Raw genomic sequence first — 56,825 nt, forward strand, 5'->3', positions numbered from 1 at the left:
GTCGTGAGTGGTAATGAGGGTTAGAACCCTCATTACCACTCACGACGGGGTCAGCGGGTTCCGTCGGTGCGTCGGGGCAGCTGCCAGGGGTTGGCCTCCTGCAGGGGTTCGGGCAGTAGCGCGTCCGGGAAGCCCTGCCACGCGATCGGGCGCAGGAAGCGCTCGATCGCGGCGGTGCCGACGGACGTCGTGGTCGGGGCGGTTGTGGCCGGGTACGGGCCGCCGTGCTGCTGGGCCCAGCTCACCGTGACGCCGGTGGGCCAGTCGTTCCACAGCAGCCGCCCGGCGATGCGGGCCAAGGCCGGCAGCACCGGCCGGATCCAGTCCGCGTCGGACTCCTCGCCGTGGATCGTGGCGGTGAGCCCCGGTTCGATGACGTCGAGCAGGCGCAGCAGCTCGGCCTGGTCGGCGTAGGTGACGATCAGCGACGCCGGCCCGAAGCACTCCTGGTGCACGGCCTCGCCACCCTCGAGGAACTGCTTGCCGGTGGTGGCGAGCAGCGTCGGGGTGAACGCGGGCGCCTCGGACGGCGACGCCGAGACGACGTCGACCCCCGGGACCTCGCGAAGCTTCGCGAGCGTCGAGGCGTAACCGCCGGCGATGCGGTCGTTGAGCATCGGCTGGGGCGCGGCGCCTTCCAACGCCGAGCGCAGCGTCTCGGTCAGGCCGTGCTCCTCCGGCAGGAACAGCAGGCCCGGCTTGGTGCAGAACTGGCCGGCGCCGAGGGTGAACGACCCGGCGTAGCCCTTCGCGACGGCCTCACCGCGGGCGGCGATCGCACCCTCGGTGACGACGACCGGGTTCACGCTGCCCAGCTCGCCGTAGAACGGGATCGGCCGCGGCCGCGCGTTGGCGATGTCGAACAGCGCGCGCCCGCCCGGGATCGAGCCGGTGAACGACGCCGCCGCGATCCGCGGGTCCTTCAGCGCGGTGACGCCCTCATCCTGGCCGAAGATGACGTTGAACAGGCCTGCCGGGGCGCCCGCCTCGAGCAGCGCCTCGCGCACGATCAGGCCGGTCCGCGCGGACAGCTCCGGGTGGCCCGGGTGCGCCTTGAGGATCACCGGGCAGCCCGCGGCCAGCGCGGACGCGGTGTCGCCGCCGGCGACGCTGAACGCGAACGGGAAGTTGCTGGCCGCGAACACCAGCACCGGGCCGATCGCGGTCTTGACGCGCCGGATGTCCGGGCGCGGGCCCATCGGCCAGTCGGAGTCGGCGTGGTCGACGGTGGCGCCGAGGTACGCGCCGTCGGTGAGGGACTCGGCGAACAGCCGCAGCTGGAACGTCGTGCGCTTCAGCTCGCCGGCCAGCCGCGGGGTGGCGGGCAGGTGCGTCTCGGTGTGGGCCAGCGGGACCAGTTCGCCGGCCGCGGCGTCGAGGGCGTCGGCGGCCGCGGTCAGCCAGCGGCCGCGCTCGGCCGGGGTGGCCTCGGCGGCCGGACGGGCGGCTTCGGCGGCGGCCGCCAGGATCTTCTCGAGCGTGGCGGCGTCGGTGGCCTGGCTCATTTCGGGTGCAGCTCCTCAGTTCTCGTGGGCGGCGGCGGTGGCGGTGTCCAGGTCGCGCCAGCGGCCCGGACCGGCCAGGCCGAGGTGGTACAGGTGCAGCTCGGCCGCGCCCGCCTTGGCGAGCTCGCCGACGTAGGCGGCGATGTCGGGCACGGGGGCGGCCGCCACGGCGGTGATGTAGCTGCCGATCGCCACCCGCTCCGGCAGGGCCTCCCTGGCCGCGGCGACGGCGTCGGCCCCCGTCGCGGGCGCCCAGCCGAAGAGTACGACGGAATCGGCGTCGTCGATCGCGCCCGGCGTGAGGCCGGGCAGCGCGCCGGTGACCCAGGGGTCGAGCGCGCCGTGCAGCACGATCCGCGTGCCCGCCGGGAGCGTGGCCAGCACGGCGGCCCGCAGCGCGTCGGTGGCCGCCTGCCGGGTCCGCAGCAGCGCCTGGGTCAGCGACGGCGGCAGCGCGTCGGCCACAGCGCCGAGGTCCCCGGTGGCGACGAGCCGCCGCACCTCCTCGACGAGCTGGGCCCGGACGACGTCCGCATCGATGTCCCACGAAGAAGCGCACGCGTCGCAGCAGCAGATCGACAGCAGCCGGGCCACCGCGGGCGCCCAGACACCGTCGGTCTTCTCGTGCTGGTGCTGGTGCACCGCGCCGAGCGGGCCGCACGCCTCGAGGACCACCGACGACAGCTCGAGCCCGGCAACGGCTTCCGCGGTCATCGCCGCGGCGTACTCCCGCACCGCGGGCTGCGACGGGCACAGCGCCCACGGGTAGACCTCGCCGAAGCAGTTGCGCACGGCGACGTCCGGGTGCTCGTACCCGAGCTGCGAGTTGTGCGTCAGCACGATCCACGCCGCGGCCGGGATCCCGGCCTCGTTGAGCAGCCGGACGGCGTCGCCGCCGGAGTCCGGGGTCGTGATCCAGTCCGGAGTGGACGGACGCAGCGAACCCCACGCGTCCGGGCGCACGGGCCGGTGGAACGCCGCGTGCCGCGCCACGACGGCCGTGCGCGACGCCGACCAGGGCGTCGCCGCGCGGGTGCTGTGGTACGACAGCGCCACGGCCACCTCGTCGACGCCGAGGCCGCGCGCACGGTCGACGAACCCGTCCTCCAGGACGTCCCACGGGTAGGCGTATCCGGTCACCTTCACCGGGTCACCACCTCGCCGTGTTCGGCTCGAAACCCTCGACGTACTTGCGCATGTAGGTCACATCGTCCCGTTTGGTCTGTCCACATCGGACGTAGTTCTCGTGCAGCTTCGCCAGCGCGTCCTCGTCGAGCGTGACGCCCAGCCCCGGTGTCGTCGGCACCGGGACGGCGCCCTCGCGGAACTCCAGCACGCCCGGCTCGATGACGTCCTCGACCTTCCACGGCCAGTGCGTGTCGCAGGCGTAGGTCAGGTGCGGGGTCGCCGCGGCGACGTGCACCATCGCGGCCAGGCTGATCCCGAGGTGGCTGTTGGAGTGCATCGACAGGCCGACACCGAAGCTCTCGCAGGTCACCGACAACGACTGGGTGGCGCGCAGGCCGCCCCAGAAGTGGTGGTCCGACAGCAGGACGCCGATGGCGCGCGCCCGGAAGCCGGGCTCGACGTCGCCGAAGTTCACGACGCACATGTTGGTGGCCAGCGGCATCGACGCCTGCTCGGCGACGCGGGCCATGCCCTCGATGCCCGGCGTCGGGTCTTCGAGGTACTCCAGGACGCCGTCCAGCTCGGCGGCGACGCGGATGCCGGTCTCCGGCGTCCACGCGGCGTTCGGGTCGATCCGCAGCGGGTGCCCGGGGAACGCCTCGGCCAGCGCGCGGATCCCGTCGACCTCCTGGGCCGGCTCGTAGACGCCGCCCTTGAGCTTGATCGAGCGGAAGCCGTACTCGTCGATCATCCGCTTCGCCGAGCCGACCAGGGTTTCCGGCGTGGTGATCTCGCCCCAGGTGTCCTCGCGGCCGTCGACGTGCTTGCCGTACTTGTAGAACAGGTACGCGGAGAACTCGACGGCGTCGCGCGCCTTGCCGCCGAGCAGGTCGCTCACCGGGCGGCCGAGCAGTTGCCCCTGCGCGTCCAGGCAGGCGACCTCGAACAGCGAGTACACGCTCGCGACGGTCTTGCGGATGGAGAACCCGCCGATCAGCCCGTGCGCGTCGGTCAGCACGGTGCCCGACAGCGCCTGCGCGACGAGCCGCTGCAGGCCGGGCAGGTCGAAGACGTCGTGGCCGCGCAGCCGCGGCAGCACCTTGCGCACCTCGCCGAGGAACGCTTCGTCCCCATAGGACTCCCCGAGCCCGACGATCCCGTCCTCGCACCTGACCTGGACGATGCCGCGCAGCGCGAACGGCTCGTGCACGCCCATGACGTTGAGCAGCGGCGGGTCGGCGAACGCGACCGGGGTCAGCACCACATCGAGGATCTTCATCAGCTCAGCGCCTTCAACGTCGTGAAGCCGTCCTCCACGACCTTCTGCAACCGGTCGATCTGCTCGGGCGTCGGCTCGACCAGCGGCGGCCGGACCGAGCCGACCTTGTCGCCGCGCAGCCGGGCGGCGGCCTTGACCAGCGACACGGCGAAGCCGGGCGACTCGTCGCGCAGCGCCACCAGCGGCAGGTAGAACCCGGCCAGCAGGGTGTCCATCGTCGCGTGGTCGCCCTCGGCGAGCGCGCGGTGGAAGCGGTGGGCGATCTCCGGGGCGAAGCAGTGCACGGCCGAGGAGTAGCGGGCGACGCCGATCGCGGCGTACGCCTTGGCGGACACCTCCGCGGTCGGCAACCCGTTGAAGAACAGGAAGTCCCGCGCGCGGCCGGTGTCGAGCGAGCGGATCGTGGTGACGATCCGGGTCATCACCTCGACGTCGCCGTAGCCGTCCTTGAGGCCCACGACCGAGGGAATGTCGAGCAGCGACGCCGCGGCCGGCGCGGTGAACACGCCGGTGCCGCGGTGGTAGACGATCACCGGCACGGACGTGTCGCCGACGGCGTAGCGGACGAAGTCGACCAAGCCCGCCTGCGGCCCGGAAACCAGGTACGGCGGGAGCAGCAGGACGCCGTCCGCGCCGCCGGCCTCGGCCGCCGCGACGCCGGCCCGCGCCGCCGCGGCACCACCACCGGCCCCCACCCAGACCGGCACGCGGCCGGCGGCCACCTCACGGGACCTGGCGAGCACCGCGGCGTGCTCGGCGGGCGAGAGCGAGCTGAACTCACCGGTGCCGCACGCGACGAACAGCGCACCGGCGCCGGCCGCGATGTGGCTCTCCACGTTCTCCGCGAGCGCGTCGAGGTTGACCTCGAGGTCCTCGGTGAATGGGGTGAGGGGGAACGCCAGCAGGCCGTCCAGCGCGATCTCGGTCTGTGCCATCAGTTTCTGCTCTCTCGTCCTTTTGTCGGTTTCGGCCGGGTGCTGGCCGGGTCAGGTGGGCACGGTCGTGCCCGGCGCTGCTTTGTGGCACCGCACCGGGTTCCCATGCCTCCGTTGTACTCGAGCGTCTTCGCTGGCACATGAACGAGCAAGTCGGTGGTACGCGCGACGCCCGCGTGCGCGACGAAGCCGGGTGACGGTCGTCAGGGCGGGCATCGCAAGCATGTTCACATCCATGAATGGAGTCTGTTATAGTGACTATGTTCATCCATAAGAACGTTGTTCGGGACGCTAATATGGCCGGAGTCACAAGTCAACGGCCGGACGGAGGCGCGAAAATGCCGCAAAAGGTGGCCAACCCGGCGGCGACCGACGGTGCGCCCGCCGAGTCGTCAGGGGTGAAATCCGCGCGCCGGGCGGTCGATCTGATCGAAACCTTCGCGGCGAACGACGTCTGGCTCTCGCTCTCCGATCTGCACGCGCGCACGGGGTTCCCGCGCTCGTCGCTGCACGGCCTGCTGCGCACGCTCCTGGAAGCCGGCTGGCTGGAGGCGGACGCGAACACCGCCCGCTACCGGCTCGGCGTCCGCGCGCTGATCTGCGGCACGGCCTACCTCGACCGCGACGCCGTCGTCCCGTTCGCCACCGAGGCCCTGGAACGGATCCGGGAGAAGACCGGCTTCACCGCGCACTTCGCGCGCCGCAACGCCACCGAGGTCGTCTACCTGGAGACGCGGGAGTCGCAGCGCTCCACCCACCTCGTCTCACGCGTCGGGCGCACGCTGCCCACGCACGCGACCGCGCTGGGCAAGGCCCTGCTGGCCGAGCTGACGCACGAAGAGATCGAGGCGCTGCTGCCGTCGACCCTGATCCCGCTGACCCCGAACACCATCACCTCGCTCGAAGCGCTGCACGCCGAGTGCGCCGCGACCCGCGAACGCGGGTACGCCGCCGAGATCGAGGAGGGCACGCTGGGCGTCCGGTGCGTCGCCGCGGTGATCCCCTACCGGATCCCGGGCACGGACGCGATCAGCTGCTCGATGCCCATCTCCCAGGTGACCGACGCCGACGCCCAGCGCGTCGGCGAGTTGCTGGCGGAGACCACCGCCGAGCTCGGGCAGCAGCTGCGCCGGGCCGGAATCCGCTGACCGCCGCCCTTACGGAAGGAAGTCCATTGACGGACCAGCGTGTGCTCATCACCGGGTCGGCGGGTGTCGTCGGCACCCTGATGCGCCCCCGCCTGCGGCGCCCCGGCCGGGTGCTGCGCCTGCTCGACGTGGCCCCGCAGACGGCGTCGGACGCCTCCGAGGAGGTCGTGACGGCATCAGTCACCGACGCGGCGGCGATGGCGTCGGCGTGCGAAGGCGTCGACGCGCTGATCCACCTCGGTGGCCACAGCCGCGAGAACTCGTGGGCCGCCACCCTCGACGTCAACATCGACGGCACCCACACGGTGCTGGAGGCCGCTCGCGAAGCCGGGGTCAAGCGGGTGCTCCTGGCGTCGAGCAACCACGCCGTCGGCTTCCGGCGCAACGACGACGACCTGCCCGCGGACTCCTCGCCGCGCCCGGACACCTACTACGGCGTCAGCAAGGCCGTGATCGAGGCGCTCGGCAGCCTGTACCACTCGCGGTTCGGGATGGACGTCATCGTGATCCGCATCGGCTCGTGCTTCGAGACGCCGTTGCCGCTGGGCCCGCGCGGCCTCACGACGTGGCTCTCCCCCGACGACGGCGCGCGGCTGTTCGAGGCCTGCCTCGCCGCGCCGTCGCCGGGCTACCGGCTGATCTGGGGCGTCTCGGACAACACGCGCCGGATCTACTCGCTGGCCGAAGCCGAGGCGCTGGGCTACAAGTCCCTGGACGACGCCGAGGTCTACGCGGAGCAGCTGGCTTCCCGCCCCGCCCCCACGGGCGCGGCGGCCGAGTTCGTCGGCGGCCCCTTCTGCACCGCCCCCCTGGGCGAGTTCAACCCGCTCTGAGCCCCCACCTCCCGCGGTGGTCCGTGAATGGCACATCGAGGGACTCTGAGTCCCTCGATGTGCCATTCACGGCTTTGGCGGCCGGCCGAGCGCAAGCCGCGCTCGGCGCCCGCGACGGCTGACCGGGCGGTGCCGGGCCCGCCCCTGCGCGAGCCCGGCACCACGCCCCATCCGCCCTCAGGCCCCCCGGCCTGCTGAGGACGCGCACGCACTCCCCGCGTGCACCTGGGAAACTTCCGGCCACCGGCGAGCATTACGCCGGGCCGCGTGCCCTCCCCCGCGCGGAGGACGACGAAAGTCTTGGACGCCGTTCAGGAGCTAGCCCCTGAGGTACCGGGTGAGCATGCCGACCAGCTCGTTCTCCAGCCGGCCGGTGTCCACCGGCTCCCGGGACGCGACGAGCTGGTGCACGACCAGCTCCAACGTCGTCACGACCAGCTTCGCGGCCGTCTCGGTGTCGGCGACCCCGACTTCCGGGTGCCGGTCGAACAGGTCCCGGGCGAAGGCGATCCGCGCCTGCTCGTACCGGCCCACCTTCTCCAGCAGCTCCTGCGAACGGGGCGCCTGCTCCAGCAGCAGACGCAGCAGCTGCGGGTCGTCGAGGTGGTGCTCGATCACGAGGTGCACCAGGGCGCGGACGATCTCGTCGAGCGAGCCGGTCAGCTCGTGGCGCTGCTGCCAGCCGGTCGACTCCTCCCCGGAATCCAGGTGCCGGATCAGTAGCTCGGCCAGGATCGCGTCCTTGTTCGGGAAGTACTGGTAGAGCGAGCCGATGGAGATCCGGGCCCGCTCGGCGATGCGGTTGGTGGTGCCCGCGGCGTAGCCGTGCTCGGCGAAAACGTGAGCAGCCGCGGTGAGGATCCGCTCCCGGGTGAGCTCGGCGCGGACCTGGCGGGGCTGTTTACGTGGCTGGATGCGGCGCGGGTCCGACGGCACGGCTCCTCCTGTCGCGCTCCGCAAAAGCGAGTAGCGCCAGATCCGAATGATTGCTCATAATTGTGGCATGACCAGCACAAACACGCTGCGCCGAGTCTCCATGGCCGAGGTGCGGGCGCGGCTTGGCGAACCCGAGGCGATGATCGAGGCCAAGATCCTCGGCCACGTCGACCGGCACGTCCGCCGCTTCATCGCCCACTCCCCCTTCCTCACCCTCGCCACCGCCGACGCCGCGGGCCGCGCCGACTGCTCGCCCCGCGGCGACTACCCCGGCTTCGTGAAGGTCCTCGACGAGCGCACGCTCGCCATGCCCGACCGCGCCGGCAACAAGATCGCCGACTCCTTCCGCAACATCGCCGAGAACGACGGCGTCGGCCTGCTGTTCTTCGTCCCCGGCGTGCGGGAAACCGTGCGGGTCAACGGCCGCGCGTACGTCACCGACGACGCCGACGTGCTCGCCCGGATGCGGACCGAGGCGAAGGAGCCGGACCTGGCGATCGTCGTCGAGGTCGAGCAGGTGTACTTCCACTGCGGCCGCGCGTTGATCCGGTCCCGCCTCTGGGACCCCGCGAGCCAGGCCCTGGCCGGAGAGCTGCCGTCGGCCGGCGAGATCGTGTCCGACCAGCTCGGCGTGGACGTCGACCCGGCGCAGTTCGAGGCCATGCTCGAAGCCGGCTACCGGAAGCTGTACTGACCCATGCAGAAGACCATCCTCGACCGCGTCGAGCGGGTCGCCGACGACGTCGTTTCCCTTGTCCTGCACGGAGACGAAGGACCCCTCGAACCGTGGGAGCCGGGCGCGCACGTCGACCTCGCGCTGCCGAACTGGCTGACCCGGCAGTACTCGCTGTGCGGCGACCCGGGCGATCTCACGAGCTACCGGATCGCGGTCCGCCACGACCCGCTCAGCCGCGGCGGCTCGGAGTACGTCCACCGGTACCTGCGCCCCGGCCGGACGCTCGAAGTCTCGGTGCCGCGCAACCACTTCCCGCTCGCGCCGGCGCCGGAGTACCTGTTCCTGGCCGGCGGGATCGGCATCACGCCGATCGTGCCGATGCTGCGGGCCGCCGTCGCGGCCGGCGCCGCGGCGACGCTGGTCTACGCGGGCCGGTCGCTCGCGACCATGCCCTTCGCTTCGGAACTCCTTGCTGAGTACGGCGACCGCGTGCGGCTGTTCCCCACGGCCGAACGCGGCCGGCCGGACTTCGCGGAACTGGACCCCCACGCGGAGGTCTACTGCTGCGGCCCGGCGTCGATGCTCGCCGCGGCCGAGGCCGTGTTCCCGCGGGTGCACGCCGAACGCTTCCAGCCCACCCGCCGCGTCTTCGGGCCCGACACGGCGTTCGAGGTCGTCTGCACCCGCTCCGGGCAGACGATCCAGGTCCCGCCGGACGAGTCCCTGCTCGACGCGCTGACCCACGCCGGGCGCCCGGTGCCGTCCGGCTGCCGCGAAGGCGTCTGCGGCAGCTGCGAGCTGACGGTCGTCGACGGCGAGCCCGAGCACCGCGACGACATCGGCGCGCCGCCCGGCCGGATGTACGCGTGCGTCTCCCGCGCGCGCTCGCCCCGGCTCGTGCTGGACGTCTGATGATCCCGAAGGTCCGCCGCGCGAAGACGCGGAAGATGATCACCCTCGAAGTCCTGGCGAACACGGCGCCGAGCCCGGCGTTCCGCACCCTCACCCTGGGCGGTCCGGAGCTGGCGGAGTTCGAGCCGGCGGGCGACGACCAGGCCGTCCGGCTGTTCTTCCCGCGCGCCGGGCAGGACCGGCTGCGGATGCCGACCCGGGACCACGAGGGCTGGATGGCGGAGGTGCTGCTGATGCCGAAGAGCCGCCGCCCGTGGGTCCGCAACTACACGATCCGGCGGTCCCGCCCCGGCGAGATCGACATCGAGTTCGCCCTGCACGACGGCGACGCCCCGGCCGCCGAGTGGGCCCGTCGCGCCCGCCCGGGCGACCCGGCCGGGGTCTTCGACCTCGGCGTCAGCTACCTGCCGCCGGCCGGGGTGGCCTGGCAGCTGCTCGCCGGGGACGAGAGCGCGCTGCCCGCGGTCCTGGCGATCCTCGAGGGCGCGCCCGCCGACCCGGTGGCGGAGGTGTTCCTGGAGGTACCCGCGTACTCGGACATCCGGGAGGTCGAGGCCCCGCCCGGGGCCCGGGTGCACTGGCTGCCCCGGCTCCGGCCCGGCCGCCCGGGCACGCTCGCGCTGCAGGCGGTCCGGAACGCCGACCTGCCGGCCGGACGCGCCTACGCCTGGGTCGCCGGGGAAGCCGCGCTCGCCACCGGGGTGCGCCGCCACCTGGTGCGCGACCGCGGCTGGCCGAAGTCCGGCATCGCGTTCCTCGGCTACTGGCGCCACGGCCGCGCCAGCCCCGGCTAACCCAGACGGTCGGCTAGCGTACCCACGGAGTCGGCCCACGTACCCGGACGGTCGGCTCACGTACCTGCAGAGTCGGCTCACGTACCTGGACGGTCGGTTCGTGAGCCGACTGCCTGGGTACGCGAGCCGACTGTCTGGGTACGTGAGCCGACCCTCCGCGCGGGTACGATCGGGGTCGGCCTCGACGTCGAGGAGGCAGGCGTGGGCGAACTCGGGCTGACCGACACCAACGGCATCCTCGCGCTGCCCTGGGTCCGCCCGGAACGCACCAGCGCCGGCCTCGGCTGGGACCGCGTCTACCTCTCCAAGCAGCGGGAACGCCCGTACCGCGCCGCGTTCGGGCCCGCGCGCAGCCACCAGCTGATCCTGCACCTCGGCGGGCCCGTGACGGTCCGGCGCGGCGTCGGGACGCCCCACGAGCAGAGCCGGCGGATGCCCGCCGGCGGGCTGTTCCTGCAGCCGTCGCACGTCGACCTGTCCGTCGAGCTGGGCGGGGAGCTCGACACCGTGCACGTCTACGTCGCCGACGACGCCGTCCAGGAAGCGGCCGGCGGGGACGCCCCCGTGCGGCTCGCCGAGGAGTTCGGCAGCGATCCGCTGCTCGAACAGCTCGTGCTGAGCCTCGACGGCGTCGTCCGCGACTGGGAGCCGAGCGCCCGCACCTACGCCGACCAGCTCGGCGCGCTCGTCGCCGCGCAGCTCGTCCGCCACCACCACGCCGGACGCGTCCAGGTCCTCGAGCCGGCCCGCGGCCTGTCCGACCGGCAGTTCGCGCGGGTGCGCGACCGGATGGCGGACCAGCTGGCCGAGCCGGCGCCGCTGGCCGACCTGGCCGCGCTCGCCGGGCTGAGCGTCAGCCAGTTCTCGCGGCAGTTCAAGGCCCGCACCGGCCTGCCGCCGCACCGGTTCCTGCTGCGGCTGCGCGTCGAGCAGGCCGGGCTGCTGCTGCGCACCGGCACCGAACCGATCGCCGAGATCGCCGTCCGCTGCGGCTTCTCGCACCAGGAGCACCTGACGCGTGTGCTGCGCGCGCAGCTCGGCACCACGCCGGCCGCCCTGCGCCGGGCGGGCTGAGACGCGCGTTTCGTGCCTCGACGCAGCACGAACGTGCAGGACCGGGCCCCGGCCAGGCCGGATACTCCCTCGCATGACCTCGTTCAGCTACGCCGCGAACCCCGTGCGGGTGGTCTTCGGCTCCCTCGACGACGTCGGCGCGGAAGCCGGCCGCCTGGGACTCGGGCGCGTCCTGCTCGTCGCCGGCCCGCGCTACGGCGACCGCGCCGCGGCCGCGCTCGGCCCCCGGCTGGCCGCGCGCTTCGAGGAAGCGGCGATGCACACCCCGGTCGACGTCACCGAGCGCGCGCTGAAGGTCGTCGCCGACCACGGCGTCGACGGCGTCGTGGCGGTCGGCGGCGGCTCGGCCACCGGGCTGGCCAAGGCGATCGCCCTGCGCACCGACCTGCCGCAGCTGATCGTGCCCACGACGTACGCGGGCTCGGAGCTGACGAGCGTCCTCGGCGAGACCACCGACGGCCACAAGATCACGCAGCGGTCCCCGAAGGTGCGCCCCGAGGTCGTGCTCTACGACGTCGGCCTGACGCTCTCGCTGCCGGTGGCCACTTCCGCCGCCAGCGGGATCAACGCGCTCGCCCACGCCGTCGAGGCGCGCTACGCCCCGGACGCCAACCCGATGACGGACCTGCTCGCTGCGGAGGCCATCCGGCTGCTGAAGGACGCCCTGCCGCGGATCGTGGCCGATCCGTCCGATGTGGACGCGCGGACCGCCGCCCTGCGCGGCGCGTGGCTGGCGGGCTCGTGCCTGGACAGCGTTTCGATGGGCCTGCACCACAAGCTGTGCCACCACCTCGGCGGCAAGTTCGGGCTGCCGCACGCCGAAACCCACGCCGTCCTGCTCCCGCACGTCATGGCGCACCTGGGCCTCGACGACGCGAACGACGTCTTCGAGCTGACCGCGTCCCTGCCGATCCCGCACTCGCTGGCCGAGCTTGGGCTCACCGAAGCCGACATCGCCGACGAGCCCGAGGCGGAGCTGCTGCGCCAAGCCTTGAAGGGCACCCCCACGACAGCTCCTCCGGTGCTCGCGGCGCTGACGAAGCAGGTCGTCGAGAGCTTCGCGGGCGCGCCGGACCGCGTCCGCGAGCTGCTCACCGACCTCGTCAAGACGCTGCACGGCTACGCGATCCGCACCGACCTCACGCAGGAGGAGTGGGAATACGCGATCGGGTTCCTGACCCGCACCGGGCAGATCTCGAGCGACACGCGCCAGGAGTTCATCCTGTTGTCGGACACGCTCGGCGTGTCCAGCGTGGTCGACGTCCTGACCAACTCGCGCACGCCGGACACCACGCCGTCGGCCGTGCTGGGCCCGTTCTACGTCGAGGGCCCGCCGGAGACGCCGCAGGGCACCGACCTCGCCGCCGGACTGCCCGGAACTCCACTGTGGACGGACGTCCAGATCACCGACACCCACGGCGCCCCGGTTCCCGAGGCGGTCGTCGACGTCTGGCAGTCCAATGAGGACGGTTTCTATGACGTTCAGCTGCCCGATCTCGACGGACCCGCGCTGCGCGCCCGCTTCCGCACCGACGCCGACGGCCGGCTGCGGTTCTGGACCATCGTGCCAAGCGCGTACCCGATCCCCGCCGACGGGCCGGTCGGGCAGATGCTCGACGTCGTCGGCCGCCACCCGTACCGGGCGCCGCACGTGCACTTCATGATCGCCAAGCCCGGGTTCCGGACGCTGATCACGCAGCTGTTCGTCCGCGGCGGCGAGTACCTCGGCTCCGACACCGTGTTCGGCGTCAAGGACGGCCTGATCGTCGACTTCACCGAGCAGTCCGGGCCCGCCCCGGACGGCCGCGAGCCCGGGCTCTGGCGCCGGCTCGACTTCACTTTCCGCATCCAGCCCGGGAGCACGAGATGAGCTACGACACCGACGTCATCGTGGTCGGCAGCGGCCCCGCCGGCGGCTCGGCGGCGCTGCTGCTCGCCACCTACGGCGTCCCCACGGTGCTCGCCACCAAGTACGGCTGGATGGCCAACACGCCCCGCGCGCACATCACCAACCAGCGGACCATGGAGGTCTTCCGCGACCTCGGCGTCGAGGACAAGGCCCTCGCCGTCGGGACGCCGCCGGACCTGATGGGCGACACCGTGCTCTGCACGTCGCTGACCGGGCCGGAGATCGGCCGGATCGCCAGCTGGGGCACCGGCGCCGGGTCGGCCGCCGAGTACGGCGCCGCGAGCCCGTGCCACATGATCGACCTGCCGCAGACCTACCTCGAGCCGATCCTGGCGAGCGAAGCCGCCGCGCGCGGCGCGAAACTGCGGCTGGACACCGAGTTCCTCGACTTCAGGCAGGACGAAGACGGCGTCACCGTGTGGTTTCTCGACCGCGTGCGGGGCGACGAGTTCACTTTGCGCACCAAGTACCTGATCGGTGCGGACGGCGCGCGCAGCCGCATCGCCGAGCAGGCCGGGCTGCCGATCGCCGGGCAGACCGGCAAGGCGGGCAGCATGAACATCACGTTCACCGCGGACCTCGCGCCGTACGTGGCCCACCGGCCGAGCGTGCTGTACTGGGTGATGCGGCCGGGCGCGCACCTCGGCGGGATCGGGATGGGCCTGGTCCGGATGGTGCGGCCGTGGAACGAGTGGCTGCTGACCTGGGGTTACGACATCGAGCAGGCGCCGCCCGAGGTCGACGTCGAAGAGGCGACGCGGCTGGTGCGCGACCTCGTCGGCGACCCGGACCTCGACGTCGAGATCACTTCGACGTCACTGTGGACGGTCAACCACAACTACGCGACGGAATACCGCAACGGCCGGGTGTTCTGCGCCGGGGACGCCGTGCACCGGCACCCGCCGTCCAACGGGCTCGGGTCGAACACGTCCATCCAGGACGCGTACAACCTGGCGTGGAAGCTCGCGATGGTCGTGCGCGGCGAAGCGGGCGAAGGCCTGCTGGACAGCTACACCGCCGAGCGCGCGCCGGTCGGCAAGCAGATCGTCGACCGGGCGAACCTCAGCCGCGACCAGTTCGGGCCGATCTTCGCCGCGCTCGGCATCGCCGGCGACACCGACTCCGACGGCATCACCGCGGGGCTCGAAACCTGCCTCGCGCCGACGCCCGAGGGCGCGTCGAAACGGCGTGAGCTGGAGAAGGCGATCGAGCTGAAGCACTACGAGTTCAACGCGCACGGCGTCGAGATGGACCAGCGCTACGTCTCCGGCGCGGTGCTGCCCGACGGCGTCGCTCCGGTGGCATCCGAGCGTGATCCCGAGCTGTTCCACCGGCCCAGCACCGAGCCGGGCGCGAAACTGCCGCACGCGTGGCTGGTCGGCCCGCACGGCCGCCGGGTGTCCACTTTGGACGTCGTCGGCGGCGGCCGCTGGACGGTGCTGACCGGCCTGACCGGCACGGCGTGGGGCGACGCCGCGGCCAAGGTGGGCGCCGAGCTGGGCCTCGGCCTGCGGACGGTGCGCGTCGGCGACCCCGAGGTCCGCGACGCCTACGGCGACTGGTCCCGCCTCAGCGGCATCGCCGAGGACGGCTGCCTGCTGGTCCGCCCGGACGGCTACATCGCCTGGCGCAGCCACACGTCGTCCCCCACGTCCGTCCCCACCCTCCTGGCCGCCCTCCGAGACCTGCTGGACCGCCCGTGATCAGAAGGTCAACTCACGTGATTGCCGGGTCAACTCACGTGATTGCCGGGTCGACACGCGCAGCATCCGGCTTCACACGCCGTGTCGACCCTTCAATCACGCGTGTCGGCTGCCCAATCACGCGTGTCGGCTCCTCGATCACGCGTGTCGGCGCTTCCTTCACGGGGTGGTGATGGCGGTGAAGGTGACCGGGGTCTTCGGGGGGCCGCTGCCGTCGCCGATGCCGGGCTTGGACGTGTCGACGCCGGCGGCGGCCACCTTGTCGAGGACCGCCAGGCCGGCGTCGTCGATGCTGCCGAACACCGTGTACTCCGGCGGGATCTGCGTGTCGCCGAAGACCAGGAAGATCTGGGAGCCGCCCGAGTCGGGTTCGGACGTCTTGGCCATCGCGAGGATGCCGCGGCCGTAGGTCAGCTCGGGGAACGTCTCGTCCTTGATCGTGTAGCCCGGGCCGCCGGTGCCGTCGCCGGCCGGGTCGCCGCACTGGAGCATCTGCAGTCCGTCCGTCACCGAGAGCCGGTGGCACGACGTGCCGTCGTAGAACCCCTGCTTCGCCAGGCTCAGGAAGTTCACCACGGTGCACGGCGCCAGCGCGCGGTCGAGCGTCAGCCCGATGTCGCCCGCGCTGGTCGCGAGCCGCACTCCGACGGTGCCCGACGACGGCGCCGGACCGTCCGGCGGCGGCGTGGCCGGCTTCGGCGCGGGCGAGCCGGGCGCGGGGGTGAACGCGCAGGTGATCGGATCGGCGAGCGGCCGCGGCCGTTTCGGCAGCGGAGCACGGCCGCCGGGCAGCGGCGCCGAGGCACTCGGCGAAGCGAGCGTGGCCGGCGGCTGCGACGACGACGGCGACGTCGGGAACCACACGCCGTCGGCGTTGCCCTCCGGCTTCCGCAGGAACCCGGGATACCCCCAGGCCAGGAACGCGAGCACCATCACGACGACCACGACGACCGAGCCGGTGATCAGCACGACGGCCGCCGGCGACGTCTTCTTCGGCGGTAACGGCGGTTGCCACTGCGGATACCCGTAGGGCGGCCCCGGTTCGCTCATCAGCGCTCCCCTCGTCGAAGGCCCATTCTGCCGGGAAGACCACCCGTCCGGGTGAGAACGGCCAAGGGAACTCCCTCGGCCGGAAGCGTTCGACCGCATCGACGGCTAGGGCAGCGGCGGCAACGCCGGGGTGTCGAGCCAGCGCGTGAAGAACGTCCTCAGCGAGCGGCCCGCGTACTCCTCCGCCGTCGCGACGAACGCGGCGGTCGTGACGAGCCCGTGCCGGTGTTCGGTCGTCCACGCCTTCAGCACCGCGAAGAACGCCGGGTCGCCGATCTCCGCCCGCAGCGCGTGCAGCGTCAACGCGCCGCGCTTGTAGACGCGCTCGTCGAACATCCGCGCCACGCCGGGGTCGGCGACCCGGACGTCGGCCGGCTTGGCCTTCATCCGGGTGTGCCACGTGCGGGCCAGCGACTGCGCGGACTCGCCGCCCGACTCCTCCGACCACAACCACTCGGCGTACGTCGCGAAGCCCTCGTTCAGCCAGATGTGGCGCCAATCGGCCACGGTCAGGCTGTTGCCGAACCACTGGTGTGCCAGCTCGTGCACCACGAGCCGCTCGTACGTGCGGCGGCCGTCGACGTGGTTGGCGCCGAAGATCGACATGCCCTGCGCCTCGATCGGGTCGTCGAGGTCGTCGTCGGTCACGACGATCTGGTACTCGCCGAACGGGTACGGGCCGAACAGCCGCTGCAGGACCTCCATCATCCGGCCCTGCCGGCCGAAGTCGTGCTCGAACGGCCGGCGCAGCCGCGGCGGCACGGCGGCGCGCTGCGGCACGGTCTCGTGGACCGCCTCCACCTGCCCGCTCGCGCGTCCGATGTCGACGCTCAGCCGGCGCGCGGCCGCCCCCACGCGCGCGAACCAGCCGCCGCCGCTCAGGTCGACGTCGTCGTAGCGGCCGATCTGCACGCTCATCAGGTAGGTCGCGGTCGGCTCGCGGCGTTCGAAGACCCACTTCGTCGTGCTGGCCGAGGTGTAGCGGTCGACCAGCTCGCCGGTGACCGCGACCAGGTACGGCGACGACGTCGTCACGCTCACCCGGTAGGTCGCCTTGTCGGACGGGTGGTCGTTGCACGGGAACCACGACGGCGCCCCGACAGGTTGGCTCGCCACGAGCGCACCGTCGGTCAGCTCGTCCCAGCCGACGTCACCCCAGCGGCTCCCCACCGGGCGCGGGTTGCCGACGTAGAACACCTCGACGGTGAACTCGCTGCCCGCGGCGATCGCCTTCTGCGGCTTGACGTGCAGCTTCCGCACGCGCTTGAGGTACTTCGCCGGCTTGCCGTCGACCAGCACGCGGGTGATCCGGAACTCGCCGAAGTCGAGGCTGACGCGGGAAAGCGCCTGCGTCGCCTCCGCGGCGATCACCGCCGAGGCCGACAGCCGGTTCGGCGCGACCTTGTAGTCGAGGGTCAGGTCGTAGTGCCGGACCCGGTAACCGCCGTTGCCGTGCGCGGGGAGGTAGGAGTCGCCGGAGGTGTCCGCGCCGGGTGCGGGAGCGGAAGCCTTCGAGATCACCCGTGCCGGACCTTTCCTCGTGCGTACTTCGAACCAGGCTCGCACGGAGGGGTGATTCCGTGCGAGCCGGGTGGTGACTTCGTGACCTACTTGCCCGTCCAGGCGGAGATCGGGTTGCCGAGCCAGCGGGAGTCGGGCGGCACCTCGTCGCCGCGGGTCACCAGGGACCCGGGGCCGACCGTGGTGCGCGGGCCGATGCTCGCGCCCGGCAGCACGATGCCGTGCGGGCCGAGCGTCGCGCCCTCGTCGAGGGTCACCCGCGACATGCTCATGATCCGGTCGTGGAACAGGTGCGTCTGCACGACGCAGCCGCGGTTGATGGTCGCGCCGTCGCCGAGCTCGACGAGGTCGGCCTCGGGCAGCCAGTACGTCTCCAGCCACACGCCGCGGCCGATCTTGACGCCCATCGTGCGCAGCCAGGCCGCCAGCAGCGGGGTGCCGCCGAGAGACCCGATCAGCCACGGCACGGCCAGCGTCTCGACGAAGGTGTCGGCGAGCTCGTTGCGCCAGACGAAGGAGCTCCACAGCGGGTGATCGACTTCGCGGAACTTCCCGACCAGCAGCCACTTCATGACGGTCGCGGTCAGCGCCGCGACGATCCCGGCGGCCAGCAGGGCGGGCCCGGCGAGCAGCACGGCCACACCGAATCCGAAGGTCGTGGCCGCCCACAGCAGGCCGAACGCGACGGTGACGCTCAGCGCGACGCCGCACATGACCGGGATGATCCGGCACAGCTCGACCAGCGCCCGGGCCGCCTTGAGGTGCAGCGCCGGGGTGTAGGTGCGGCTCGTGTCGGCGTCGCCGATCGCGCGGCGCACCGGCAGCGGCGGCATGCCGAGGTACGACGAGCCCTTCTTCGCCCGCAACGGCGTCGAGGACAGCACACCCACGAGTCCGCGCTTCGGCACCGACCGGCCGGGCGCGGTCATCCCCGAGTTGCCGAGGAAGGCCTGCTTGCCGATCCGGGCCGGGGCGACGTGCAGCCAGCCGTGGCCGAGCTCGTAGGTGGCGACCATGGTGTCGTCGGCCAGGAACGCGCCGCTGTCGACCTGGGTCATCTTAGGCAGCGCGAGCACCGTCGACGCCTCGACGTTGCGGCCGACCTTGGCGCCGAGCAGCCGCAGCCACACCGGCGTGAACAGGCTGGCGTACAACGGGAACAGGCCTTCGCGGGCCATGCTCATCAGCCGCTCGGTGGCCCAGACCTGCCACGCGACGCGGCCGTGGACCGGGTGGTAGCCCTCGACCATGCCGATGCTCAGCGCCCGGACGCCGGCGAGCACGAACAGCATGTAGGTCAGGAAGTACGCGGTGGTCGCGACCGGCACGAAGATCAACGCCTGGGTGAACGCGGCCTGCAGCGTCGGCGCGCCGGCGATCGCGTAGCCCAGCACCGCCACACCCGGGAGCGCGGCGAGGCCCGGCAGGAAGCCGAGGAGCACCGAGGTCACGCCGTACACCGCGGCCCAGAAGTGCGACCGCGGCGGGCGGCTCGACGGCCACTTCAGCGCGTCCTTCGCGTCCTTGCCGTCCTTGCCGACGGGGGTAGCGGGCGAGCCGGCCCAGTGCTGGCCGGCCTTCACCGCGCCGCGGACGGTCGACCCGGCCGCGATCTCCGCGCCCTTGCCGATGCGGACGCCGGGGAACAGCGTGCTGCGCGCGCCGATCCGGGCCTCCGCGCCGATGCGGACCTTGCCGATGTGCACGCGATCGCCGTCGACCCAGTGGCCGGACAGGTCGACCTCGGGCTCGACGGCGGCGCCGCGGCCCAGTTTGAGGAACCCGGTGACCGGCGGCGGCGAGTGCAGGTCGACGTCCTTGGCGATGCGCGCGCCGAGAGCCTTGGCGTAGGTCGTCATCCAGGACGCGCCGGCGACGCTGTCCGCGCCGCTGAACTCTGCGAGCTTCTCGGCCGTCCACAGGCGCAGGTGGACGCTGCCGCCACGCGGGTAGGTGCCGGGCCGCACGCCGGAGAGCAGCACGCGCGCGCCGCCCGCGGCGATCGCGATGCGGCCGGCCGGGCTGAACAGCACGGCCCAGGCCAGCACGAGCCACGCCCAGTTCAGCGTCGGCGCCCAGGCGAACCCGAGCAGCGACAGGACGTTCGACAGCGCGGCGGCGAGGGTCGCCCAGCGCAGGCCGGCCAGCCCCATCAGCGGAACCATCAGCAGCGTCTGGATCACCCCGGCGCGGCGCTTGGTCGGCGCGATGTCCCGGCGTTCGGTGGCCTGGCCGCTCAGCGCGTCCAGCATCGCGGCCAGCGCGCCCAGCTTCGGGTAGGAGTAGATGTCGGCGACCGACACCTGCGGGTGCCGGGTGCGGATCCGCGCGACGACCTGGGCGGCGGTCAGGCTGCCACCGCCGTGGGTGAAGAAGTCGGCCTTGGGGTCGTCGACCGACACGCCGAGGATCTCGGCCCAGCCTTCGGCGAGCCACGCCTGCGTCGGGGACAGCCCGGCGGCGTCCACTGTGGACAGCGGCCACGGGAGGGCGTTGCGGTCGACCTTGCCGGAGGTGCGGGTGGGCAGGTCTTCGACGACGGCGAGCAGCGGCACCAGCGCGGCGGGCAGGTGTTCGCGCAGCCGGGTCGCGGCCTCGTCCTGGTTGAAGGACACCCCCGCGGCGGGCACGACGTACCCGACGAGGACCTGGTTGCCCGCCTTGGTGCGGCGGATCGCGGCGGCCGCGCCCTGCACACCCGGCAGGGCCTGCAGCGCGGCGTCGACCTCGCCCAGCTCGATGCGGCGGCCGCCGAGCTTGACCTGCTCGTCGAGCCGGCCGAGGAACAGCAGGCCGTCGGCTTCGGCGCGGACCATGTCACCCGAGCGGTAGGCGCGCTGCCAGCCCAGCGACGGCAGCGCCGCGAACTTCTCGGCGTCCTTCTCGGCGTCGAGGTAGCGGGCCAGGCCGACACCCCCGATGACGAGCTCGCCGGTCTCGCCCATGGCGACCGGCCGGCCGTCCTCGTCGACCACGGCGAGCTGCCAGCCCGACAGCGGCAGGCCGATGCGGACCGGGCCCTCGCCGGTCAGCTGCGCGGCGCAGGCGACGACGGTGGCTTCGGTGGGGCCGTAGGTGTTCCAGACTTCGCGGCCTTCGACGGCGACGCGCTCGGCCAGCTCCGGCGGGCACGCTTCGCCGCCGAAGATGAGCAGGCGGACGTCTTCGAGCGCGTCGGCGGGCCACAGCGCGGCCAGCGTCGGCACGGTGGAGACGACGGTGATGCTCTGCGCGACCAGCCACGGGCCGAGGTCGACGCCGGTGCGGACCAGCGCGCGCGGCGCCGGCACCAGGCAGGCGCCGTGCCGCCAGGCCAGCCACATCTCTTCGCAGGAGGCGTCGAAGGCGACGCTCAGCCCGGCCAGCACGCGGTCGCCCGGGCCGATCGGCTCCTCGGTGAGGAACAGCTCGGCCTCGGCGTCGACGAACGCGGCGGCGGCGGCGTGCGAGACCGCGACGCCCTTGGGCTTGCCGGTGGAGCCGGAGGTGAAGATGATCCAGGCGTCGTCGGCCGGGCCGGGGACACCCTCGCGGCCACCAGGTGTGCTGTGGACGTTGATCTTGCCGTCGGTGGCGACCGCGGCCACCGCGGCTTCTTCGAAGACCAGTTCGGCACGTTCGTCCGGGTCGTCCGCGTCGACCGGCACGTAGGCGGCGCCGACGGACAGGGTCGCGAGGATCGCGACGTACAGCTCGGCGGTGCCGGAGGAGATCCGGACGCCGACGCGGTCCCCGACGCCGACGCCGTACCCGCGCAGGCGGCGGCCGTAGGCGTCGATCTCTTCGAGGAGCCGGCGGTAGGTCAGGGTGGTGGTGCCGTCGTCGATCGCGGCGGCGTTGGGGTGGCGCTCGGCCGTGGCGGCGAGGATGTCGAGCAGCGTGCGCTCGCTCGCGCCGAGCCCGGACCAGAAGAGAGCACGGTCGGCGACCGGGGCGGTCGACGGCGCGTGCGTCACCTCGGCGACGCAGGGCAGCGGCGCGGTGATTTCCGAGGCGGATTCGGCCGGTTCGACTGTGTTCGGTTCAACTGTGACGGTCATCGCCCGGTCACCTGCAGCACAAAACCATGGGCGCGCAAGCCCACCACTCACCTTCCGCAAACCTTCATCGGGCTTGCTCTCCGGAATGAGGCGCCCGCAACGACCTTCCACCATACCCGCAGATCACCGGAAGATATCTCCTGGGTCACGGCGGAGTGTCGGACCTCACGCCCCGGACGAACCAGCGTGATCAGGGCGCCGACACGCGTGATTGAGGGGTCGACACGGCGTTCGGCCGAAGATTCGCCGTGTCGACCCTCCAGTCACGCGTGTCGGCTCCGCAATCACGCGTGCCGGCTGTTCAGCCACACGTGGTCGCCGGAACGGGTCAGGAAATCACCGGGATTTGGCGGGCCTGGCCGCTTTTCCGCCGGCCTTCGGCCGGGCCTTCTTTTCGCGGATGCGCACATTCACCCGGACGGGGCTGCCTTCGAAGCCGAACTGCTCGCGGAACCGCCGCTCGATGAACCGGCGGTAGCCCGCCTCGAGGAAGCCGGTGGTGAACAGCACCAGCGTCGGCGGCCGGATGCCGGCCTGCGTCGCGAACAGCACCTTCGGCTGCTTGCCGGACCGGACCGGCGGCGGGGTGGCCGCGATCAGGTCGGACAGCCACGCGTTGAGCTGGCCGGTCGGCACCCGCTGGTCCCACGACTTCAGCGCGGTCCGCAGCGCCGGCGCGATCTTGCGCACCGACCGCCCGGTCAGCGCCGAGACGTTGACCTTCTCGGCCCACGGGACGCGGACCAGGCCGCGCTCCAGCTCGCGGATCATGGCGTGGCGGCGGTCCTCGTCGACCAGGTCCCACTTGTTGAACACCAGCACGCACGCGCGGCCGGCCTCGACGACCATGGTCAGCACCCGCAGGTCCTGCTCCGAGATCGGCTCGGCCGCGTCCAGCAGCACGACCGCGACCTCGGCCGCGTCGATCGCGGTCTTGGTGCGCAGCGAGGCGTAGTACTCGGCGCCCGCGGCGAAGTTGACGCGCTTGCGCAGGCCCGCGGTGTCGATGAACCGCCAGGTCTCGCCGTCCAGCTCGACCAGCGAGTCGACCGGGTCGACCGTGGTGCCGGCCACCGAGTCGACGACCGAGCGCTCCTCGCCCGAGATCTTGTTCAGCAGGCTCGACTTGCCGACGTTCGGCTTGCCGACCAGCGCGACGCGCCGCGGGCCCGACGTCGCCGCGACGCCTTCGCGCGGCGCCTCGGGCAGCGTCTTGAGGATGGCGTCGAGCAGGTCGCCGGAGCTGCGGCCGTGCAGCGCGCTGACCGGGTGCGGCTCGCCGAGGCCGAGCGACCACAGCGACGCGGTGTCCGCGAGCAGCCGGTCGTCGTCGACCTTGTTCGCCACCAGCAGCACCGGCTTCTTCGAGCGGCGCAGCACCTTGGAGGCGGCTTCGTCGGTGGCCGTGGCCCCGACCGAGGCGTCGATCACCAGCAGGATCGCGTCGGCCGTCTGCATGGCCAGCTCGGCCTGCGCGGCGACGGAGGCCTGCAGCCCGGTCGCGTCCGGTTCCCAGCCGCCCGTGTCGACCAGGGTGAACTTGCGCCCGCCCCAGTAAGCGTCGTAGGCGACGCGGTCGCGGGTGACGCCCGGCACGTCCTGCACCACGGCTTCGCGGCGGCCGATGATGCGGTTGACCAGCGTGGACTTGCCCACGTTCGGCCGCCCGACCACGGCGAGCACCGGTTGCGCGAGCGCGGCCTCCTCGGCCGCTTCCGCCGCCTCGATCTGCGCGTCGAGCCTGGCGAACTCGGTCTCGTCGGACCAGGTGCCGTCGATCTCGCCGACGCCGTCGATCGCCGTCGACGTACTCTCTCCCGCGGAGGCGGAATCAAACTCAGCCATCACTACCCAATTTCCCTTATGGCGTAACGAAACCGTTTTCGGTACGCCAATCGTCCAAAGTCTTCACGAGCGCCGCGAGCTCGCCGCGCAGCTCCTCGGTGCCCTGGTCGAGCCCGGTCTTCCCGGGTCCGACCTTCGGCGTGAACGGCTCCCCCACGAGGATGTCCACGCGCGGGCGCCAGCGCCGCTTGCCGTCCGCCGGCTTGAGCGTCCCGCGCGTCGCCACCGGCAGCACGACCGCGTCCGACGCCCGGACCAGCCACGCAGCGCCGCGTTCGGCCGCGCCGACGTCCCCGGCACCGCGGGTGCCCTCCGGGAAGATCCCGACGACCCCGCCGTCCTTGAGCACGCCGACCGCGGTCAGCAGCGGCTTCCGGTCGATCGCGCCGCGCTGGACCGGGATCTGCCCGATGGCCACCAGGAACTTCCCGGCGAGCCCGTTGAGCAGCTTGAACAGCTCGGCCTTGACCAGGAACGCCGAACGCCGCGGCAGCATTCCGAAGATCAGCTGCGGTTCGATCATCGAACTGTGGTTGGCGATCACCAGCACCGGCCCGCGGGCGGGCATGCGCTCGCGGCCGTGCACGCGGATGCGGAAGGCCGATCGCAGATGGTACCGGCCGAAGATCCGGCCGGCCTCGTGGAGCCAGCCGACGGAGCCTTCCGGCAGTCCGGCCGCCGATCTTTTCGGGGGGTCCAGAGGGGCTTGCCCCCCGGCCGGGGTCTGGGGCTCGGCCCCAGAGGACCCAGCTTTCATCGCGCGACCTCGGCGTTGCACCCCACCAGCAGGCCGCGGTGGCTGGCGAGCTCGCTGAGCGCGACGATCACCTGGTCGATGGACAGCTCGGACGTGTCGACCGGGACGGCGTCCTCGGCCGCGCGCAGCGGCGACGTCACGCGGGTCGAGTCGAGGTGGTCACGGCGCTCGACGCTCGCCAGGGCGTCGGCGACCGACGACTTGCGCCCGGCCGCGGAGTCCTGGGTGCTGCGCCGCGACGCGCGGACGTCGGCCGAGGCGGTCAGGTAGACCTTGAGCGGCGAGTCCGGCGCGACGACGGTGCCGATGTCGCGGCCCTCGACGACGATCCCGCCGACGGTGTCCAGCACCTCGCCGATGATCCGCCGCTGCCGCGCGACGAGCAGCTCGCGCACGTGCGGCACGGCCGAGACGGGCGAGACCGCCTTGGTGACCTCGGGGCCGCGGATGTCGGCGGCGACGTCGCCGCCGGCCAGCCGGATCTCGGGCCGGTCGGGGCTGGTGCCGATGGCGAAGTCGGCGCGGCCGGCCAGGTCGGCGACGGCGTCGGCGTCGGCCGGGTCCACCCCGGCGCGCAGCACGGCGAGGGTGACCATCCGGTACATCGCGCCGGTGTCGAGGTAGCCCGCGCCGAGGCGCTGGGCGAGCTTGCGCGCGACGGTGGTCTTCCCGGTCCCCGACGGGCCGTCCAGCGCGACCACACCACGTAGGGCTCCCGTCACCGGCACTCTCCTCGCGTTCTCGTCTCGTTCGGGCCGTACCCCATTCTGCCGGGCGCGGTGCGAACGGGATCAGTCGGGACGCCTTCGCCCCCGACCGCAACGCCGTGAAGGGCACCTTCACGGCATCGGCGCCGAGGCGGACCCGCCGCGAAGCGGGCGCCTCCACCGTGTCGACCCTCCAGACACACGAGCCGACCCTCCAAGCACGCGAGCCGACCCTCCGGGTACGCGAGCCGACCGGGCGCCACCGCCGGCGCAATGCCGTGAGGGGCACCCTCATGGCTTATAAGTCCCTGAGGGTGCCCCTCACGGCATTACGGCGTCAGGTTCCGGGCGCGCCGAAGCGGGCGACCACCACGGCCAGCCGCTCCGCGTGGTTCTCCGGGGAGAGCCGGTGGCCGCGGTCCAGCGTGACGAGCCCGTGGAGCGCGCCCCAGAACACCTCGGTCAGCGTGCCCGGCTGCTGACCGCCGGCCACCGGCTCGACCACCGCGAACAGGCCCGCGAAGGCCTCCTGGAGCACGGGTGGCGTGTCGTCCCGCGCGAAGGGCAGGTCCGACGCCAGCGTGAACATCGCGTCGTAGAGCGCGGGCTTGGCGTCGGCGAAGGCGACGTACGCGCCCGCGACCCCGGCGACACCGCCTTCGCGAGCAGAAGCCAGCACCGCGGCCAGCTCGGCGAAGCCCTCCAGCGCGGCCGCCGCCATGATCGCGTCCTTGCCGCCCGGGAAGTGGCTGTAGAGCACCGGCTGGCTGTACTCGATCAGCGCCGCGAGCCGCCGGGTGGTGACGGCGTCCCAGCCCTCCGCCTCGGCCAGCTCCCGGGCCGCGGAGACGATCCGCTGCCCGCGCTCGGACCGGTCGCGCACTCGACGTTGTCGCTGGGTCATGACGCCGATACTAGCACTGCTAGACAATCTAGCGTCGCTAAGTTAGCGTTGCTAGTATTGCTAGCGCCGCTAGTTCACGGAAGGGAAACACCATGCTCATCACCGGTTACGTCCTCGTCGCGATCGTCTCGCTCGGCATCATCTACGTCGGCCTCAACTACCTCTTCGCGCCGGCCAAGATCGCCGCGGGCTTCGGTTTCACCGAGGTCCCCGAAAACGCCGAAAGCTTCCTCAACGTCAAGGGCGGCCGTGACATCGGCGCCGGGCTGATCCCACTGACCCTGATGATCTACGGCGACCCGCACGCACTGGGCTGGGTCATCCTCGTCGCGGCCGTCTGGCCCGTCTTCGACATGCTGATCGTGCTGCGCCACGGCGGGAAGAAGGCCATCGCGTACAGCGTCCACGGCCTGACCGCCCTCGTGATGGTCATCGCGGCGGGCCTGCTCCTTCTCGGCTGAAAGTCGCGAATCGGACACGTGGGTTACGGTGGTTGGGTGAACGTCGAAGTAACCCCCCTGCCCGGCATCGGGGTCCGCAAGGACTTCGCCACCCGTACCGGCCGCCGCATCGGCGTCGTCACCCAGCGGGACGGGCACCTCGAGCTGATCGTCTCCAAGACCGACGATCCCGACACCTGCGTCGCCTCGATCCCGCTGAGCGCCGACGAAGCGGGCGCGCTGGCCAACCTGCTCGGCGCGCCCCAGCTCGTCGCGCAGCTGACCGAGGAGCACCGGGACCTGCCCGGGATCAGCACCCGGCAGCTGCCCATCAAGCCGTCCGGCCCGTTCGACGGCCGCACGCTGGGCGACACGGCGATGCGCACCCGCACCGGGGTTTCGGTGGTCGCGGTGGCCCGCGCCGGCCAGGTGCACCCGTCGCCGACGCCGGACTTCACCCTCACCGGGGGCGACCTGCTGGTGACGGTCGGCACGAGCGAGGGTCTCGAGGCCGCCGTCAAGATCCTGAAGTACGGCTGAGCGCACGATGGACCACACCGCGCTGTCCCTGATCGAACTGGGGGCGGTCTTCTTCGTGCTGGGCGTGCTCGGGCGCCTGGCCGGGAAGATCGGCCTCTCCCCCATCCCGCTCTACCTGCTCGGCGGCCTCTGCTTCGGCTCCGGCGGGCTGATCCCGCTGACCGACATCGGCGGCTTCACACACCTGGCCAGCGAAATCGGCGTCGTGCTGCTGCTCCTGCTGCTCGGCCTGGAGTACTCCGCGGCCGAGCTGTTCACCGGGCTGCGCCGCTCGTGGACGGCCGGGCTGGTCGACATCGTCCTCAACGCCGCCCCGGGCGCGGCCGTGGCGCTGCTGCTGGGCTGGGGCCCGGTCGGCGCGATGGTGATGGCGGGCGTCACGTACATCTCGTCGTCCGGGATCGTCGCCAAGGTCCTCGGTGACCTCGGCCGGCTCGGCAACCGCGAGACGCCGGTGGTGCTGTCGATCCTTGTGTTCGAAGACCTGGTGATGGCGCTCTACCTGCCGATCCTCACCGCGGTGCTGGGCGGCGTCTCGTTGCTGGGCGGCATGGAGGCCGTCGGGATCTCGCTGCTGGTGATCACCGTGGTCCTGGTGATCGCGCTCAAGTTCGGCCGGTACGTCTCGGCGGCGGTCGACAGCCCGGACCGCGAGGTGTTCCTGCTCAAGGTGCTCGGCGCGGCGCTGCTGGTGGCGGGCGTCGCCTCGGCGATGCAGGTGTCGGCCGCGGTCGGCGCGTTCCTGCTCGGCATCGCGATCTCCGGCTCGACGGCCGAGAACGCGACACACATGCTCGAGCCGCTGCGGGACCTGTTCGCCGCGGTGTTCTTCGTGGTGTTCGGCCTCAACACGAACCCGGCGTCGATCCCGCCGGTGCTCGGCTGGGCCGTGGTGCTCGCGGTGGTCACGACGCTGACGAAGGTCGCCACCGGCTGGTGGGCCGCGCGCCGCCAGGGCATCGGGAAGATGGGCCGCGCCAGAGCCGGGGCGTCGCTGGTGGCCCGGGGCGAGTTCTCGATCGTCATCGCGGGCCTGGCGGTGACGGCGGGCGCGGTGGACGGCGAACTGGCGGCGCTGGCGACGGCGTACGTCCTGCTGATGGCCATCCTCGGCCCGACGGCCGCCCGCGTCGTCGAGCCGATAGCCCGCGCGCTGCAACGGAAGTCGGCCACGCGCACCGCTCCCGCCGAAGCGAGCTAGCGTCGGCGCAATGCCGTGAAGGCCTCCTTCCCGGCTCTTATGGCCGGCAAGGAGGCCTTCACGGCTTTCAGCCCAGCTCCACGCGGCCCGCCGACGGCACGAACGCGCCGCTGACGGGGGTCGGGTGGGTCGAGGCTGCCGGGAGGACTCCGGCCAGCGGGACCGACACCGACGTCTTCGCCAGGTCCAGCGTGAGCCGTCCAGGCTGGGCCGGGCCGCGGATGAAGCTGCCGTCCGTGCCGCCGATGATCAGGGCCAGCGCGTGGCCCTTCGGCACGACGTGGTCCGTCGACGCCAGGCGGAACGTCATCGTGTACGCCGTCCCCGGGGTCAGGACCCGTTCCTGCGTCAGGGAAGCGTAGTTCGCGAGGTCGGCCCAGCCGCGGCTGAGGATCGTGTAGTTCACCTTCTTCACGTCCGCGGAGGTCACGCGGTAACAGGCGTCGTCACCCGCCGTCGACGAGCCCCAGCAGTTCTCCGTCGTCGCCGTCTTGATGCCCTCGCCGCTGCCCGCGAAGTTGCGGATGGTCGCCGCGCCGAGGTCCACGAGCACCGCCGAAACCCGCGCCGACGACGTGCTCGGCGTCGCCGTGACCGTCAGCGAAGACGTCCCGGACACCTGCAGGGCCGACGTCAGCGTCCCGGTCGAGTACGTCAGCGCCGCGCTGCCCGGGTTGGTGACCCAGGTGTCCTCGCCCACGTTCGGGTTGTCGGTGAACGACGCCGTGCCCGACGCCGCCGCGGTGCCGAGCTTGCCGCCCGCCTGCGGGCGCAACGCCGTCGCCACGGCGTTCGCGGCGGGGTAGGCGGACTGGTCGGCCCACTGGTCCGGCTGCCGCTCGACACTGGCCATCGGGCCGTTCTGGACGCCGTTGTCGATCCCGAGCAGGTAGTGGTCGAACCAGCGGTGCAGCAGGTCGACCCAGTCGGAACGGCGGTAGTCGAACGGGTCGACGTGCCCGGTCTGCGCGAGCCAGATCTTGCGCTCGACGTGGTTGGCGGCCAGCGCGTCCCACCACTGCCCGAAGTTGATCGTCTTGACGTTGAGGTCGTTGACGCCGTGCGAAAGCAGCACGCTGGCGTGGACGTTGCGCGCCTGGGTGACGTAGTCCCGCGCGGCCCAGAGCGGCCCGTAGTCGCCGTTCGCGGTCGCGCCCGTGCTCAGGGCCTGGTTCTGCGCCGAGCAGTTCTGCCCGCTGTTGGCCGACTCGACGGTCTGCGCCAGCCCGGCCGGGTTCGAGCCGAACGACGCGCCGTCGGAGCGGTAGTAGTCGTACCAGGAGCTGATCGCCGAGATCGGCACGATGGTCTTCAGCCCGGCGACCCCGGTCGCGGCGACGCCGTTGGCGATCGTGCCGTCGTAGGACTTGCCGATCATGCCGACGTTCCCGGTGCTCCAGCCCGCCGTCACGGCGCTGCCGCCGGTCTTCGCGCTGTACCCGGTAACGCGGCCGTTCAGCCAGTCGACCACCTTGCGCGCCGAGTCGACGTCGGACGGGCCGCCGACGTCCGCGCAGCCGGCCGACCGGTTCGTCCCGGCCAGGTCGACGAGCACCGCCGCGTACCCGCGCGGCACGAAGTAGTTGTCGTAGAACAGCGGGAACTTCACCGGCTTCCCGGCGCTGTCGTAGCTCTTCAGCTCGCTCTCGTTGCCGCGCCCGCAGCACGAGTAGTACGGGCTGGCGTCCATGATCACCGGCACCTTGGTGCCCTGCGCCGCCGGCTCGGCCGGCCGCACGATGTCGGCGGCGACCCGGTCGGGCTTGCCGTCGCCGTCGCCGTCGCGGCCGATGTCGACCCAGACGGTCTCCCGGATCGCCTTCGTGTAGTCGTAGGTGGGTTCGCTCGCCCGGGGCGCCGCGGCCACGGCCGGGGCGAGCGCGCCGAACAGGACCACCGCGAGGATTCCGCACACCAGACCGGATCGCATGCGCGTCACGCTACGAGCCGGAGATCGTTCCCGCCACGGCGGAAAGTCGGGGGGTAGCTTGGCGGTCATGACCGAGTCCCTGCCCGCGGTCGGCCGCACCGCCGTCGGCGTCGCCGCGTTACGCGCCCTGGAAAGCCGCCGTCCGGACCGGCTGTTCGACGACCCGTACGCCACCGCGTTCTACGAAGCGGGCCGCTCGGTGCTGCCCGAGCCCGGCGACGGGACGCGGGACGGCCTCGGCCCGCTCTTCGCCGCCCAGGTGGCGATCCGCACGCGGTTCTACGACGACTACCTGCTGGCCGCCGGGTGCGCCCAGGTGGTGCTGCTCGCGGCCGGGCTGGACGCACGCGCGTTCCGGCTGGCGTGGCCGCCGGGGGTCCGGCTCTTCGAGCTGGACCTGCCGGAGGTGCTGGCCTTCAAGGACCAGGTGCTGACCGGGCAGGGCGCGGAACCGTCGTGCGAACGGGTCGTCGTCCCGGCGGACCTGCGCGAAGACTGGGCGAGCGCGCTGAGGGACGCCGGGTTCGACCCCGGCGTCCCGACCGCGTGGCTGGCCGAGGGCCTGCTCGTCTACCTGTCCTCCGAAGACGCCGGCAAGCTGCTCACCACGGTGAGCGAGCTGTCGGCGCCGGGCAGCCGGGTGTCGTTCGAGCACCGGCCCACCGACACCGCGGACGGGCTGCTGGCCCGGGCGCGGGCGACCCCGACCGGCGAGCGCGTCACGCGCCTGTGGCTCGGCGGGCTGGGCGGCCGCGCGCCGGAGTGGCTGCGCGACCACGGCTGGCAGCCGACCACCCACACCCGCGCCGAGCTGGCCGAGGACTACGGCCGCCCGGCCCAGGAAGACCAGACCGCCGGCGGGTTCGTCACCGCCGTGCGGTGACCACCGGACCCCCGAAAGGCCGGGTCAGAGTTCGACGTTGCGGTAGAGCGCGCCGACCTCGCCCTTAGTCAGCCGCCGGATCGAGCCGACGCGCTGGTTGCCCAGCTGGACGTCGCCGATCGCGGTGCGGACCAGCTTGAGCACCGGGTGCCCGGCGTCCTTGAGCAGCCGCCGCACGATGTGCTTGCGGCCCTCGTGGATCACCAGCTCGACCAGGGACTTGCCGGAGTGCATGTCCTTGACGCGGAACTGGTCGACCTTCACCAGGCCGTCCGGCAGCTCCCAGCCGTTGCGCAGCTCCTTGCCGAGCCCGCGCGGCACCAGGCCGTCGACCTCGGCCAGGTAGGTCTTGAGCACCTGGTAGGACGGGTGCATCAGCCGGTGGCCGAGGTCACCGTCGTTGGTCAGCAGCAGCAGGCCCTCGGTGTTCTCGTCGAGCCGGCCGACGTGCACGACGCCGGGCGTCTCCTCGTACCGGCCCATCAGGTACTCGCCGACGCACGGGCGGCCGCGGTCGTCCGACATCGTCGAGTGGACGCCCTTGGGCTTGTTCAGCGCCAGGTAGATCAGGTCGTCGCGGAGGTTCACGCGGGTGCCGTCGACGTGGATGACGGCTACGTCCGGGTCGACGCGGCGGCCCTGCTCGGTGACGACCTCGCCGTTCACCTCGACCCGGCCGGCGGCGATCAGGTCCTCCGCCGCGCGCCGGGAGGCGACCCCGGCTTGCGACAGCACCTTCTGCAGCCGGATGCCGTCGGGGTGTTCACTGGAAGTCATCGATGGTGTCCACTTCGGGTAGCAACGGAGCGATGGCCGGCAGGTCGTTCAGTGACGACAGCCCCAGTCGCTCCAGGAACAGCTCGGTCGTCACGTACAGCGTCCCGGTCGTCTCGGGGTCGGTCCCCATCTCGCCGATGAGGCCGCGCGCGAGCAACGTCCGGATGACACCGTCCACGTTCACGCCGCGCACCGCGGCGACCCTGGAACGGGTCACCGGTTGCCGGTACGCGATCACGGCGAGGCTCTCCAGCGCGGCCCGGGTCAGCTTCGACCGCTGGCCGTCCAGCAGGAGCTTCTCCACGAACGGGGCATAGACGTCTCTAGTGTAGAACCGCCACCCTTCGCCGACGCGCCGCAGGTCGATCCCGCTGGTCCGGTCGGTGAACTTCTGGGCCATGGTGCGCAGCGCGACGATGATCCGGGCCTTGGGTTGCTGCAGGGTGTCGGCGAGGGATTCCTCGCTCGCGGGCGAGTCGACGACCAGCAACAGCGCCTCGAGCGCGGCTTCGAGAGCCTCGTCGGAGGTGATGTCGGGCAGCGAGTCGGCATCCCCGGCGGCGACGAGATCCGACGCGGGATCGTCGACGGCCGCGGGTTCTGCGGGCTCGACGGGTTCGGCAGTGGCTTCCGCGGGCGCGACGGCATCGGCCGCGGCCTGGTCCGGCGCGGGCTCGTCGGCAGCGGTCTCATCAGCGGCGGCCGGCTCCACGAGCAGCTCCACCGGGTCGCCGTCCTCGGTCACCGGCTCGCCGGACAGGGCCTCGTCCAGGGCCGGCTCGGCCGCGGCCTCGGCGGGCTCTTCGCTCACTGGCGGCTCCGGCGCCGCGACCTCGGCCGCGACATCGTCTTCGCGGACCCGGTCGTTGTCTTCGGGGCTCACCCGTACTCCTCCTCGTCTCCGGCGGCGTCGGCAGCGAGATCCTGCTCGGCCGCCACGGAGGCTTCTTCCTGCGATCCGCCGGTCCAGCGCACGTGCAGCTCGGCCAGCGCCTCCGACTGCTCGAACTGCACCGTCGCCTCGCGGTAAAGCTCCAGCAGGGCCAGGAACCGCGCCACGATCTCGACCGTGTGCTCGCAGTCGTCGACCAGCTCACTGAACGTCGCCTGGCCGCGTTCGGCCAGCATCACCCGCAGCAGCGCCGCGTGCTCGCGCACCGACACGCGGCCCATGTGGATGTGGGCGATCGACACCGTCGGCGGCGGTTTCGGCTTGAAGACCGTGACGGCGATGTCGGCGAACTTCGCCGGCGTCACGCCCAGCATCACCTCGGGCAGCAGCCCGACGAACCGCTCCTCCAGCGCCACCGACCGCGGGTACCGCCGCAGCGCGCCCTGCTCCAGCTCGCCGAACAGCGCCGCCACCTGCTTGTACGCGCGGTACTGCAGGATCCGGGCGAACAGCAGGTCGCGGGCCTCGAGCAGGGCGAGGTCGTCCTCGTTCTCCACCTCGGCCGACGGCAGCAGCCGCGCGGCCTTGAGGTCGAGCAGGGTCGCCGCGATGACCAGGAACTCGGTCGTCTCGTCGAGGTTCCAGTCCGTGCCCAGCGCCCGGGTGTAGGCGATGAAGTCGTCGGTGACCCGGTGCAGCGCCACCTCGGTGACGTCGAGCTGGTGCTGCGAGATCAGCTGCAGCAGCAGGTCGAACGGCCCCTCGAAGTTGGCCAGCCGCACCTTGAACTTCGACGTGCTCAGTTCCTCGTTGGCCAGGCCTTCGGGGACCATGCCGCCGTGCACCGTCTGGTGCTCGTGCGGCTGTTCACCGGGTTGCTCGTCCGGGGCCGGGTCGTCGGGGGTCGGTTCCTCAGGGGCCTCTCCGACCGGCTCCGGCGGCGTTTCGGCCGATGCCGGGGTGTCCATCAGCCCTCGGTTTCGCCGCCGTCTGAGCCGACCACCCGCAACCGCTGCACCAGCACCGAGTCCTCGCCGTTCGCGTCGAAGTCGGCCAGCAGCACCGCGACGGCCTCGCGGACCAGCCGGCCGCGGTCGACGACCAGCTCGTGCTTGGCCCGCAGCGTCAGCCGGGCCTGCTCCATCGCGACCAGCTCGTCGCCGGAGACGTAGACGGTGATCTTCGCGTCGTGCTTGGTCCGGCCGGAGCCGTGCGGGGCGTCGCCACTGCGGGCGAGCTGCTCCGTGCGGCCGTGGCCCGCCTTGCCGTTGCCGTTCTCGACGGGTTCGGCGGGCTCGGGCGACGTCTGGGGCGGCAGGTCGAGAGCGGGGCTGGAGGTGATGCGGAAGAGTTCCGACGCTCCGGGCAGGGAAGCGCGCCTGCTCACCGACCGATCACCTCGCGAGCCAGCTGGCGGTACGCCGCCGCGCCGGCCGACTTGGGGGCCCAGGTCGTGATCGGCTCACCCGCGACCGTCGTCTCGGGGAACCGCACCGTGCGGTTGATGACCGTGTCGAACACGATCTCGCCGAATGCCTCCACCACGCGAGCCATGACCTCCTTCGAGTGCAGGGTTCTCGGGTCGTACATGGTGGCGAGAATCCCGACTATGTCCAGTTTGGGGTTGAGGCGTTCCTGCACCTTCTCGATCGTGTCGATCAGGAGCGCTACACCTCGCAGACTGAAGAACTCGCACTCCAACGGGATGATCACGCCGTCCGCGGCGGTCAGCGCGTTCACCGTGAGCAGGCCGAGCGAGGGCTGGCAGTCGACAAGAACATAGTCGTAGTCGTTCATGACCGGACGAAGGACCCGTAACAACGTGTGTTCGCGCCCTACCTCAGCGACGAGCTGGACCTCCGCCGCGGACAGGTCGATGTTGCTCGGCAGCAGGTCAACGCCGTCGACGCGGGTTTTCAGCAGCACGTCGGTGGCGCTGACGGCCCGCTCCATGATGGCGTTGTAGACCGTGTGGTCCAGTTCGTGCGGCTGGATGCCGAGACCGACGGCGAGCGCGCCCTGCGGGTCGAAGTCGACGAGCAGCACCTTGCGGCCGTACTCGGCGAGCGCGGCGCCCAGGTTGATGGTCGACGTCGTCTTGCCGACGCCGCCCTTCTGGTTGCACATCGCCATGATCTTCGCCGGGCCGTGGCGCTCCAGCGGCGGCGGCTCGGGGATCTCGCGGATCGGGCGGCCGGTCGGCCCGATGCCCTCGAGCTTCACCTTCCGGCCGTTGCGCTCTCTCGGTTCGTCGCCGTCGTGGTGGGCGGGGGTGGCGATCGTGGCGTGCTGGAGGTTCGCCGCGGCCGACCCGGCGGACGCGGCCGGTACGGCCGGCTGGTTCGGTGTCGACATGGCGAGAAGGCTCCTTGTCTGTGGCGTCCGGGGCAGCCTATGCGCGGACTCGGAGCCCCGGCAAAGCAACGCGCCGGACCCGAGGGGGCAATGTCAGTCGGCCGTCGGTCCAGGTTAGGAGGGCTGTGGCGCCGCCGTTGGGCCGGCTAGCCCAACGCCCGGGGGTGCGCCGTCGCGTAGACCTCGCGCAGCGTGTTGACCGTGACCAGCGTGTACACCTGCGTCGTGGTCACCGACGCGTGGCCGAGCAGTTCCTGCACGACGCGGACGTCCGCACCGCCTTCGAGCAGATGCGTGGCGAAGGAGTGGCGCAGCGTGTGCGGCGAGACGGCGGCGGCGATCCCGGCGCGCTCGGCGGTGTCCTTGAGGACCTGCCACGCGCTCTGCCGCGAAAGCCTGCTGCCGCGGACGTTGAGGAACATCGCCGCGGTGCCGCGGCCGTGCGCGGCGAGCACGGGCCGCGCACGGACGGTGTAGGCGTGCAGCGCGGCGATCGCGGGCCGGCCGACCGGCACCAGCCGCTGCTTGCCGCCCTTGCCGTCGAGCAGGACCGTGCGCTCGTCGTCGTCGACGTCGTCCAGGTCGAGGCCGACGGCCTCGGAGATCCGGGCGCCGGTCGAGTAGAGCAGCTCCAGCAGCGCCCGGTCGCGCAGCGCGCGTTCGCCGTCCGGCGCCGGGGTCTCCAGCAGCCGCAGCACGTCGTCGACCGGCAGGGCCTTGGGCAGCCGTTTCGCCGGCGTCGGCGGCCGGACCTCGCGGGCCGGGTTGTGCTCGGTGACGCCCTCGGCGTGCGCGAACTTGTGCAGGCCCCGCACGGCGACCAGCGCCCGGGCGGCCGACGACGCCGCCAGCGGCTGGTGCTCGGCGTCGCCCTCGCGCAGCGCGGCGCCGAACGAGGTGACGTGCGCGGCCGTGATGTCGGCGATCTCCGCGACGCCGGAACCGTCGAGGTGCGCGGCGTACCGGCGCAGGTCGCGGGCGTAGCTGTCGAGGGTGTTGCGCGCGGTCCCGCGTTCGACGACCAGGTGGTCGAGGTACGCGGCGATCACGTCGGCCGTGCGGTGCGGGCTGGAGGCCACGCCGGTCACCCTAGGCCGTGCGGGCACCGTGACCCGGGAGAAACCCCGTTCTCAGCTTCACGCGGTTACCTTGGATTTCATGGAGTCCGACGAGCTCCGCATCGGCACGGCCGAGCGGGAAGAGGCGGCGAGACTGCTCGCCGACCACTTCGGCATGGGCCGCATCACCCCCGACGAGTACGAGGCGCGGGTGACCGACGCCTACGCCGCCGTGACCCTGGGCGCGTTGCGGCCGTTGTTCCGCGACCTGCCGCAGCCGCACCCGGGGTTCCTCGCGCCGCCGCAGCTGCCGATGTACGCGCAGCCGACGATGCAGCTGCCGATGTACGGGCCGGCCCCGATGCCGTCCGCCATGCCGGTCCCGATGCCCTACGCGCCGCCGATGCCGATACCCACGTCCTACCGGTCCAAGACCGTGGCCGGGGTGCTCCAGATCGTGCTGCCGTTCGGCGTCGGCCGGTTCTACACCGGGCAGATCGGGCTGGGCCTGCTCCAGCTCCTCGTGGTGCTGCTGACCGGGATCGGCGTGCTCTGGCCGATCGTCGACGGCGTCATGCTGCTGGCCAACGGCGGCCTGGACGCCGAAGGCCGCCCGCTGCGCCCCTGACCGAAGCGCCCCAATGTGGCGTTGGGTGCGTCAGACGCACCCAATGTGGCGTTCGGTGCGTCTGACGCACCGAACGCCACATTGGGCGCATGAGGTCAGGCTTCGCGGCGCTTGGCGAACGCCGTCGGGCGGTCGCGCCACGGCGCGTCGGCCGGGCGCGGTTGCGCGCCGCCGGTGACCACCGCCTGCGCGGCCAGCACTCCCGACACCGTGGCGCCGTTCACCAGCTCGCCCGCCAGGGCCATCCGGACCGCCTCGGCCAGCGGGAACTTCCGGACGACCAGGTCGGCCTCCTCGTCCCCGAGCACGTCACGCTCCACATCGGACAGTCCGCGGGCCAGGAAGATCCGCACCACCTCGTCGGTGAAGCCGGGCGACGCCGCGACGTCGACCAGGGTCGCCCAGTCGGCGGCGGCCAGCCCGACCTCTTCGACGAGCTCCCGCTCGGCCGTGCCGACCGGGTCCTCGCCGAGGTGGTCGATCAGGCCGGCGGGCAGCTCCCACAGCCGGTGCCCCATCGGGTGCCGGTACTGGTGGACCATCGTGACCTGCTGGTCCTCGTCCAACGCGACGATCGCGACCGCGCCCAGGTGCTCGATGACCTCGCGGGCCGCGGTGGTGCCGCCCGGCATCACCACCTGGTCGATCCGCAGGCCGACGACGCGTCCGATGTGGACGTCGCGGCTGGCGGCGACGGTGAACTCGTGCTCTCCCGGCGCGGTCACCGGGCGGCCACGGGGGCTTCGGGCAGCTCGACCGGCAGCCGCTCTGCGACCTTGCGGTCCACCACGGCCTTGACGAACGCGCTGAACAGCGGGTGCGGCCGGGTCGGGCGGCTCTTCAGCTCGGGGTGCGCCTGGGTGCCGACGAAGAACGGGTGCTTGTCGGCGGGCAGCTCGACGAACTCGACCAGGCGGTCGTCCGGCGACGTGCCGGAGAACACCAGGCCGGCGTCGGTGAGCTGCTTGCGGTAGGCGTTGTTCACCTCGTAGCGGTGCCGGTGCCGCTCGGACACCTCGGTGGTGCCGTACGCCTTCGCGACCTGCGAGCCCGGCTTGAGCTTCGCCGGGTACGCGCCGAGCCGCATGGTGCCGCCCATGTCGCGCTCGCCCGCGACGACGTCGCGCTGGTCGGCCATCGTCGAGATCACCGGGTGCTCGGTGTTCTCGTCGAACTCCGACGACCCGGCGTCGGTGATGCCGGCCAGGTGCCGGGCGCCCTCGATGACCATGCACTGCAGGCCGAGGCACAGGCCGAGCAGCGGCACGCCGCGGGTGCGGGCGTACTCGATCGCGCCGACCTTGCCCTCGATGCCGCGGATGCCGAACCCGCCCGGGATCAGCACACCGTCCACATCGGACAGCACGGACGCCGCGCCGGACGCGGTCTGCGCGTCGTCGGAGGCGACCCAGACGATCTCGACCTTGGCCCGGTGCGCGAACCCGCCCGCGCGCAGCGCCTCGGTGACCGAGAGGTAGGCGTCCGGCAGGTCGATGTACTTGCCGACGACCGCGATCTTCACCGTCTCGCTCGGGTTGTGCACCCGGTCGAGCAGGTCGCCCCACACCGTCCAGTCGACGTCGCGGAACGGCAGGCCGAGGCGGCGCACCACGTAGGCGTCGAGCGCCTCGCGGTGCAGCACCTTCGGGATGTCGTAGATCGACCGCGCGTCCGGGCAGGCGATGACCGCCTCCTGGTCGACGTCGCACATCAGGCCGATCTTGCGCTTGAGGTCCTCGGGGATCTCCCGGTCGGCCCGGCAGACCAGCGCGTCGGGCTGGATGCCGATGTTGCGCAGCGCGGCGACCGAGTGCTGGGTCGGCTTCGTCTTGAGCTCGCCCGACGGCGCCAGGTACGGCACCAGCGAGACGTGCAGGAAGAAGCACTGGTCGCGGCCGACGTCGTGGCGGACCTGGCGGCACGCCTCCAGGAACGGCAGCGACTCGATGTCGCCGACCGTGCCGCCGACCTCGGTGATGACGACGTCCGGGGCGTTCCCGGCCTCGTCGGGCTCGGCGGCCGCGGTGATCCGGGACTTGATCTCGTCGGTGATGTGCGGAATGACCTGCACCGTGTCGCCGAGGTACTCGCCGCGGCGTTCCTTGGCGATCACCTCGGAGTAGACCTGGCCGGTCGTGACGTTGGCCTTGCCGTCGAGGGAGCGGTCGAGGAAGCGCTCGTAGTGCCCGATGTCGAGGTCGGTCTCGGCGCCGTCGTCGGTGACGAACACCTCACCGTGCTGGAACGGGTTCATCGTCCCGGGGTCGACGTTGAGGTACGGATCGAGCTTCTGCATCGTGACGCGAAGCCCGCGCGCGGTAAGGAGTTGCCCCAGGCTCGAGGCCGTGAGTCCCTTACCCAGAGAGGAGGCGACGCCTCCGGTGACAAATACGTACTTGGTAGCCCGCGACTGAAGTCCCACGGGCCGCCAGCATATCCGACGCCTGAGGATCCGCTCGCTGTGACATGCCCGAACGGCGTTTTGTGCCGCTGACCACGCGTCAGGCGACGGCCTTCGCCAACCGCAGCCGGGGGCGGCCGGTGAGCGCGCGGCTGCCGGGCAGCCGGCGCAGCACCTCGACGATGACGATCGTCAGCGCGATCGTGGCGACGTAGATCACCGCGCTGAGCCACGGCGCGCCGAAGCGCTCCGCCACGTGTGGGATGACCGGGCCGAGCAGGGCCAGCGCGAGCGGGTGGACCAGGAAGATGCTGAACGACCGGTTCGCCGCCCAGGAGACCACGCGGGCCCCGCGGCCGCCTTCCCGGCGGCGCGCGGCCCACCACGTGGTGAACGCGTAGATCGCCGCGATGACCGTGAGGTACCACGGGATCAGGTACGGCTGGAACGGGTCGCTGGCCACCTGCGGGAACGTTCCACTGTGGACGGTCCGGAGGTAGTACCACTCGGTGCCGGCCAGCACCGCCACCAGCGCGCCGCCGAGCAGCAGCCGGTGCCGGCCGACCCAGGCGTGCACGGTCTCGAAGTGCATCGCGATCACGGCACCGAAGAGTGTGTAGAACTGGTACGGCAGGAGCGTGGCGTACAGGTGCGTGATCGTCTGGTAGCTCACGCCCAGCGGCTGGTAGGTCATGAACGCGACCACGCCGACCTGCACCAGCCCGCTGCCCAGCAGCAGCCACCCGTGCTTGCCCGCGGTGGCCCGCAGGAGCTTCATCAGGAACGGGAACAGCAGGTAGACCTGCATCGTCACGAGCAGGAAGTACAGGTGGTACCAGGCGCCGCCGGTGACGAGGTCGGTCAGCAGCAGCCGCATCGACGCCTCGAGCGAGCCGGGCTGCTGCCCGCCGGTGACCAGCGAATACGCCCAGAAGAACATGGTCCACGCGAGGTAGGGCGTCGCGACCAGCGGCAGCCGGCGGCGCCAGAAATCACCAGCCCGCAGCTCGCGGCCGCGGTTCTGGAACACCAGCACGAACCCGGTCAGCGCGAAGAACGCCTCACGCGTGAAGTGCAGCGGGGTCTCGACGGCGTTCGCCCCGACGTCCTGCGCGAAGTTCGTCGCGCCGACCACGTGGATCAGGATCACGCAGGCGAAGGTGATCAACCGGAACAGGTCGATCTGGTGGAGGTAGGGCGCTTTGCCGCCCGGTCTCGTGCCGCGGGCGGGGGCCTCGAGCGTGGCCTGGGCGGTCGTCATCGTGCCACCTTCACGGCACCGGTTTCGGCGTTGATCACGGTTTCAGGTTTGCCGCCCATTCTGTGAATTTCCCATGAAGCCACTGGGAACCGCCTGTTGGACCAGCTCCCCCGCGCTGTCGGATATGCCACGTCGGCTCAGGGAGCGGGGAGCCGACGATCATGTTAACGGGTGAGCTTTCCGGCACTTTGAGTGACCTCCGGAGTCACCCGGCCGGCCGCTCACCCGGCTCGTCGTCCCCGAAAAGGGACCTCAGCGTCACCGTCCGGTTGACGCGCACGTGCTCGACGGCCTCGGCGTGCGCGCGGTCCGCGTCGCCCGAGGCGATGGCGTCGTGGAGGCGCCGGTGCTCGTCGAGCAGGTCGGCCCAGTGCTCGTTCTGGCTCGTGAGCCAGCGCAGCCGGCCTTCCAGGGGCTGCAGCATCGTGGTCAGCAGCGCGTTGCCCGCGATGGCGACGATCTCGTCGTGGAAGCGCGAGTTGAGGACGGTGATCCGGGCCGCGTCGCCGCGGGCCGTCGCGCGGGCGGCGTCGGTCAGGACGCGCTCGAGCCGCTTCAGCTCGGCCGCGCCCGCCCGGGACGCGGCGAGCCCGGCGGCGAGGCCCTCCAGGGCCTCCCGGACGTCGAACAGCTCCTCGACGTCGACCCGGGCCAGCTGCCGGACGACGACCCGGCGCGGCGACTGGACGACGAGGAACCCCTCGGCCTCCAGGCTGCGGATGGCTTCCCGGACCGGCACCCGGGACACGCCCAGGTCCTCGGCCAGCTCGCGCTCGACCAGCCGGTCGCCCGGGCGCAGCCGCCCGGTGAGGATCCGCTCCCGCAGCTCCTCGCGCACCCGCTGCCGGGTGGCCGCGAGGGGCTGCCGTTCACTCGCCGACGTCACCGGGCTCCCCTCAACATCTCCGTAACCGGACGTAACACGAGTTTATCGACGGGAGGGTTGACTGCCGAAGACCCCGGGGTGATATTTGGGATACCAATTTTTGGTATCCCAAATCTCCGTCCCCGCACTGTGACACTCGGGGCTCCGCCCCGGCCGGGGGCTCCGCCACCCGGACCCCCCGAGAAGAATCCGTAGACCGGAGGCACAAGCATGACGGCCGCCCCGCTCACCGAATCCGGACAAGAGACGCCCGCCCCGCCGGATCCCCGGCTCTGGAACGAAGACCTCGCCCCCGCCGAAGAGCGCCGGTGGAAGGTCTACGACATCTTCGCGCTGTGGATGTCCGACGTGCACAACCTGGGCAACTACACCTTCGCGGCCGGGCTGTTCGTGCTCGGCCTGTCGGCCTGGCAGGTGTTCACCGCCCTGCTGTTCGGGTTCGTGATCATCTACGTCGGGATGAACCTGATGGGCCGGATCGGGCAGCGCACCGGTGTGCCGTTCCCGGTCGTCGCGCGGCTGAGCTTCGGCACGTTCGGGGCCAACCTGCCCGCGCTGATCCGCGCGATCATCGCGATCTTCTGGTACGGCATCCAGACCTACCTCGCCAGCGTGGCCATCACGCTGCTCGTGCTCGCCATCGACCCGGGCCTGAAACCGTTGACCGAACACGGTTTCCTCGGCTTGCACGCGCTCGGCTGGATCTGCTTCGTCGCGCTCTGGGCGGCCCAGGCGCTGATCCTGACCCGCGGCATGGAGTCGATCCGCAAGTTCCAGGACTGGTGCGGCCCGGCGATCTGGGTCGTGATGATCGCGCTGGCCGTGTGGATCCTCGCCGCCGCCCACTGGAACATCTCGTTCACCAGCAGCCCGAAGCAGCTGTCCACCGGCGAGCAGATCCGGCAGTGGTTCGGCGCGGCCGGGCTGATCCTGGCCACCTACGGCACGCTGATGCTCAACTTCTGCGACTTCTCCCGCAACGCACCGGACCAGAAGACCGTGCGGCGCGGCAACTTCTGGGGCCTGCCGATCAACTCGACGGCGTTCGCGCTGCTGTCGGTCGTCGTCACCGCGGGCAGCATGCAGGTGTTCGGCGAGGCCATCACCGACCCGGCCGAGCTGCTGTCCAAGGTGCACAACACGCCGGTGCTCGTCATCGGCGCGCTGACCTTCGCGATCGCCACCATGGGCGTCAACATCGTCGCGAACTTCGTCTCCCCCGCCTACGACCTGGCCAACATCTGGCCGAAGCGGATCACGTTCACCATCGGCGGGATGATCAGCGCGGTCGCCGCGCTGTGCGTGCTGCCGTGGAAGCTGTACTCCTCACCCGCGGTGGTCAACTACTTCCTCGGCGGGCTCGGCGCGTTCCTCGGGCCGCTGTTCGGGATCATGATCGTCGACTACTACCTGATCCGCCGCGGCAAGGTCGACGTCGCGCAGCTGTTCGTCGACGGCGGCATCTACCCGCGGGTGAACCCGCGCGCCCTGGTGGCGTTCTTCCCGACCGCCGCGCTCGCCGCGGTGATCGCGCTGGTGCCGTACTTCGCCCCGGCCGCGCCGTACTCGTGGTTCATCGGCACGGCGTCGTCCGCGCTGCTGTACTTCGCGGTCTCGCGGAACCAGCGATGAGGATCGTCGTCACCAACTGCAACACCACCGAGGCGATGACGAAGGAGATCGGTGCCGGTGCCCGCGCCGCGGCGAGCCCGGGCACCGAGATCCTCGCCCGGACACCGAAGTGGGGCCCGGAGTCGGCCGAGGGCTGGCTGGACAGTTTCCTGTCGGCGGCCGCCGTGCTCGATCTGTTGCGGGGCCTGGAAGAACCGTTCGACGCGGTCGTGCTCGCCGGGTTCGGCGAGCACGGCCGCGAGGGGGCCCGCGAGCTGCTGGACGTCCCGGTCGTCGACATCACCGAAGCCGCCGCGCACCTGGCCTGCCTGCTGGGCCGCCGGTACGGCGTCGTGACCACTTTGGACCGGACGTGCGGGCTGATCGAGGACAGCCTGCACTCCGCCGGCGTCGCCCAGAACTGCGTGACGGTCACCGGTGCCGGCCTCGGCGTGCTGGAGCTGACGGACGAACGCCGGACGGAGTCGGCGCTGCTGACCGCCGGGCGCCGGGCGCGCGACGCCGGAGCGGAGGTCCTGGTGCTCGGCTGCGCCGGGATGACCGGGCTGGACCGGCGGATCGCGACGATGCTGGACATCCCGGTCATCGACGGCGTCGCCGCCGCCGTCCGGCTCGCCGAGTCGCTCGTCGCGCTGGGCCTCAAGACGAGCCGGGCCGGGTCCTACGCCCGGCCGCTGGACAAGAAGCGCACTTGGCCGGCTGTTTGACAGCCGCCGCACCGGGGAGCCAGAATCGCCGTCGCCACTGCCGTACCGCCGCCCGGTGACGAGTGGGGATCCTGGCGTCCCCGAAGGGCGGTCCAAGGTGCGAAGGCAGCTACACGTTCTCGGGGCGGCGGTGCTGGCCGCGTGCCTGGCCCTGGTCCCGCTCAGCGGGACGGCGACGGCCGGGCAGGCGCCGCACACCGTCGTCACCGACGGCAAGAAGCTCGCGGACATCCAGTCGGCGCTGAAGCACGGCCACGCCACGCGGGCGCAGCGCGACGCGCTGAAGGTGGTGCTGGGCAAGGCGAACACGGCGCTGAGCGCCGGCCCGTGGTCGGTCGTGGACAAGCCGGTCACCCCGCCGAGCGGCGACAAGCACGACTACCTGAGCCAGGCGCCCTACTGGTGGGCGAGTGCGAAGACCCCGGAGAACCCGCAGGGCTGCCCGTACGTCAACAAGGACGGCCAGCGCAACCCGGAGGCCGACGCGATCACCGACCACACCTACCGGATGGTGGCGTGGGACGCGATGTACTACCTCTCGCTCGCCTGGTACTACACGGGTGACGCGAAGTACGCGAAGCGGGCGGCGCTGGACATCCGGACGTGGTTCCTCGACCCGGCCACCAGGATGAACCCGAACATGACGTACTCGCAGATCATCCCGTGCAAGAACACGATCAGCGGGACCGGGATCATCGACTCGACGCAGTCGTTCAGCCAGGTCCTCGACGTGTTCGCGCTGCTCGACACCGGCGCGCCGGGCTGGACGAACAAGGACCGCGGCGGCGTCAAGGCGTGGCTGTCGCAGTACCTGACCTGGATGCAGACGAGCCCGCAGGCGAAGCTGGAACTGGCCGCCACGAACAACCACGGCACGTTCCTCGACATGCAGAACGCGACGATCGCCGCGTACCTGGGCCAGCGGGACACGGCGAAGAAGATCGTGCTGGACGCGGAGAAGAACCGGTTCCCGGTCCAGTTCGCCGCCGACGGCAGCCAGCCACTCGAGCTGTCGCGGACGATGTCGTGGCACTACGTCAACTTCAACCTCACGGCGTGGGGCCGGATGGCCGAACTCGGCAAGAACCTCGGCGTCGACGTCTGGAAGTACACCGCGCCCAACGGGGCGACCCTGCGCAAGGTCGTCGACCAGCTGATCCCCGGCGCGCTGCAGGGCGCCGGGGGCTGGCCGCACCAGCAGATCGGCGTGTTCGACCAGTCGATCGCGGCGGACATCTTCCACGCCGCGGCCGAGGAGGCGCACGACGGCCAGGCGGCCGCGGCGCTGAAGAAGATGCCGCTGCCCACCGGCGGTGACACGTGGTCCGTGCGCGTGTCGTGCTTCCCGCTCGACCCGCCGCTCAAGTAACCCCTACCAACGCTGGGAAATCCGGACACCAGACCCCATAGCGCACGGCTCCCGAGATTGGTCTAGTCCAAAGTATTGACACTCGGTGTGCGCACGCGCACATTCATGAACGGGCCGGCACCTGTTCGTGAAGACCATCGCGTACCGCCCCCTCTCGCGCCGACGCGGCCCGGGAGGGGGCCGTCCGCCTGCGCGAGGAGACAGCATGCAGAGGGTTTCCCGAAGATTGGCGATGTTCGCCGCCGCCGCGGCCGCCCTGGTCGTGGGCGCGCTCACGGTCGCCGGCCCGGCCGCGCCACCCGCGGCCGCCGCCACGTCCGGCGGGGTCCGGATCGCCTACTTCGACCAGTGGAGCATCTACCAGAACGCCTACTACCTGAAGAACGTCGACGCGATCGCCGGCAACCTCGACTACCTGCTCTACGACTTCGAGAACATCGATCCCACGAACCACACCTGCTTCGAGGCGTCGAAGGCGACCACGCCCGACCCGGGCGGCGAGACCGACCCGAACGCCGGTGACGGCGGCGAGGACCAGTTCGCCGACTACCAGAAGTCCTTCGGCTCCGACATCAGCGTCGACGGCACCGCCGACACCTTCAACCAGCCGATCGTCGGCAACTTCCACCAGCTGCAGGAACTGAAGGCGCGGCACCCGAACCTCAAGGTGCTGCTGTCGATCGGCGGCTGGACGTACTCGAAGTACTTCTCCGACGCCGCCGCGACCGACGCGTCGCGCAAGAAGTTCGTCAGCTCGTGCCTGGACATGTTCATCAAGGGCAACATCCCGGCCTCCGGCGGTTACGGCGGCCCGGGCACCGCGGCGGGCATCTTCGACGGCGTGGACATCGACTGGGAGTACCCGGGGTCCCCGACCGGGCACGTCGGCAACCACTACAGCGCCGCCGACACCGCGAACTACACCGCGCTGCTGGCGGAGTTCCGCACCGAGCTGGACGCGCTGGGCGGCAAGCACTACGCGCTGTCGGCCGCGTTGCCGGGCGGGCAGGACAAGATCGCGAAGATCCAGACCGACAAGATCGGCCAGTACCTGGACTTCGGCAACGCGATGACCTACGACATGCACGGCGCGTGGGACGCCACCGGGCCGACGAACTTCCAGGACCCGTTGTACTCCTCGCCGAGCGACCCGTCGGGCACCATCCCGCCGGGCACGGAGAAGTACACGACCGACTCGGTGATCAAGGACTACCTGCACGGCAACAGCGCGTACGGCATCGCGGGCGGGTTCCCCGCGAGCAAGCTGACGCTGGGCATCCCGTTCTACTACCGCGGCTGGACCGGCGTGCCGGCCGGCTCGAACCACGGCCTCTACCAGTCGGCTTCGGGGCCGTCGGCGGGACACACGCTGAGCGGCAACGTGCCGGGCGTGGCGATGTACAAGGAACTCTCCGGCATCGTCGACAACCCGGCCGACACCTTCTGGGACCCGGTCACGCAGTCGGCCTGGTTCTACGACGGGACGAACTTCTTCGGCGGCTCGTCCGCGCAGTCGATCAAGGCCCGCACCGACTACATCCACTGCACCGGCCTCGGCGGCGCGATGATGTTCTCGCTCTACGACCTGGACCCGGGTTCGACGCTCTTCCACGCCGTCGTCAACGGCCTGGCCGCGTCGACGCCGAACTGCTCGACGCCGCCGCCGACCACCACCCCGACGACCCCGACCACACCCACCACCCCGACGACCCCCACCACCCCGACCACGCCCACGACACCCACCACTCCGCCGACGACCACGCCCACCACGCCGCCGTCGGTCCCCGCGTGGGCGCCGAACACGGCGTACGCCACGGGCGCGAAGGTGACCTACAACGGCGTCACGTACACGTGCCGCCAGGCCCACACCTCGTTGGTGGGCTGGGAACCGCCGAACGTCCCGGCGCTCTGGCTGGCCAGCTGAGCAGTCTGCCGCGGCTTGTCGTGAGTGTTTAGGGCGGTTAGAACCGCCCTAAACACTCACGACGTCAGTTGCCGGTGGGGCTGGTGACGCCCGGCGCGGGCGCCTGGGCGTTGCCCGCGATGCCGTAACGGCCGGCCGCGCCGTCGAGCTGTTCCTTCAGCGCCAGCACGGTGCTCACCCGCCCGGCGGAGGTGTCCACGTTGTCCACAGTGGACAGGATCGACGTCGCCGAAGTGTCCGCGCGGACGACGCCGAGCGCGCCGGTGCCTTCGGCTGAACCGGCGTCTCCCGCGAGCACGGTGCCCGCGCCGGTGCGGTCGAGCTGGGTGGTGAACCGCGCGATCGTGGCCGCCCGGTCGCCCGCGCCGTCGCCGGTCGCCTGCGCGCCGGTGAGCACCACGGCCAGCTGCGCCGGCTTGACGTCCTGGCCCGCCTTGACGAACCCGCCGTCGGTGAGCCCGCCCAGCGCCGCGGCCAGCTCTTCACCCGAGGACTGCGGCTTGGCGGACGCCTTGTCCAGCAACAACACCGAGCCGAGCAGCGCGCCGGCGAGCGTGCCGGAGTCACCTGCGGTCGGGAACTTCGACCCGGCCGGCTGCAGCCGCGTGACGACGTCGCGGAGCTGGTCGGCCTTCTCGGGATCGGCGAACGCGGCCGTCAGCTGCACCTCGCCGGTCACGGTCGCGCCGGACTGGCCGATCAGCTGCTTGAGCGCGTCCCGGTCGGCCGGGCGCGCCTCCTCGGTGGTCACGAGGACCACCGTGCGCTTGTCCAGCACCCCGGCGACGACCTTCGGCCCCATGGCGCCGGCGAACGCGTCCGCGTCGGCGAGCCGGGCGGTGAGCGCGTTGCGCTGGGCTTCGAGGTCGGAGACCTGGCTGCCCAGGTCCTTCTTCTCCCCCGCCAGCCCCGAAAGCAGCGAGCCGTTCAGTGCCGTCGACCCGAGCACGACGCCGACGGCGAGGGCCAGGAAGCAGGCGGCGATGGAAACTACGTGGTAGCGAAGCGAAATCACGTGAACAATCCCTTGACCCAGGCAGCGAGCGAATTCCAGGTGTGCCGGAGCCAGTCCAGGTAGACCGAGCCCACGTCGGACACCAGCAGGGCCGCGGCGACGACCACGACCGCGGCGAGCACGAGCAGGACGACCGCGCCGATCGAGACCCGGCTGCGGTGCAGCGTCGCCACCGCTTTCCCGTCGACGAGCTTCGTGCCGAGCTTCAGGCGGGTGAGGAACGTCGACGGGTTCGAACCGGACCGGCCGTGGTCGAGGAACTCGCGCAGGGTGGCCTGGAAACCGACCGTGACCACGAGGGTCGCGCCGTGCGCGTCGGCCAGCAGCAGCGCGAGGTCCTCGGCGTTGCCGGACGCGGGGAACGTCACCGCGCCGATGCCGAGGTCCTGGATCCGCTCGACGCCGGGGGCGTGCCCGTCCGGCTGCGCGGGCACCACGACCTCGCCGCCGCTGCGCAGCGTCGCGGTGCCGATCCCGGTCGGGTCGCCGACCATGACGTCCGGCAGGTGGCCCTGCGCCCGCAGGGTGTCGGCGCCGGCGTCGACGCCGATCAGCACCGGCCGGTGCTCGGCGATGTACTTCTTGAGCTTCTTGAGGTCCTCGGCGTGCCCGTTGCCGCCCGCGACGACCAGCACGTGCCGGTCCCGCAGCTGCACTTTCAGCTCCGGCACGCCGACGCCGTCGAGGATCAGGGTGCGCTCGCGGCGGAGGAACTCGATGGTGTTGGCCGAGAACGCCTCCAGCTGCGTCGACATCCCGGCCTTGGCCTCGATCATCTGGTCCGCGACGCTGTCGGCGGTCTGCTCGATGCCGGAGGCGACCTGGCGCTCGCCGACGTACACGACGCCGTCGAGCAGCCGCAGCTTCGTGCCGTCCTTGATCGAGCGCAGCAGCTCGCCGCCCACCGAGTCGACCAACGGGACGCCGGCGGCGATGAGGATCTCGGGGCCCAGGTTGGGGAACCGGCCGGAGATCGAGGGCGACGCGTTGACCACGCCGGCGACCTCGGCGTCGACGAGCGCGTCGGCCGTCGCGCGGTCGAGGTCCAGCTGGTCGAGCACGACGATGTCGCCCGGACTGATCCGGCGCAGCAGCTCCCGGGTGCGGCGGTCGACCCTGGCGACCCCGGTGATGCCCGGCAGGGGTTCGGAGTTCCGCGTGAGCAGCCCGGTGAGCTTCATGTGGCCGATGGTGACAAATTTGCTCGTGGGACTGCGCACGCCACGCCGTAGCAGAGGTGACTCGTTGTGGTGAGCCACGCCGCGCCCAAGTTCTCGATCAGGCGTCGGACTCCTCCGAAAGAGACCCGAAATCGAGGTTCACCCAGGGACTGCCCGGGTCCTGAAGGAGCTGGTGGTGGACCCGCACGGCGGCGGGGTACCACTCGCCGAACTCGTCGTCCCGGCTGTGCAGCACCCGCCCCATGAGGTAGCCCGCCGACAGGTCGGCCCATGACTGGTGGTAGCGACGCGCGAGCGAGCCGGCCTCCAGGACCATCAGCTCGGCGGTGAGCGCGTCGCAGTATCCGGCGGCCAGCCCCCAGCGCGCGATGTTGACCGCGCGCCCGACGTCCCAGGACAGCGCCGTCGTGACGAAACCCCCGTCGTCGAGCAGGCCGTCGGCGCGGAAGCGCTGCTCGTAGCGCGACACCCGGCGCACGGTGTCGCGCAGCTCGTCGGCCTGGTCTTCGGCGTCGTTCTCCGCGCACCACCGGCCCACCAGCTGCGCCCAGGTCAGCGGGTCGAACTCGCCGTCGCGCAGCCCGGACTCGGCGGCGAACCGCAGGCGCAGCATCAGCACCAGGTTGCCGGGCGTGAGCGCGTAGCCGTCGCCGACGAGGTCGCCCATCGTGGCGCGCCAGGCCGGCGGGTCGGCCACGCCCCACCAGTCGCGCAGGCCGCGGACCTCGGCCACGTAGTCGTGGTAGCGCGCGTCGAGCAGGTTCCACGGCGCCGCGTTCAGCACGGCCAGGTGCGCCCCGCAGGCGAGCGCGTGCGCGATCGGTCCTTCGAGGTGCCCGTAGGGCGCGGTGATCAGCCGCTCGACCTGCTCTTCCAGCGGCGTGACGTCGTCGAGGTGCGCGTCCAGCCACGGCTGCAGCGTCGCGCCCGGCAGCCGCCACTCGCCCCGGGTGCCGCGGTTGAACACGACCCGCTCGTGGCGCCCGACGCCGTCGACCGCCCAGTCGAGCGCCCCGCTCATCACGACGACGTCCGGCCCGAGGTCGGGCAGCGCGCCGCGGGTGAAGACCTGCAGGAACTCGTCACCACCGGTCTCGTGGTAGACGTTCGGGAAGGTCTCGGCGCGGTCCTCGAGGATGCTTTCGGCGTCGGCCCGCCGGATGGGGACGAACAGTTCCTCCCCGGCGAGCAGGCCGAGGTAGGTGTCGAGGTCGCCCTCCCGGCGGGCGGCGGCCAGCTGCGCTTCGACGTCGGCGGGTGGCGGCAGGATCAAGGGGCGGCTCCCTCCACTCGGCCGGTCAGCACGACGAGCTTGCCCGCCGTCCGGTTGTGCTCCAGGTCGTCGTGCGCCTGCCGGATCGCCTCCATCGGGTAGACCCGGGCCGGGCCGAGGCTGACGCCGCCGACGGCGATCCGGTCGAGGTACCGCTGGAGAACCGATGCGGGCAGATCGTCCGCCTCACCACCATAAGCGGTCAAGCGCACACCGGCGGGAAGGTATCCGATCGGATAGAAATTCTTGATTGTCCACTGGTTCGAGAGCATGCCCGTGAAGCACACCGTGCCGTGCACGCGGACGGCCGTGAGGGTGTCCGGCAGGGTCGGCGTCCCGACGAGTTCGAGAGCGGCGTCGACGCCGTCGGGGGCGATCGCCCGGACCTGCGCGGCGACGTCGCCGTCGTCCAGGAGCGGGTGCTCGACGCCGTGTGCGGCCAGGGTGTCCAGGCGGTCCCGCTGCCGGGTCGTGGCGAAGACGGTGGCGCCGAGGTCGCGGGCGACCGTTGCGGTGGCGAAGCCGAGCGCGGACGTCCCGCCGCGGATCAGCAGTGTCTGGCCTTCCCGCAGGTCGAGGCCGGTGGTGAGGGAGCCGAACGCGGTCTGCAGCGTCTCCGGGACCTGGCCGAGCACCTCCCACGGCAGGTCCGAGCGGAACGGCACGACCTGCTCGCGCGGGACGAGCGTGTACTCGGCATAACCGCCGTCGAAGGTGCGGCCCATCCCGCCCATCATCGTGGCGACCTGCTGCCCGACCTCGAAACCGCCGTCCGGCGCGGCGTCGACGACGCCGACGGCCTCGATGCCGGGCACCCGCGGGAACGTGACGCCGTCGGCCAGGCCGAGGCGGGTGTGCAGCTCGGAACGGTTGAGCCCGAACGCCTTGACGGCGATCCGGACCCAGCCCGGTTTCGCCTCGGGCAGCGGGATGTCCTTCAGTTCGAGGTTCTCGACCGGGCCGGGTTCCCGGAGTACCACTGCGCGCATCGGGCGTCCTTTCTTCGCAAGCGAACAGTCCGCACAACAACTGTTCGCACGAGTACTATTCCCGGGGTGAGCCTGTCCCGAGAACACGACGCCGCGTGGCGCGGCTTCCTGCGCTCGTCGGCCCTGCTGCTGCGGGTGCTGGACGCGGACCTGCGCGCCGCGCACGGGATGTCGCACCGCACGTACGACGCGCTGGTCCAGCTCTCGGAGGCGCCGGAGCAGCGGTTCCACATGAAGGACCTGGCCGACGCCCTGGTGCACAGCGCGAGCGGGCTGACCCGCTTGGTCGACGGCCTCGAGCGCGACGGTTACGCGCGGCGCGAGGTCGACGCGGGCAACCGCCGGGCCACCCTGGTGATCCTGACGCCGGCGGGCCTGGCGGCGCTGGAAGAGGCGTGGCCCACGCACGTCCGGGGCGTCGAACGCCACTTCGCCAAGCACGTGAGCCGTGAGCAGGCCCGCGTGCTCGCGGACGTGTTCCGCGGCATCAACGCGGACCTGGACGGCTGACGCGCGCTACTTCTTCTTGGCCCGCTTGCGTTTCGGCTCGAACTCGGTCTTGTCCTTCTCGGCCGTCGCCAGGAGTTCCTCGGCGTGCGCGCGGCCCGTCTCGTTGTCCATGCCGGCGAGCATCCGGGCCAGCTCGCTGACGCGGTCGCCCTGGCTCAGGTTCTTGATCCCGCTGCGCGTCACCCCGCCGGTGTGACCCTTGTCCACCACCAGGTGCTGGTCGGCGAACGCGGCCACCTGCGGCAGGTGCGTGACCACGAGGACCTGGTGGGTCCGCGCGAGCCGCGCCAGCCGGCGGCCGATCTCGATGGCCGCGCGGCCGCCGACGCCGGCGTCGACCTCGTCGAACACCAGCGTCTGCACCGTGTCGGCGTGCGCGAGGACGACCTCGATCGCCAGCATCACCCGGGACAGCTCACCGCCCGAGGCGGCCTTGTGCACCGGCAGCGGCGGCGCGCCGTCGTGCGCCCGCAGCAGCAGCTCGACGTCGTCGATGCCGTCCGCGCCCGCGTGCACCGCGTGGCCGTCGATGGCCAGCGCGTGCGTGTCGCCGTGCTCGGCCGGGCGCTGCTCGACCGTCACCTCGATCGCGGCCTGGCCCATCGCCAGGCCGGACAGCTCCCGGGTGATCTCCGCCGCCAGCTCGGCGGCGGACTTCTCCCGGGCCGCCGAAACCTCGACGGCGTGGGTGGCCAGCTGCACCGCGAGCTGGTCGCGCCGCATCGCCAGCTCGGCCAGCGCCTCTTCCGAGGTGTCCATGGTCTCCAGGCGGCGCCGGGCGTCCTCGGCCCAGGCGAGCACGCCGTCGACGTCCGCCGCGTACTTGCGGGTCAGCCGCTTGAGGTCACCCTGGCGGGCCAGCACCTTCTCCAGCAGCGCCGGGTCGGCGTCGAGCGTCTCGACGTACCCGCCGAGCTCGGCCCCGACGTCGGCCAGCAGCACCGACGCCTCTTCCAGCCGCGGCGCCAGCTCGCGCAGCACGCCGTCTTCCGACGTCGACAACCGCCGCAGTGCCTCGGAGACCAGGCCCATGGCGCCCGGGGCGTCCGGATCGCCTTCGGCCGAGCCGGAGACGGCGATGTGTGCCTCGGTCGCGGTCGCCCGCAGCTCGTCGACCGCCGCGAGCCGCTTGATCTGCGCGGTGAGGTCGACGTCCTCGCCCGGGGTCGGCTCGACCGCGTCGATCTCGGTGAGCCCGTGCTTGAGCAGGTCCGCCTGCTGGGCCATCTCGCGGGAGCGGGTGGACCGCTCGGTCAGCTCGGCGATCACCGCCAGCCACTCGGAGCGGATCTCCTGGTAGGCGCGCAGCGGTTTGGTGACGGCGTCGCCGGCGAACCGGTCGATCACCGCGCGCTGCTCGGCCGGGCGCAGCAGCCGCAGCTGGTCGTTCTGCCCGTGCACCGCGATCAGCTGTTCGGACAGCTCCGCGAGCACGCCGACCGGCACCGACCGGCCGCCCAGGTGGGCCCGGGACCGGCCGTCGACGGCGATGGCCCGCAACGCGATGACGCTGCCGTCCTCGTCCACGTCGGCACCGGAGTCGGTGACGATCCGTTCGGCGCCTTCGACGCCCGAATAGGTGAACCGTCCTTCCACGAACGCCTTGAGCATTCCCGTTCGTACCTTCGAGACCTCGGCCCGGCCCCCGGAGAGCAGGTGGAGCCCGGTGACGACCATGGTCTTCCCGGCACCCGTCTCACCGGTGACGACGGTGAAGCCCGCGTGCAGTTCCAGCAGGGCGTCCTCGATGACTCCGAGGCCCTGGATGCGCATCTCGGCCAGCACGCCGCCTACCGTAGCGGCCCCCACCGACACTCCGCGCACCCGGCGGCCCGGCGAGTCGCCGATATGTTCGAATAAAGCGCCGAACGGGCCGTTCGCGCCGTTACTCGTTCGGGCGGGCGTGCCGCTCGCGCCAGCTCTTCACCGGCAAGGCAAACTTCTGCACCAGGCGATCGGTGAACGGGCCGTCCCACAGCCGGACCAGCCGCACCGGCGTGCTGCCGCACGTGACCCGCACCCTGGCACCCGGCGGCAGGTCGTGGCTGCGGGTGCCGTCGCAGGTCAGGACCGCGGACGAGCCGTCCGGGTCGATCCCGACGGTGATCACCGAGTCGCGCGAGACGACCAGCGGCCGCGAGAACATCGCGTGCGCGTTGCTCGGCACCACCAGCAGCGCCTGCACGTCCGGCCAGATGATCGGCCCGCCGGCCGAAAACGCGTACGCCGTCGAACCGGTCGGTGTGGCGCACAGCACACCGTCGCAGCCGAACGCCGAAACCGGCCGCCCGTCGACCTCGATCAGCGCGTCGAGCACCCGCTCGCGCGTGCTCTTCTCGACGCTGGCCTCGTTCAACGCCCAGGTCCGGCTCAGCTCGGTCCCGCCGTGGGTGACCGTGACGTCGATCGTCATCCGCTCTTCGACCTGGTAGTCGCCGTCGACGACGCGCTGCACGGTGTCGGCCAGCGCGTCCGAGTCGGCCTCGGCGAGGAACCCGACACGGCCCAGGTTCACGCCCAGCACCGGCACCCCGGCCGGGCGGGCGATCTCGGCCGCGCGCAGCAGCGTGCCGTCACCGCCGAGCACGAACACCAGCTCGACCCCCGCGGCGGGGTTGTCGTCCGGGTCGACGACGGTGCAGGACGCGCCGACGCCGTGCTCGTCCGGGTTGATCAGCGCGCAGACGTCGTCCTCGATCACCCGGATCCGGATCCCGGCCTTGGCGAAGCGCGCGGAAACCTCGCGCGCGGCCTCGCCGGTGGCCTCCCGGTCGGGGTGCACCATGAGGAGAACTTCACGTTCGGTGGTCATGCGGGCCCTTCCTCGACGGCGGTTCGGACGAGCCGCTCGGCCTCAGACCTGTCTACCGCGTCCACAGTGGACTCGGCCACGTGTTCTTTCCTGAGCCACACGAAATACTCGACGTTCCCGGACGGCCCGGGCAGCGGGCTGGCGGTCACCCCGCGCAGCGAGAGGCCCAGTTTCGCGGCCTCGTCGAGCACGTTCAGCACCGATTCGGCGCGCAGCCCGGGGTCGCGCACGACACCACCGCTACCCAGCCGGTCCTTGCCCACTTCGAACTGGGGCTTCACCATCGGCACCAGATCGGCACCCTCGCGCACGCAGTCGACGAGCGCGGGCAGCACGAGCTTGAGCGAGATGAACGAGAGATCGCCGACCACGAGATCGACTTGGCCGCCGAGGGCGTCCGGCGTGAGGTTGCGGACGTTGGTGCGGTCGAGCACCACGACCCGCTCGTCGGTGCGGATCCGCCAGTCGAGCAGGCCGCGGCCGACGTCGGCGGCGATCACGGTCGCGGCGCCGGCGCGCAGCAGCACGTCGGTGAACCCGCCGGTGGACGCACCGGCGTCGAGGCAGCGCTTGCCTTCGACGTCCAGGCCGAGCGGGCCGAACGCCTCGAGCGCGCCGAGCAGTTTGTGCGCGCCACGCGAAGCCCAGCCGGGGTCGTCTTCGTCCTTCACGACGATGGGCGCGTCGGTCTCCACACCGGTGGCGGGCTTCGACGCGACCATCCCGCGCACGGTGACCTTGCCGCCGGTGATCAGGGCCGAGGCCTGCTCGCGTGAGCGGGCGAGGCCGCGCCGAACCAGTTCCGCGTCGAGGCGGGCCCGCTTGGGCACCTGGTCAGACCTTGTCGATGCTGGACAGGGCCACGGTCAGCTCGGTGTGCACAGCGTCGAAGCGCTCGACGTGCTCGGTGAGCGGAAGCGCGTCCAGGTCGTCCAGACCGGCGACGGCCTCGGCGATGCCGGCCCGCGGGTCGGTCTGCTCGGAGAACGCACCGGGCGGCGGTCCCGGGACGGGGTACGGGTGATCCTGCACGTCAAGAACGGTATCAGTCAGGCCAGTCCGAGCCGCGCCAGCGCGGCCTTCGCGGCGTCGCCGTCGGCCTGGACCTTCGTCGTGCCGGACTCCCACGCCATGTGGCAGAGCGCCCGGAGCAGGTCCAGGTCCTCACCTTCGCCGTCGACGGTGAGGACGTCGTCCCCGGCATCGACCGACCAGCCCGGCCGGGGCCCGATCTTCAGTTCTTCGAGAGTGGACGTGAGCGCGGTGAGGTCCGCCGCGAGGTAGGTGCCGCGCTCGGCCGGGATGGCCTCGACCAGCTGCTTCGGCGTCGCGACGCCGGAGAGCACGACGAGCGAATCGATGCCCGCGGCGACCGCACCGGCGATGTCGGTGTCGAGCCGGTCACCGACGACGAGTGGATGCTCCGCACCGGCCGACTTCGCCGCGGTCTCGAACAGCAGCGGCTCCGGCTTCCCGGCGACCACCGGTTCGACGTCGGTGGCCGTGCGCAGCGCGGCGACCATCGAGCCGTTGCCCGGCAGCAGGCCCCGCTCGCTGGGCAGCGTCGCGTCGACGTTGCAGGCCACCCACAGCGCACCCGCCCGGATGGCCAGGCACGCCTCGGCGAGCGCGGCCCAGGTGTTGTCGGGCGAGTGACCCTGCACGACGGCCTGGACGCTCTCGGCGTTCTCCCGGACGGGCTTCAGCCCGGCCTGGGCGACCTCGACGGCGAGCGACTCGGTGCCCACGACGAGCACCTCGGCACCCGGCGCGAGCCGTTCGCGAAGCAACACGGCGCCGGCTTGGGCGCTGGTGTGCACCTCGCCGACATCGGCGGGCATGCCGAGGCCGACGAGGTGCTCGACGACCTCGGCCGGAGCCTTGGACGCGTTGTTCGTGACAAACCGCACCGGCGTCCCGTGGTCGCGAGCGGCCTTGACCGTCTCCGGTGCACCCGGGATCACCTGGGTGCCGTGGTAGACGGTGCCGTCGAGATCGAACAGGACGGCGTCGTAGGCCGCCAGCAGGCTGTCAGTCATCCGACTCGACGGTGGCGCCGGGCTCGTCGCCTTCGGCCGGAACCGGCTTGTCAGCTTTAGCCTTCGCAGGCTTGTCAGCTTCGGCCTTGGCCGGGTCGGTTGTCTCGGTGCTCTTGGCCGAACCGGTCACCTCGGCTGCCTCGTCCGCCTTGGCCGCGTCGGTTGCCTCGGTGCTCTTGGCCACCTCGGTCGCCTTCACGGGCTCGTCCGCCTGGGTGGCCTTGGCCGGCTCGGCCGCGTCGGCCGATTCGGTTGCCTCCGCGGTCTTAGCCGCCTCAGTCGCCTTCGCCGGCTCGGCCGCCTGGGTGTCCTTGGCCGCGTCGGTCGTCTCGGCCGCGTCGGTCGCCTTGGCCGGCTTGTTCGCCTGCGTCGCCTTGGTGGGCTCGTCGGTCCCGGCCGCTTCAGCGGTCTTCGCCGAATCGGTCAACTTGGGCGCCTCGGTGGTCTTGGCCGCCTTGGCCGATTC

At 71.8% G+C, this 56,825-nt stretch carries 51 protein-coding genes (1 of these 51 running past the window's edge); 18 read left to right on the forward strand and 33 right to left on the reverse strand.

The features are described from left to right. Positions 1-50: 50 nt before the first annotated feature. The 4 genes from ACLJQZ_RS44890 to ACLJQZ_RS44905 are packed head-to-tail and all read right to left on the reverse strand — an operon-like array spanning position 51 to position 4,847. On the reverse strand, positions 51-1,505 hold the full coding sequence (locus tag ACLJQZ_RS44890; RefSeq protein ID WP_410627467.1) for an aldehyde dehydrogenase (NADP(+)): 1,455 nt from the start codon (positions 1,503-1,505) through the stop codon (positions 51-53). Between the two features lie 15 nt (positions 1,506-1,520). Further along, on the reverse strand, positions 1,521-2,651 hold the full coding sequence (locus tag ACLJQZ_RS44895; protein WP_410627469.1) for a hypothetical protein: 1,131 nt from the start codon (positions 2,649-2,651) through the stop codon (positions 1,521-1,523). Between the two features lie 4 nt (positions 2,652-2,655). After that, the gene (locus tag ACLJQZ_RS44900) at positions 2,656-3,912 is read right to left on the reverse strand and encodes a glucarate dehydratase family protein (protein WP_410627471.1); all 1,257 of its coding nucleotides are present in this window, start codon (positions 3,910-3,912) and stop codon (positions 2,656-2,658) included. Then, positions 3,912-4,847 carry a 5-dehydro-4-deoxyglucarate dehydratase gene (locus tag ACLJQZ_RS44905; protein ID WP_410627473.1) on the reverse strand — a complete coding sequence of 312 codons (936 nt, stop codon included), beginning with the start codon at positions 4,845-4,847 and terminating at the stop codon, positions 3,912-3,914. The genes ACLJQZ_RS44900 and ACLJQZ_RS44905 overlap by 1 nt, the downstream gene beginning before the upstream one ends. 338 nt (positions 4,848-5,185) lie before the next feature. On the opposite strand from ACLJQZ_RS44905, the gene ACLJQZ_RS44910 reads away from it, so the two are divergent. Together ACLJQZ_RS44910 and ACLJQZ_RS44915 are read left to right on the forward strand one after the other, a co-directional pair. Continuing rightward, positions 5,186-5,995 (forward strand): IclR family transcriptional regulator, encoded by an 810-nt coding sequence (locus tag ACLJQZ_RS44910; RefSeq protein ID WP_326951126.1) that lies wholly within the window; start codon positions 5,186-5,188, stop codon positions 5,993-5,995. Between the two features lie 26 nt (positions 5,996-6,021). Further along, a complete protein-coding gene (locus tag ACLJQZ_RS44915) occupies positions 6,022-6,828 on the forward strand; it encodes an NAD-dependent epimerase/dehydratase family protein (protein ID WP_410627475.1) in 807 nt (268 codons plus the stop codon). A 318-nt stretch (positions 6,829-7,146) separates the two neighbouring features. Here the strand turns inward: ACLJQZ_RS44915 and ACLJQZ_RS44920 are convergent, their stop codons facing one another. Then, positions 7,147-7,764 (reverse strand): TetR/AcrR family transcriptional regulator, encoded by a 618-nt coding sequence (locus ACLJQZ_RS44920; RefSeq protein WP_410627477.1) that lies wholly within the window; start codon positions 7,762-7,764, stop codon positions 7,147-7,149. A 67-nt stretch (positions 7,765-7,831) separates the two neighbouring features. On the opposite strand from ACLJQZ_RS44920, the gene ACLJQZ_RS44925 reads away from it, so the two are divergent. The 6 genes from ACLJQZ_RS44925 (at position 7,832) to ACLJQZ_RS44950 (ending at position 14,832) form a co-directional block, all read left to right on the forward strand. Continuing rightward, entirely contained in the window at positions 7,832-8,458 is a 627-nt protein-coding gene (locus ACLJQZ_RS44925; RefSeq protein ID WP_410627479.1) for an MSMEG_1061 family FMN-dependent PPOX-type flavoprotein, read from the forward strand. Positions 8,459-8,461: 3 nt separating this feature from the next. Further along, positions 8,462-9,352 (forward strand): PDR/VanB family oxidoreductase, encoded by an 891-nt coding sequence (locus ACLJQZ_RS44930; RefSeq protein ID WP_410627481.1) that lies wholly within the window; start codon positions 8,462-8,464, stop codon positions 9,350-9,352. Beyond that, complete coding sequence (locus ACLJQZ_RS44935; RefSeq protein WP_410627483.1) at positions 9,352-10,146, forward strand: siderophore-interacting protein; 795 nt, start codon at positions 9,352-9,354, stop codon at positions 10,144-10,146. Before ACLJQZ_RS44930 ends, ACLJQZ_RS44935 begins: the two co-directional genes overlap by 1 nt. Positions 10,147-10,347: 201 nt before the next feature. Continuing rightward, entirely contained in the window at positions 10,348-11,220 is an 873-nt protein-coding gene (locus ACLJQZ_RS44940) for a helix-turn-helix domain-containing protein (protein ID WP_410627484.1), read from the forward strand. A 73-nt stretch (positions 11,221-11,293) separates the two neighbouring features. Next, complete coding sequence (locus tag ACLJQZ_RS44945; protein WP_410627485.1) at positions 11,294-13,090, forward strand: maleylacetate reductase and hydroxyquinol 1,2-dioxygenase domain-containing protein; 1,797 nt, start codon at positions 11,294-11,296, stop codon at positions 13,088-13,090. Next, positions 13,087-14,832, forward strand: coding sequence for an FAD-dependent oxidoreductase (locus ACLJQZ_RS44950; protein WP_410627487.1), 1,746 nt, complete (start codon positions 13,087-13,089; stop codon positions 14,830-14,832). The genes ACLJQZ_RS44945 and ACLJQZ_RS44950 overlap by 4 nt, the downstream gene beginning before the upstream one ends. Positions 14,833-14,991: 159 nt before the next feature. On the opposite strand, the gene ACLJQZ_RS44955 is transcribed toward ACLJQZ_RS44950, so the two are convergent. The 7 genes from ACLJQZ_RS44955 to ACLJQZ_RS44985 form a co-directional block, all read right to left on the reverse strand. Further along, positions 14,992-15,882, reverse strand: a complete 891-nt coding sequence (locus ACLJQZ_RS44955; protein ID WP_410627489.1) for a peptidylprolyl isomerase — start codon at positions 15,880-15,882, stop codon at positions 14,992-14,994. A 105-nt stretch (positions 15,883-15,987) separates the two neighbouring features. Further along, positions 15,988-17,403, reverse strand: coding sequence for a M1 family metallopeptidase (locus ACLJQZ_RS44960; protein ID WP_410627490.1), 1,416 nt, complete (start codon positions 17,401-17,403; stop codon positions 15,988-15,990). An 86-nt stretch (positions 17,404-17,489) separates the two neighbouring features. After that, the gene (locus ACLJQZ_RS44965) at positions 17,490-21,443 is read right to left on the reverse strand and encodes a Pls/PosA family non-ribosomal peptide synthetase (RefSeq protein WP_410627492.1); all 3,954 of its coding nucleotides are present in this window, start codon (positions 21,441-21,443) and stop codon (positions 17,490-17,492) included. Between the two features lie 336 nt (positions 21,444-21,779). Further along, complete coding sequence (gene der, locus ACLJQZ_RS44970) at positions 21,780-23,288, reverse strand: ribosome biogenesis GTPase Der (RefSeq protein ID WP_410627494.1); 1,509 nt, start codon at positions 23,286-23,288, stop codon at positions 21,780-21,782. A gap of 16 nt (positions 23,289-23,304) precedes the next feature. Beyond that, entirely contained in the window at positions 23,305-23,916 is a 612-nt protein-coding gene (locus ACLJQZ_RS44975) for a lysophospholipid acyltransferase family protein (RefSeq protein WP_410627542.1), read from the reverse strand. Positions 23,917-24,041: 125 nt separating this feature from the next. Further along, the gene (gene cmk / locus ACLJQZ_RS44980) at positions 24,042-24,746 is read right to left on the reverse strand and encodes a (d)CMP kinase (protein WP_410627544.1); all 705 of its coding nucleotides are present in this window, start codon (positions 24,744-24,746) and stop codon (positions 24,042-24,044) included. 343 nt (positions 24,747-25,089) lie between these two features. Beyond that, positions 25,090-25,656: a TetR/AcrR family transcriptional regulator gene (locus tag ACLJQZ_RS44985; RefSeq protein WP_410627496.1), complete on the reverse strand. Its 567-nt coding sequence runs from the start codon at positions 25,654-25,656 to the stop codon at positions 25,090-25,092. A gap of 92 nt (positions 25,657-25,748) precedes the next feature. Here ACLJQZ_RS44985 and ACLJQZ_RS44990 point away from each other — a divergent pair, with 92 nt between their 5' ends. Genes ACLJQZ_RS44990 through ACLJQZ_RS45000 form a run of 3 tightly spaced genes read left to right on the forward strand, consistent with a single transcriptional unit; the run spans position 25,749 to position 27,837 of the window. Continuing rightward, positions 25,749-26,117: a DUF4267 domain-containing protein gene (locus ACLJQZ_RS44990; RefSeq protein ID WP_410627498.1), complete on the forward strand. Its 369-nt coding sequence runs from the start codon at positions 25,749-25,751 to the stop codon at positions 26,115-26,117. A 36-nt stretch (positions 26,118-26,153) separates the two neighbouring features. Further along, positions 26,154-26,636: a cation:proton antiporter regulatory subunit gene (locus ACLJQZ_RS44995; protein WP_247053941.1), complete on the forward strand. Its 483-nt coding sequence runs from the start codon at positions 26,154-26,156 to the stop codon at positions 26,634-26,636. A gap of 7 nt (positions 26,637-26,643) precedes the next feature. Next, complete coding sequence (locus ACLJQZ_RS45000) at positions 26,644-27,837, forward strand: cation:proton antiporter (protein ID WP_247053943.1); 1,194 nt, start codon at positions 26,644-26,646, stop codon at positions 27,835-27,837. A 67-nt stretch (positions 27,838-27,904) separates the two neighbouring features. Here ACLJQZ_RS45000 and ACLJQZ_RS45005 read toward each other — a convergent pair whose 3' ends face one another. After that, positions 27,905-29,767, reverse strand: coding sequence for a Xaa-Pro dipeptidyl-peptidase (locus ACLJQZ_RS45005; protein ID WP_410627500.1), 1,863 nt, complete (start codon positions 29,765-29,767; stop codon positions 27,905-27,907). 67 nt (positions 29,768-29,834) lie between these two features. On the opposite strand from ACLJQZ_RS45005, the gene ACLJQZ_RS45010 reads away from it, so the two are divergent. Further along, positions 29,835-30,650, forward strand: coding sequence for a class I SAM-dependent methyltransferase (locus ACLJQZ_RS45010; RefSeq protein ID WP_410627502.1), 816 nt, complete (start codon positions 29,835-29,837; stop codon positions 30,648-30,650). Between the two features lie 24 nt (positions 30,651-30,674). Here the strand turns inward: ACLJQZ_RS45010 and ACLJQZ_RS45015 are convergent, their stop codons facing one another. The 6 genes from ACLJQZ_RS45015 to xerD all read right to left on the reverse strand — a co-directional run bounded on the left by ACLJQZ_RS45015 (position 30,675) and on the right by xerD (position 35,723). Then, on the reverse strand, positions 30,675-31,427 hold the full coding sequence (locus tag ACLJQZ_RS45015) for a pseudouridine synthase (RefSeq protein ID WP_247053949.1): 753 nt from the start codon (positions 31,425-31,427) through the stop codon (positions 30,675-30,677). Continuing rightward, the gene (scpB, locus tag ACLJQZ_RS45020) at positions 31,414-32,310 is read right to left on the reverse strand and encodes an SMC-Scp complex subunit ScpB (protein WP_410627504.1); all 897 of its coding nucleotides are present in this window, start codon (positions 32,308-32,310) and stop codon (positions 31,414-31,416) included. The genes ACLJQZ_RS45015 and scpB overlap by 14 nt, the downstream gene beginning before the upstream one ends. Continuing rightward, complete coding sequence (locus ACLJQZ_RS45025; RefSeq protein WP_410627505.1) at positions 32,307-33,287, reverse strand: segregation and condensation protein A; 981 nt, start codon at positions 33,285-33,287, stop codon at positions 32,307-32,309. The genes scpB and ACLJQZ_RS45025 overlap by 4 nt, the downstream gene beginning before the upstream one ends. After that, complete coding sequence (locus ACLJQZ_RS45030; RefSeq protein ID WP_410627507.1) at positions 33,287-33,706, reverse strand: cobyrinic acid a,c-diamide synthase; 420 nt, start codon at positions 33,704-33,706, stop codon at positions 33,287-33,289. The genes ACLJQZ_RS45025 and ACLJQZ_RS45030 overlap by 1 nt, the downstream gene beginning before the upstream one ends. After that, entirely contained in the window at positions 33,703-34,674 is a 972-nt protein-coding gene (locus ACLJQZ_RS45035; RefSeq protein ID WP_410627509.1) for a ParA family protein, read from the reverse strand. The genes ACLJQZ_RS45030 and ACLJQZ_RS45035 overlap by 4 nt, the downstream gene beginning before the upstream one ends. Positions 34,675-34,820: 146 nt before the next feature. Further along, complete coding sequence (gene xerD / locus ACLJQZ_RS45040) at positions 34,821-35,723, reverse strand: site-specific tyrosine recombinase XerD (RefSeq protein ID WP_326951588.1); 903 nt, start codon at positions 35,721-35,723, stop codon at positions 34,821-34,823. A gap of 109 nt (positions 35,724-35,832) precedes the next feature. Between xerD and ACLJQZ_RS45045 the strand changes: the two genes are divergently transcribed. After that, entirely contained in the window at positions 35,833-36,360 is a 528-nt protein-coding gene (locus tag ACLJQZ_RS45045; RefSeq protein ID WP_410627510.1) for a DUF1707 domain-containing protein, read from the forward strand. A 95-nt stretch (positions 36,361-36,455) separates the two neighbouring features. Here the strand turns inward: ACLJQZ_RS45045 and ACLJQZ_RS45050 are convergent, their stop codons facing one another. The 4 genes from ACLJQZ_RS45050 to ACLJQZ_RS45065 form a co-directional block, all read right to left on the reverse strand. Continuing rightward, positions 36,456-37,085 (reverse strand): NUDIX domain-containing protein, encoded by a 630-nt coding sequence (locus ACLJQZ_RS45050; protein ID WP_410627512.1) that lies wholly within the window; start codon positions 37,083-37,085, stop codon positions 36,456-36,458. Next, the gene (locus ACLJQZ_RS45055) at positions 37,082-38,782 is read right to left on the reverse strand and encodes a CTP synthase (protein ID WP_410627513.1); all 1,701 of its coding nucleotides are present in this window, start codon (positions 38,780-38,782) and stop codon (positions 37,082-37,084) included. Before ACLJQZ_RS45055 ends, ACLJQZ_RS45050 begins: the two co-directional genes overlap by 4 nt. A gap of 79 nt (positions 38,783-38,861) precedes the next feature. Continuing rightward, positions 38,862-40,022, reverse strand: coding sequence for an acyltransferase (locus ACLJQZ_RS45060; protein WP_410627515.1), 1,161 nt, complete (start codon positions 40,020-40,022; stop codon positions 38,862-38,864). Positions 40,023-40,227: 205 nt separating this feature from the next. After that, positions 40,228-40,908 (reverse strand): GntR family transcriptional regulator, encoded by a 681-nt coding sequence (locus ACLJQZ_RS45065; protein WP_410627517.1) that lies wholly within the window; start codon positions 40,906-40,908, stop codon positions 40,228-40,230. 210 nt (positions 40,909-41,118) lie between these two features. Between ACLJQZ_RS45065 and ACLJQZ_RS45070 the strand changes: the two genes are divergently transcribed. The 4 genes from ACLJQZ_RS45070 (at position 41,119) to ACLJQZ_RS45085 (ending at position 46,540) form a co-directional block, all read left to right on the forward strand. Beyond that, positions 41,119-42,540, forward strand: coding sequence for an NCS1 family nucleobase:cation symporter-1 (locus tag ACLJQZ_RS45070; RefSeq protein WP_410627518.1), 1,422 nt, complete (start codon positions 41,119-41,121; stop codon positions 42,538-42,540). After that, complete coding sequence (locus ACLJQZ_RS45075; RefSeq protein WP_326951149.1) at positions 42,537-43,247, forward strand: aspartate/glutamate racemase family protein; 711 nt, start codon at positions 42,537-42,539, stop codon at positions 43,245-43,247. Before ACLJQZ_RS45070 ends, ACLJQZ_RS45075 begins: the two co-directional genes overlap by 4 nt. Before the next feature lie 97 nt (positions 43,248-43,344). After that, entirely contained in the window at positions 43,345-44,616 is a 1,272-nt protein-coding gene (locus ACLJQZ_RS45080) for an alginate lyase family protein (RefSeq protein WP_410627520.1), read from the forward strand. Between the two features lie 205 nt (positions 44,617-44,821). After that, on the forward strand, positions 44,822-46,540 hold the full coding sequence (locus tag ACLJQZ_RS45085; protein ID WP_410627522.1) for a glycosyl hydrolase family 18 protein: 1,719 nt from the start codon (positions 44,822-44,824) through the stop codon (positions 46,538-46,540). A gap of 64 nt (positions 46,541-46,604) precedes the next feature. On the opposite strand, the gene ACLJQZ_RS45090 is transcribed toward ACLJQZ_RS45085, so the two are convergent. The 4 genes from ACLJQZ_RS45090 to ACLJQZ_RS45105 form a co-directional block, all read right to left on the reverse strand. Continuing rightward, positions 46,605-47,555, reverse strand: a complete 951-nt coding sequence (locus tag ACLJQZ_RS45090; RefSeq protein ID WP_410627524.1) for a copper transporter — start codon at positions 47,553-47,555, stop codon at positions 46,605-46,607. Beyond that, positions 47,552-48,736: a putative cytokinetic ring protein SteA gene (steA, locus tag ACLJQZ_RS45095; protein ID WP_247053978.1), complete on the reverse strand. Its 1,185-nt coding sequence runs from the start codon at positions 48,734-48,736 to the stop codon at positions 47,552-47,554. The genes ACLJQZ_RS45090 and steA overlap by 4 nt, the downstream gene beginning before the upstream one ends. A gap of 97 nt (positions 48,737-48,833) precedes the next feature. Continuing rightward, positions 48,834-50,009 (reverse strand): DUF1266 domain-containing protein, encoded by a 1,176-nt coding sequence (locus ACLJQZ_RS45100; RefSeq protein WP_410627527.1) that lies wholly within the window; start codon positions 50,007-50,009, stop codon positions 48,834-48,836. Continuing rightward, positions 50,006-50,998, reverse strand: coding sequence for a zinc-binding alcohol dehydrogenase family protein (locus ACLJQZ_RS45105; RefSeq protein ID WP_410627529.1), 993 nt, complete (start codon positions 50,996-50,998; stop codon positions 50,006-50,008). The genes ACLJQZ_RS45100 and ACLJQZ_RS45105 overlap by 4 nt, the downstream gene beginning before the upstream one ends. A 66-nt stretch (positions 50,999-51,064) precedes the next feature. On the opposite strand from ACLJQZ_RS45105, the gene ACLJQZ_RS45110 reads away from it, so the two are divergent. Beyond that, positions 51,065-51,508, forward strand: coding sequence for a MarR family winged helix-turn-helix transcriptional regulator (locus ACLJQZ_RS45110; RefSeq protein ID WP_410627531.1), 444 nt, complete (start codon positions 51,065-51,067; stop codon positions 51,506-51,508). A 6-nt stretch (positions 51,509-51,514) separates the two neighbouring features. Here ACLJQZ_RS45110 and recN read toward each other — a convergent pair whose 3' ends face one another. The 6 genes from recN to ACLJQZ_RS45140 all read right to left on the reverse strand — a co-directional run. Next, on the reverse strand, positions 51,515-53,293 hold the full coding sequence (recN, locus tag ACLJQZ_RS45115; protein WP_326951156.1) for a DNA repair protein RecN: 1,779 nt from the start codon (positions 53,291-53,293) through the stop codon (positions 51,515-51,517). 100 nt (positions 53,294-53,393) lie between these two features. Next, a complete protein-coding gene (locus tag ACLJQZ_RS45120) occupies positions 53,394-54,320 on the reverse strand; it encodes an NAD kinase (protein ID WP_410627533.1) in 927 nt (308 codons plus the stop codon). Beyond that, complete coding sequence (locus ACLJQZ_RS45125) at positions 54,317-55,150, reverse strand: TlyA family RNA methyltransferase (protein ID WP_410627535.1); 834 nt, start codon at positions 55,148-55,150, stop codon at positions 54,317-54,319. The genes ACLJQZ_RS45120 and ACLJQZ_RS45125 overlap by 4 nt, the downstream gene beginning before the upstream one ends. 4 nt (positions 55,151-55,154) lie before the next feature. After that, positions 55,155-55,352, reverse strand: coding sequence for a hypothetical protein (locus ACLJQZ_RS45130; RefSeq protein ID WP_247053991.1), 198 nt, complete (start codon positions 55,350-55,352; stop codon positions 55,155-55,157). Between the two features lie 17 nt (positions 55,353-55,369). Further along, positions 55,370-56,359, reverse strand: a complete 990-nt coding sequence (locus tag ACLJQZ_RS45135) for an HAD-IIA family hydrolase (RefSeq protein ID WP_410627537.1) — start codon at positions 56,357-56,359, stop codon at positions 55,370-55,372. Further along, positions 56,352-56,825: the 3' end of a hypothetical protein gene (locus ACLJQZ_RS45140; protein ID WP_410627539.1), read on the reverse strand. 786 nt of this gene lie beyond the right edge of the window; 474 of the gene's 1,260 nt are visible here — the last part of the coding sequence; the start codon falls outside the window, past its right edge; its stop codon occupies positions 56,352-56,354. Before ACLJQZ_RS45140 ends, ACLJQZ_RS45135 begins: the two co-directional genes overlap by 8 nt.

The sequence above is a fragment of the Amycolatopsis sp. cmx-8-4 genome, from assembly GCF_046548675.1.
Taxonomy (GTDB): Bacteria; Actinomycetota; Actinomycetes; order Mycobacteriales; family Pseudonocardiaceae; genus Amycolatopsis.

Bases quoted from the DNA above. Each gene is read 5' to 3' on its own strand.
- ACLJQZ_RS45075 (WP_326951149.1), top strand. From the start codon at position 42,537: ATGAGGATCGTCGTCACCAACTGCAACACCACCGAGGCGATGACGAAG.
- ACLJQZ_RS44910 (WP_326951126.1), top strand. From the start codon at position 5,186: ATGCCGCAAAAGGTGGCCAACCCGGCGGCGACCGACGGTGCGCCCGCC.
- ACLJQZ_RS45060 (WP_410627515.1), bottom strand. From the start codon at position 40,022: ATGACGACCGCCCAGGCCACGCTCGAGGCCCCCGCCCGCGGCACGAGA.
- ACLJQZ_RS44955 (WP_410627489.1), bottom strand. From the start codon at position 15,882: ATGAGCGAACCGGGGCCGCCCTACGGGTATCCGCAGTGGCAACCGCCG.
- ACLJQZ_RS45010 (WP_410627502.1), top strand. From the start codon at position 29,835: ATGACCGAGTCCCTGCCCGCGGTCGGCCGCACCGCCGTCGGCGTCGCC.
- ACLJQZ_RS45105 (WP_410627529.1), bottom strand. From the start codon at position 50,998: ATGCGCGCAGTGGTACTCCGGGAACCCGGCCCGGTCGAGAACCTCGAA.
- ACLJQZ_RS44890 (WP_410627467.1), bottom strand. From the start codon at position 1,505: ATGAGCCAGGCCACCGACGCCGCCACGCTCGAGAAGATCCTGGCGGCC.
- steA (WP_247053978.1), bottom strand. From the start codon at position 48,736: ATGAAGCTCACCGGGCTGCTCACGCGGAACTCCGAACCCCTGCCGGGC.
- ACLJQZ_RS45120 (WP_410627533.1), bottom strand. From the start codon at position 54,320: ATGACCACCGAACGTGAAGTTCTCCTCATGGTGCACCCCGACCGGGAG.
- ACLJQZ_RS44985 (WP_410627496.1), bottom strand. From the start codon at position 25,656: ATGACCCAGCGACAACGTCGAGTGCGCGACCGGTCCGAGCGCGGGCAG.
- ACLJQZ_RS44930 (WP_410627481.1), top strand. From the start codon at position 8,462: ATGCAGAAGACCATCCTCGACCGCGTCGAGCGGGTCGCCGACGACGTC.
- ACLJQZ_RS45025 (WP_410627505.1), bottom strand. From the start codon at position 33,287: ATGGACACCCCGGCATCGGCCGAAACGCCGCCGGAGCCGGTCGGAGAG.
- ACLJQZ_RS45000 (WP_247053943.1), top strand. From the start codon at position 26,644: ATGGACCACACCGCGCTGTCCCTGATCGAACTGGGGGCGGTCTTCTTC.
- ACLJQZ_RS45070 (WP_410627518.1), top strand. From the start codon at position 41,119: ATGACGGCCGCCCCGCTCACCGAATCCGGACAAGAGACGCCCGCCCCG.
- ACLJQZ_RS44950 (WP_410627487.1), top strand. From the start codon at position 13,087: ATGAGCTACGACACCGACGTCATCGTGGTCGGCAGCGGCCCCGCCGGC.
- ACLJQZ_RS44965 (WP_410627492.1), bottom strand. From the start codon at position 21,443: ATGACCGTCACAGTTGAACCGAACACAGTCGAACCGGCCGAATCCGCC.
- ACLJQZ_RS45045 (WP_410627510.1), top strand. From the start codon at position 35,833: ATGGAGTCCGACGAGCTCCGCATCGGCACGGCCGAGCGGGAAGAGGCG.
- ACLJQZ_RS45035 (WP_410627509.1), bottom strand. From the start codon at position 34,674: ATGTCGACACCGAACCAGCCGGCCGTACCGGCCGCGTCCGCCGGGTCG.
- ACLJQZ_RS45085 (WP_410627522.1), top strand. From the start codon at position 44,822: ATGCAGAGGGTTTCCCGAAGATTGGCGATGTTCGCCGCCGCCGCGGCC.
- ACLJQZ_RS45005 (WP_410627500.1), bottom strand. From the start codon at position 29,767: ATGCGATCCGGTCTGGTGTGCGGAATCCTCGCGGTGGTCCTGTTCGGC.
- ACLJQZ_RS45135 (WP_410627537.1), bottom strand. From the start codon at position 56,359: ATGACTGACAGCCTGCTGGCGGCCTACGACGCCGTCCTGTTCGATCTC.
- der (WP_410627494.1), bottom strand. From the start codon at position 23,288: ATGGCTGAGTTTGATTCCGCCTCCGCGGGAGAGAGTACGTCGACGGCG.
- ACLJQZ_RS44925 (WP_410627479.1), top strand. From the start codon at position 7,832: ATGACCAGCACAAACACGCTGCGCCGAGTCTCCATGGCCGAGGTGCGG.
- ACLJQZ_RS44935 (WP_410627483.1), top strand. From the start codon at position 9,352: ATGATCCCGAAGGTCCGCCGCGCGAAGACGCGGAAGATGATCACCCTC.
- ACLJQZ_RS45015 (WP_247053949.1), bottom strand. From the start codon at position 31,427: ATGACTTCCAGTGAACACCCCGACGGCATCCGGCTGCAGAAGGTGCTG.
- ACLJQZ_RS44900 (WP_410627471.1), bottom strand. From the start codon at position 3,912: ATGAAGATCCTCGATGTGGTGCTGACCCCGGTCGCGTTCGCCGACCCG.
- ACLJQZ_RS44905 (WP_410627473.1), bottom strand. From the start codon at position 4,847: ATGGCACAGACCGAGATCGCGCTGGACGGCCTGCTGGCGTTCCCCCTC.
- ACLJQZ_RS44990 (WP_410627498.1), top strand. From the start codon at position 25,749: ATGCTCATCACCGGTTACGTCCTCGTCGCGATCGTCTCGCTCGGCATC.
- ACLJQZ_RS44945 (WP_410627485.1), top strand. From the start codon at position 11,294: ATGACCTCGTTCAGCTACGCCGCGAACCCCGTGCGGGTGGTCTTCGGC.